Origin of the sequence: Pseudomonas abietaniphila, from assembly GCF_900100795.1 — a bacterium.
In the GTDB taxonomy this organism is placed as follows: domain Bacteria; phylum Pseudomonadota; class Gammaproteobacteria; order Pseudomonadales; family Pseudomonadaceae; genus Aquipseudomonas; species Aquipseudomonas abietaniphila.
This window is the reverse complement of record NZ_FNCO01000011.1, coordinates 170,971-227,768: the sequence shown is the minus strand read 5'-3', so window position 1 is coordinate 227,768 and position 56,798 is coordinate 170,971. Positions and strand designations below refer to the sequence as shown.

The 56,798-nt window shown below is 60.2% G+C and carries 51 protein-coding genes, 1 tRNA gene and 3 pseudogenes (2 of these 55 only partly in view); 23 read left to right on the top strand and 32 right to left on the bottom strand.

Annotation, left to right across the window (positions count from 1 at the left end):
* The 16 genes from nuoH to BLS87_RS21265 form a co-directional block, all read right to left on the bottom strand.
* Positions 1-942, bottom strand: the 5' portion of a protein-coding gene (gene nuoH / locus BLS87_RS21340) for an NADH-quinone oxidoreductase subunit NuoH (protein ID WP_074755334.1). Its footprint begins 51 nt before the window's first position; 942 of the gene's 993 nt are visible here — the first part of the coding sequence; the start codon lies at positions 940-942; the stop codon falls past the left edge of the window.
* Positions 939-3,656: an NADH-quinone oxidoreductase subunit NuoG gene (gene nuoG, locus BLS87_RS21335; RefSeq protein ID WP_074755332.1), complete on the bottom strand. Its 2,718-nt coding sequence runs from the start codon at positions 3,654-3,656 to the stop codon at positions 939-941. Before nuoG ends, nuoH begins: the two co-directional genes overlap by 4 nt.
* A 136-nt stretch (positions 3,657-3,792) precedes the next feature.
* Positions 3,793-5,157: an NADH-quinone oxidoreductase subunit NuoF gene (nuoF, locus tag BLS87_RS21330; protein ID WP_074755330.1), complete on the bottom strand. Its 1,365-nt coding sequence runs from the start codon at positions 5,155-5,157 to the stop codon at positions 3,793-3,795.
* On the bottom strand, positions 5,154-5,651 hold the full coding sequence (gene nuoE, locus BLS87_RS21325; RefSeq protein ID WP_074755328.1) for an NADH-quinone oxidoreductase subunit NuoE: 498 nt from the start codon (positions 5,649-5,651) through the stop codon (positions 5,154-5,156). Before nuoE ends, nuoF begins: the two co-directional genes overlap by 4 nt.
* 2 nt (positions 5,652-5,653) lie before the next feature.
* On the bottom strand, positions 5,654-7,435 hold the full coding sequence (gene nuoC / locus BLS87_RS21320) for an NADH-quinone oxidoreductase subunit C/D (protein ID WP_074755326.1): 1,782 nt from the start codon (positions 7,433-7,435) through the stop codon (positions 5,654-5,656).
* Positions 7,436-7,509: 74 nt separating this feature from the next.
* Positions 7,510-8,184, bottom strand: coding sequence for a NuoB/complex I 20 kDa subunit family protein (locus BLS87_RS21315; RefSeq protein ID WP_074755324.1), 675 nt, complete (start codon positions 8,182-8,184; stop codon positions 7,510-7,512).
* Positions 8,185-8,194: 10 nt separating this feature from the next.
* Positions 8,195-8,608, bottom strand: a complete 414-nt coding sequence (locus tag BLS87_RS21310) for an NADH-quinone oxidoreductase subunit A (RefSeq protein WP_062380742.1) — start codon at positions 8,606-8,608, stop codon at positions 8,195-8,197.
* A gap of 503 nt (positions 8,609-9,111) precedes the next feature.
* A complete protein-coding gene (aceA, locus tag BLS87_RS21305; protein ID WP_074755322.1) occupies positions 9,112-10,437 on the bottom strand; it encodes an isocitrate lyase in 1,326 nt (441 codons plus the stop codon).
* Positions 10,438-10,930: 493 nt separating this feature from the next.
* Positions 10,931-11,719 carry a secretin N-terminal domain-containing protein gene (locus BLS87_RS21300; protein ID WP_074755320.1) on the bottom strand — a complete coding sequence of 263 codons (789 nt, stop codon included), beginning with the start codon at positions 11,717-11,719 and terminating at the stop codon, positions 10,931-10,933.
* Between the two features lie 167 nt (positions 11,720-11,886).
* Positions 11,887-12,312, bottom strand: a complete 426-nt coding sequence (locus BLS87_RS21295; protein WP_074755318.1) for a GNAT family N-acetyltransferase — start codon at positions 12,310-12,312, stop codon at positions 11,887-11,889.
* Positions 12,305-13,471: a ribosomal protein uL16 3-hydroxylase gene (locus tag BLS87_RS21290; RefSeq protein ID WP_074755316.1), complete on the bottom strand. Its 1,167-nt coding sequence runs from the start codon at positions 13,469-13,471 to the stop codon at positions 12,305-12,307. The genes BLS87_RS21295 and BLS87_RS21290 overlap by 8 nt, the downstream gene beginning before the upstream one ends.
* A gap of 84 nt (positions 13,472-13,555) precedes the next feature.
* Positions 13,556-14,926, bottom strand: a complete 1,371-nt coding sequence (purB, locus tag BLS87_RS21285; protein ID WP_074755314.1) for an adenylosuccinate lyase — start codon at positions 14,924-14,926, stop codon at positions 13,556-13,558.
* A 132-nt stretch (positions 14,927-15,058) separates the two neighbouring features.
* A complete protein-coding gene (gene hflD, locus BLS87_RS21280) occupies positions 15,059-15,679 on the bottom strand; it encodes a high frequency lysogenization protein HflD (protein ID WP_074755312.1) in 621 nt (206 codons plus the stop codon).
* Positions 15,676-16,809, bottom strand: coding sequence for a tRNA 2-thiouridine(34) synthase MnmA (mnmA, locus tag BLS87_RS21275; protein ID WP_074755310.1), 1,134 nt, complete (start codon positions 16,807-16,809; stop codon positions 15,676-15,678). The genes hflD and mnmA overlap by 4 nt, the downstream gene beginning before the upstream one ends.
* Positions 16,810-16,879: 70 nt before the next feature.
* Complete coding sequence (locus BLS87_RS21270) at positions 16,880-17,320, bottom strand: NUDIX hydrolase (protein ID WP_074755308.1); 441 nt, start codon at positions 17,318-17,320, stop codon at positions 16,880-16,882.
* Positions 17,321-17,526: 206 nt separating this feature from the next.
* A complete protein-coding gene (locus BLS87_RS21265) occupies positions 17,527-19,752 on the bottom strand; it encodes an NADP-dependent isocitrate dehydrogenase (RefSeq protein WP_074755306.1) in 2,226 nt (741 codons plus the stop codon).
* 540 nt (positions 19,753-20,292) lie between these two features.
* Between BLS87_RS21265 and icd the strand changes: the two genes are divergently transcribed.
* Positions 20,293-21,549: an NADP-dependent isocitrate dehydrogenase gene (gene icd / locus BLS87_RS21260; protein WP_074755304.1), complete on the top strand. Its 1,257-nt coding sequence runs from the start codon at positions 20,293-20,295 to the stop codon at positions 21,547-21,549.
* A 102-nt stretch (positions 21,550-21,651) separates the two neighbouring features.
* On the opposite strand, the gene cspD is transcribed toward icd, so the two are convergent.
* Complete coding sequence (cspD, locus tag BLS87_RS21255; RefSeq protein ID WP_074755302.1) at positions 21,652-21,918, bottom strand: cold shock domain-containing protein CspD; 267 nt, start codon at positions 21,916-21,918, stop codon at positions 21,652-21,654.
* 222 nt (positions 21,919-22,140) lie between these two features.
* On the opposite strand from cspD, the gene clpS reads away from it, so the two are divergent.
* Positions 22,141-22,503: an ATP-dependent Clp protease adapter ClpS gene (clpS, locus tag BLS87_RS21250; RefSeq protein ID WP_074755300.1), complete on the top strand. Its 363-nt coding sequence runs from the start codon at positions 22,141-22,143 to the stop codon at positions 22,501-22,503.
* Positions 22,504-22,532: 29 nt separating this feature from the next.
* Positions 22,533-24,803 carry an ATP-dependent Clp protease ATP-binding subunit ClpA gene (clpA, locus tag BLS87_RS21245; protein WP_074755298.1) on the top strand — a complete coding sequence of 757 codons (2,271 nt, stop codon included), beginning with the start codon at positions 22,533-22,535 and terminating at the stop codon, positions 24,801-24,803.
* 220 nt (positions 24,804-25,023) lie between these two features.
* Here clpA and infA read toward each other — a convergent pair whose 3' ends face one another.
* From infA to aat, 3 genes are all read right to left on the bottom strand, one after another.
* A complete protein-coding gene (infA, locus tag BLS87_RS21240; protein WP_002553999.1) occupies positions 25,024-25,242 on the bottom strand; it encodes a translation initiation factor IF-1 in 219 nt (72 codons plus the stop codon).
* Between the two features lie 101 nt (positions 25,243-25,343).
* Complete coding sequence (locus tag BLS87_RS21235) at positions 25,344-26,051, bottom strand: arginyltransferase (RefSeq protein WP_074755296.1); 708 nt, start codon at positions 26,049-26,051, stop codon at positions 25,344-25,346.
* 47 nt (positions 26,052-26,098) lie between these two features.
* Positions 26,099-26,788, bottom strand: a complete 690-nt coding sequence (gene aat, locus BLS87_RS21230; RefSeq protein ID WP_074755294.1) for a leucyl/phenylalanyl-tRNA--protein transferase — start codon at positions 26,786-26,788, stop codon at positions 26,099-26,101.
* 453 nt (positions 26,789-27,241) lie between these two features.
* Here aat and ftsK point away from each other — a divergent pair, with 453 nt between their 5' ends.
* The 6 genes from ftsK to cysG all read left to right on the top strand — a co-directional run bounded on the left by ftsK (position 27,242) and on the right by cysG (position 34,763).
* A complete protein-coding gene (gene ftsK, locus BLS87_RS21225) occupies positions 27,242-29,644 on the top strand; it encodes a DNA translocase FtsK (protein WP_074755292.1) in 2,403 nt (800 codons plus the stop codon).
* 75 nt (positions 29,645-29,719) lie between these two features.
* On the top strand, positions 29,720-30,343 hold the full coding sequence (gene lolA, locus BLS87_RS21220; protein WP_074755290.1) for an outer membrane lipoprotein periplasmic chaperone LolA: 624 nt from the start codon (positions 29,720-29,722) through the stop codon (positions 30,341-30,343).
* A gap of 18 nt (positions 30,344-30,361) precedes the next feature.
* On the top strand, positions 30,362-31,684 hold the full coding sequence (locus BLS87_RS21215) for a replication-associated recombination protein A (protein WP_062380779.1): 1,323 nt from the start codon (positions 30,362-30,364) through the stop codon (positions 31,682-31,684).
* On the top strand, positions 31,684-32,058 hold the full coding sequence (gene crcB / locus BLS87_RS21210) for a fluoride efflux transporter CrcB (RefSeq protein WP_074755288.1): 375 nt from the start codon (positions 31,684-31,686) through the stop codon (positions 32,056-32,058). Before BLS87_RS21215 ends, crcB begins: the two co-directional genes overlap by 1 nt.
* Positions 32,059-32,087: 29 nt before the next feature.
* Positions 32,088-33,368, top strand: a complete 1,281-nt coding sequence (gene serS, locus BLS87_RS21205; protein WP_074755286.1) for a serine--tRNA ligase — start codon at positions 32,088-32,090, stop codon at positions 33,366-33,368.
* The gene (cysG, locus tag BLS87_RS21200; RefSeq protein ID WP_074755284.1) at positions 33,369-34,763 is read left to right on the top strand and encodes a siroheme synthase CysG; all 1,395 of its coding nucleotides are present in this window, start codon (positions 33,369-33,371) and stop codon (positions 34,761-34,763) included.
* A 68-nt stretch (positions 34,764-34,831) separates the two neighbouring features.
* On the opposite strand, the gene BLS87_RS21195 is transcribed toward cysG, so the two are convergent.
* The 7 genes from BLS87_RS21195 to BLS87_RS21165 all read right to left on the bottom strand — a co-directional run bounded on the left by BLS87_RS21195 (position 34,832) and on the right by BLS87_RS21165 (position 39,105).
* Complete coding sequence (locus BLS87_RS21195) at positions 34,832-35,833, bottom strand: glutathione S-transferase family protein (RefSeq protein ID WP_074755282.1); 1,002 nt, start codon at positions 35,831-35,833, stop codon at positions 34,832-34,834.
* Between the two features lie 96 nt (positions 35,834-35,929).
* Entirely contained in the window at positions 35,930-36,931 is a 1,002-nt protein-coding gene (locus BLS87_RS21190; protein ID WP_074755280.1) for a glycosyl transferase family protein, read from the bottom strand.
* Positions 36,928-37,263, bottom strand: a complete 336-nt coding sequence (locus BLS87_RS21185; RefSeq protein WP_074755278.1) for a TusE/DsrC/DsvC family sulfur relay protein — start codon at positions 37,261-37,263, stop codon at positions 36,928-36,930. Before BLS87_RS21185 ends, BLS87_RS21190 begins: the two co-directional genes overlap by 4 nt.
* Positions 37,260-37,559: a sulfurtransferase complex subunit TusB gene (gene tusB / locus BLS87_RS21180; RefSeq protein ID WP_074755276.1), complete on the bottom strand. Its 300-nt coding sequence runs from the start codon at positions 37,557-37,559 to the stop codon at positions 37,260-37,262. Before tusB ends, BLS87_RS21185 begins: the two co-directional genes overlap by 4 nt.
* The gene (gene tusC, locus BLS87_RS21175; RefSeq protein WP_074755274.1) at positions 37,559-37,921 is read right to left on the bottom strand and encodes a sulfurtransferase complex subunit TusC; all 363 of its coding nucleotides are present in this window, start codon (positions 37,919-37,921) and stop codon (positions 37,559-37,561) included. The genes tusB and tusC overlap by 1 nt, the downstream gene beginning before the upstream one ends.
* 1 nt (position 37,922) lies before the next feature.
* Positions 37,923-38,315, bottom strand: a complete 393-nt coding sequence (gene tusD / locus BLS87_RS21170) for a sulfurtransferase complex subunit TusD (RefSeq protein WP_074755272.1) — start codon at positions 38,313-38,315, stop codon at positions 37,923-37,925.
* A gap of 115 nt (positions 38,316-38,430) precedes the next feature.
* The gene (locus tag BLS87_RS21165) at positions 38,431-39,105 is read right to left on the bottom strand and encodes a Bax inhibitor-1/YccA family protein (RefSeq protein ID WP_074755270.1); all 675 of its coding nucleotides are present in this window, start codon (positions 39,103-39,105) and stop codon (positions 38,431-38,433) included.
* Positions 39,106-39,240: 135 nt separating this feature from the next.
* On the opposite strand from BLS87_RS21165, the gene BLS87_RS21160 reads away from it, so the two are divergent.
* A tRNA-Ser gene (locus tag BLS87_RS21160) sits at positions 39,241-39,328 on the top strand.
* 83 nt (positions 39,329-39,411) lie between these two features.
* Here the strand turns inward: BLS87_RS21160 and BLS87_RS21155 are convergent.
* The gene (locus BLS87_RS21155; RefSeq protein ID WP_074755268.1) at positions 39,412-39,693 is read right to left on the bottom strand and encodes a hypothetical protein; all 282 of its coding nucleotides are present in this window, start codon (positions 39,691-39,693) and stop codon (positions 39,412-39,414) included.
* A 240-nt stretch (positions 39,694-39,933) separates the two neighbouring features.
* Between BLS87_RS21155 and BLS87_RS21150 the strand changes: the two genes are divergently transcribed.
* From BLS87_RS21150 to BLS87_RS21140, 3 genes are all read left to right on the top strand, one after another.
* A complete protein-coding gene (locus BLS87_RS21150; RefSeq protein ID WP_074755266.1) occupies positions 39,934-41,112 on the top strand; it encodes a GGDEF domain-containing protein in 1,179 nt (392 codons plus the stop codon).
* 195 nt (positions 41,113-41,307) lie between these two features.
* Positions 41,308-41,538, top strand: a complete 231-nt coding sequence (locus tag BLS87_RS21145) for a hypothetical protein (RefSeq protein ID WP_143024440.1) — start codon at positions 41,308-41,310, stop codon at positions 41,536-41,538.
* Between the two features lie 201 nt (positions 41,539-41,739).
* Positions 41,740-42,738, top strand: coding sequence for a bile acid:sodium symporter family protein (locus BLS87_RS21140; protein ID WP_074755262.1), 999 nt, complete (start codon positions 41,740-41,742; stop codon positions 42,736-42,738).
* A gap of 257 nt (positions 42,739-42,995) precedes the next feature.
* Here BLS87_RS21140 and BLS87_RS21135 read toward each other — a convergent pair whose 3' ends face one another.
* Positions 42,996-43,439, bottom strand: coding sequence for a hemerythrin domain-containing protein (locus BLS87_RS21135; RefSeq protein ID WP_074755260.1), 444 nt, complete (start codon positions 43,437-43,439; stop codon positions 42,996-42,998).
* Between the two features lie 228 nt (positions 43,440-43,667).
* On the opposite strand from BLS87_RS21135, the gene BLS87_RS21130 reads away from it, so the two are divergent.
* From BLS87_RS21130 to BLS87_RS21120, 3 genes are all read left to right on the top strand, one after another.
* Positions 43,668-44,609, top strand: a complete 942-nt coding sequence (locus BLS87_RS21130; RefSeq protein ID WP_074755258.1) for an aliphatic sulfonate ABC transporter substrate-binding protein — start codon at positions 43,668-43,670, stop codon at positions 44,607-44,609.
* A gap of 15 nt (positions 44,610-44,624) precedes the next feature.
* A complete protein-coding gene (locus BLS87_RS21125; RefSeq protein ID WP_074755256.1) occupies positions 44,625-45,950 on the top strand; it encodes an LLM class flavin-dependent oxidoreductase in 1,326 nt (441 codons plus the stop codon).
* 140 nt (positions 45,951-46,090) lie between these two features.
* Positions 46,091-46,813 (top strand): alpha/beta hydrolase, encoded by a 723-nt coding sequence (locus tag BLS87_RS21120; RefSeq protein WP_074755254.1) that lies wholly within the window; start codon positions 46,091-46,093, stop codon positions 46,811-46,813.
* 97 nt (positions 46,814-46,910) lie between these two features.
* Here BLS87_RS21120 and BLS87_RS21115 read toward each other — a convergent pair whose 3' ends face one another.
* Positions 46,911-47,765 (bottom strand): LysR substrate-binding domain-containing protein, encoded by an 855-nt coding sequence (locus BLS87_RS21115; protein WP_074755252.1) that lies wholly within the window; start codon positions 47,763-47,765, stop codon positions 46,911-46,913.
* A gap of 470 nt (positions 47,766-48,235) precedes the next feature.
* Between BLS87_RS21115 and BLS87_RS21110 the strand changes: the two are divergent.
* The 5 genes and pseudogenes from BLS87_RS21110 to BLS87_RS21090 form a co-directional block, all read left to right on the top strand.
* Positions 48,236-48,421 (top strand): annotated as a pseudogene (locus BLS87_RS21110) (amino acid ABC transporter permease); the annotation flags it as partial.
* 113 nt (positions 48,422-48,534) lie between these two features.
* A pseudogene (locus tag BLS87_RS34955) lies at positions 48,535-48,804 on the top strand (amino acid ABC transporter ATP-binding protein); the annotation flags it as partial.
* A gap of 185 nt (positions 48,805-48,989) precedes the next feature.
* Positions 48,990-49,586: a cysteine dioxygenase family protein gene (locus BLS87_RS21100; RefSeq protein WP_074755250.1), complete on the top strand. Its 597-nt coding sequence runs from the start codon at positions 48,990-48,992 to the stop codon at positions 49,584-49,586.
* A pseudogene (locus BLS87_RS21095) lies at positions 49,583-50,235 on the top strand (glutathione S-transferase family protein). The gene BLS87_RS21100 and the pseudogene BLS87_RS21095 overlap by 4 nt, the downstream one beginning before the upstream one ends.
* Positions 50,236-50,376: 141 nt before the next feature.
* Complete coding sequence (locus BLS87_RS21090; protein WP_074755248.1) at positions 50,377-52,494, top strand: rhodanese-like domain-containing protein; 2,118 nt, start codon at positions 50,377-50,379, stop codon at positions 52,492-52,494.
* A gap of 52 nt (positions 52,495-52,546) precedes the next feature.
* On the opposite strand, the gene BLS87_RS21085 is transcribed toward BLS87_RS21090, so the two are convergent.
* Positions 52,547-53,269, bottom strand: a complete 723-nt coding sequence (locus BLS87_RS21085; RefSeq protein ID WP_074755246.1) for an SDR family oxidoreductase — start codon at positions 53,267-53,269, stop codon at positions 52,547-52,549.
* 167 nt (positions 53,270-53,436) lie between these two features.
* Positions 53,437-54,636, bottom strand: a complete 1,200-nt coding sequence (locus tag BLS87_RS21080; protein ID WP_074755244.1) for an MFS transporter — start codon at positions 54,634-54,636, stop codon at positions 53,437-53,439.
* Positions 54,637-54,872: 236 nt separating this feature from the next.
* Between BLS87_RS21080 and ku the strand changes: the two genes are divergently transcribed.
* Positions 54,873-55,793, top strand: coding sequence for a non-homologous end joining protein Ku (gene ku / locus BLS87_RS21075; RefSeq protein ID WP_074755242.1), 921 nt, complete (start codon positions 54,873-54,875; stop codon positions 55,791-55,793).
* A 46-nt stretch (positions 55,794-55,839) separates the two neighbouring features.
* Positions 55,840-56,798, top strand: partial view of a DNA ligase D gene (gene ligD, locus BLS87_RS21070; protein ID WP_074755240.1) — the beginning only. The gene runs 1,711 nt beyond the window's last position; the window shows 959 of its 2,670 coding nt (coding positions 1-959); the start codon lies at positions 55,840-55,842; the stop codon falls past the right edge of the window.

Below are 56,798 nucleotides of genomic sequence, written 5' to 3'. Positions count from 1 at the left end.
CAGTGGCAGGCAGAACTTCCAGCTGAAATCCATCACCTGGTCATAACGCGGACGCGGGATAGAAGCGCGAAGCAGGATGAACAGCATGATGAAGAACGCGGTTTTCAGGACGAACCACATGAACGACAGTTGCGGCAGGATGTTGAACGGACCGTGCCAGCCACCGAAGAACAGGGTCACCAGCAGTGCCGAGATCAGGATGATGCCGATGTACTCACCGACGAAGAACATGCCCCACTTCATGCCGGCGTATTCAATGTGGTAACCGTCGGCCAGTTCCTGTTCCGCTTCCGGCTGGTCGAACGGGTGACGGTGAGTCACGGCGACGCCAGCGATGAAGAAGGTACAGAAGCCGAAGAACTGCGGAATGATGAACCACAGGTGATCGGCCTGGTACTGAACGATGTCGCCCATGTTGAACGAGCCGACCTGAACGATGATGCCCATCAGCGACAGGCCCAGGAACACTTCGTACGAGACGGTCTGTGCCGAAGCACGCAAGCTGCCCAGCAGGGCGTACTTGTTGTTCGATGACCAGCCGGCGAACAGCACCGCGTAGACCGACAGACCGGCCATGGCGAAGAAGAACAGCAGGCCGATGTTCAGGTCTGCGACGACCCAGGTCTGGGTGACCGGGATGATCGAGAACGAGATCAGCAACGCACTCATGGCCACGACCGGCGCCAGGGTGAAGATCATCTTGTCGACGAAGGGAGGATTCCAGTCTTCCTTGAAGAACATCTTCAGCATGTCGGCGGCGATCTGGAACATACCGAACGGGCCAACGCGGTTAGGACCGTAACGGTCCTGCCACCAGCCCAGCAGACGGCGTTCGACGAAGCTGAGCAGCGCGCCGCAAACCACCACGGCGAGCAGCACCACGATGGCCTTCACGACGGCGATGATCGAGTCGATCACTTCAGGGGTAAACCACGTGGTCATTGTGCTGCCTCCTGCAGACCTTCAACGGTTTTCCCGGCCAGCGCCGGAGGAATGCCCGCCAGACCCGATGGCAATGCCACCAGACCGGCGCCCAGCTCTTCGTTGATGCGCAGTGGCAGACGCAGGGTCTGACCGGCAACGTTGAGGCTGAGCATGGCACCGTCGTTGACGCCCAGGCGGTCCGCTTCGGACTTGGCCAGCGCGACATAGGCCGCCGGAATACGCTCTTGAACCGGCGCGGCTTTGGACGAGGTCTCGTCGCTGCCGAACAGGTGGTAGAACGGCACGACCTGCCAGGTCCCTTGAGCAGGGGAGAAGGCACGCGGCACGCTGGAGAACCAGCTCAACTTGTCGCCGCTGCTTTCGATCAGGCGCACGCCCGGGTCGCCCGCACGCAGATGACCACCGACTTCGTCCTGGAACTTGTTCCACGCTTGTGGCGAGTTCCAGCCCGGCGACCAGGCGAATGGCACCTGGGAGCGAGGTTCGGCGGAGCCCGAGTAACCTTCCATCGAGAACGAGAACGCGGTGTCCTTGTCCTGCGAGGTGCGTGGCTCATGCACGCTGATGTTGGCGCGCATGGCGGTCCGACCGCTGTAACGCAACGGTTCGCGAGCCAGTTTCAGGCCTTTGATACGGAACGCGGCGGAAGGCGCTGCACCGACAATGCCGGCCAGTTGCGCGTTGCTCGCGGCACAGGCTTCGGTGACGTGATCCAGTTGGGTCCAGTCCACCGGCTTGTTCAGCAGGGTGGCGCGCAGGGCATGCAGCCAGCGCCAGCCTTCGTGGATCTGGATGCTGGCGTCCAGGTAGGTCGGATCGTAGACCTGGAAGAAGCGCTGGGCGCGGCCTTCCTGGCTGACCAGCGTGCCGTCGCCTTCAGCGAAGCTGGCGGCCGGCAGCACGAGGTGCGCGCGGTCGGTGGTCGCGGTCTTCTGGTGGTCAGCAACGATCACCACTTTCGCGGCCTTCAGTGCGGCCTCGACGGTCGCCGCATCGACGCGGGTGAACAGGTCGTTTTCCAGCACGACGATGGCGTCGGCCTTGCCCGAGATCACCGTTTGCAGCGCGTCATCGACCGAATCACCACCGAACAGGGTCAGACCCATGCTGTTGGCTTCCGGAACGATCAGGCTCAGGGAGCCATTCTTCTCGCGCAGTTTCAGGGCTTTGGCGATGTTCGCAGCGGCTTCGATCAGCGCGCTGGAACCCAGCGAGGCGCCGGAGACGATCAGTGGACGCTTGGCGGCCAGCAGTGCATCGGCGATGCGTTGGGCCAGTTCCAGTGCTTCGCTGTCCAGGCCGGTGACGGCCGGCGCGCTTGGGTCGATGGCGTGTGCCACGGCGAAACCGATGCGGGCCAGATCGTCGGGAGCGGCGTGTACGCACTCTTCGGCGATATCGTCCAGGCGGGTTTCGGCCAGACTGGCGATGAACAGCGGGTTCATCTCGTGCTGACCGATGTTTTTCACCGCAGCGTCGAGCCAAGGCTGGACTTTCATCGCAGCGGCCATGTCTTCGGCTTTGTTCTTCACCAACTGACGCAGGCACAGCGCCATGCGCGCAGCGGTCTGCGTGACGTCTTCGCCGAGGATGAACACCGCGTCGTGCTCTTCGACTTCACGCAGGGTCGGAATCGGCAGCGGGCTGTCCTTCAGGACCTGTGCGACCAGACGCAGACGCGCAAGCTCACCGGCTTCGATACCCGAATAGAAGTGCTCGGCACCGACCAGTTCGCGCAAGGCGAAGTTGCTTTCAAGGCTGGCACGTGGCGAACCGATACCGACGATGTTGCGACCGCGCAGCATGTCGGCGGCCTTGTCCAGTGCAGCGTCCAGGCTCAGCTTGACGTTGCCTTCGGCCAGCAGTGGCTGACGTGGACGGTCGGTGCGGTTGACGTAGCCATAACCGAAACGGCCACGGTCGCACAGGAAGTACTGGTTCACCGAACCGTTGTAGCGGTTCTCGATACGGCGAATTTCGCCATAACGTTCGCCCGGGCTGATGTTGCAGCCGCTGGAGCAGCCGTGACAGATGCTCGGCGAGAACTGCATGTCCCACTTGCGGTTGTAACGCTCGGAGTGAGTCTTGTCGGTAAACACACCGGTCGGGCAGACCTCGGTGAGGTTGCCGGAGAACTCGCTTTCCAGCGTGCCGTCTTCGACGCGACCGAAGTACACGTTGTCGTGGGCACCGAACACACCGAGGTCGGTGCCGCCGGCGTAGTCTTTATAGAAGCGCACACAGCGATAGCAGGCGATGCAGCGGTTCATCTCGTGAGCGATGAACGGCCCCAGTTCCTGGTTCTGGTGGGTGCGTTTGGTGAAGCGGTAACGGCGCTCGTTGTGGCCGGTCATCACCGTCATGTCCTGCAAATGGCAGTGACCGCCTTCCTCACAGACCGGGCAGTCGTGGGGGTGGTTGGTCATCAGCCATTCGACGACGCTGGCGCGGAACGCCTTGGACTCTTCGTCGTCGATGGAAATCCAGGTGTTGTCAGTGGCGGGCGTCATGCAGGACATGACGATACGACCACGGGTGTCGTTCTCGTCGGTGTACTGCTTGACGGCGCACTGGCGACAGGCGCCAACACTGCCAAGTGCTGGATGCCAGCAGAAATAAGGGATGTCGAGCCCCAGCGACAGACAGGCCTGTAACAGGTTGTCTGCGCCATCGACTTCGAGCGCTTTGCCGTCTACGTGGATAGTAGCCATGGTTCAAAGGTCTTCGTTGGCCCGGTGTCAGCGGGCGTGGCTAATGGAATCTCGGTGCTGCTCCGGTTCAAACAGCCGTCAGGCGCAATCGGAGCAAAGGGCAGTGGTCTTTTGAATCACTGCCCGGTCAGTCTTGTTATGCGCCGACTATCGTGGGCGCTTTGCCAGGAACCAGGCCCGCTGTCGCACGTGCTGCCGGTGCGATGCCTGCCTCGAATTCCGGACGGAAGTATTTGATCGCGCTGCCCAGAGGTTCCACGGCGCCCGGTGCGTGGGCGCAGAAGGTCTTGCCTGGGCCGAGGAAGTTGACCAACCCCAGCAGCGTCTCGATATCGCCGGGTTGACCCTGGCCGTTCTCGAGCGCTCGCAGCATCTTCACGCTCCACGGCAAGCCGTCGCGGCAAGGTGTGCAGAAACCGCACGACTCCTGGGCGAAGAACTCTTCCATGTTGCGCAGCAGCGACACCATGTTGACCTTGTCGTCGACGGCCATCGCCAGACCGGTACCCATCCGGGTGCCGACCTTGGCCACGCCGCCCGCGTAGAACGCGCAGTCGAGGTGTTCGGGCAGCAGGAAACCGGTACCGGCACCGCCTGGCTGCCAGCACTTGAGCTTGAAGCCGTCGCGCATGCCGCCCGCGTAGTCTTCAAACAGCTCACGGGCCGGCAGGCCGAAAGGCAGTTCCCAGATACCCGGGTTCTTCACCTTGCCGGAGAAGCCCATCAGCTTGGTGCCGTGGTCTTCACTGCCTTCGCGGGCGAGCGACTTGTACCAGTCGTTGCCGTTGTTGACGATCGCCGGGACGTTGCACAGGGTTTCGACGTTGTTCACGCAGGTCGGTTTGCCCCACACGCCAACGGCGGCAGGGAAGGGCGGCTTGGAGCGCGGGTTGGCGCGACGGCCTTCCAGGGAGTTGATCAGTGCGGTTTCTTCACCGCAGATGTAACGCCCGGCGCCGGTGTGCACGAACAGCTCGAAGTCGAAGCCGGTGCCCAGGATGTTCTTGCCCAACAGACCCGCGGCCTTGGCTTCAGCCACGGCGCGGTTCAGGTGCTTGGCCGCAGTAACGTACTCGCCACGCAGGAAGATGTAGCCGCGGTAGGCCTTCAGCGCGCGAGCACTGATCAGCATGCCTTCCACCAGCAGATGGGGCAGTTGCTCCATCAGCATGCGGTCTTTCCAGGTGTTCGGTTCCATCTCGTCCGCGTTGCACAGCAGGTAGCGGATGTCGAGGGATTCGTCTTTGGGCATCAGGCCCCACTTCACGCCCGTGGGGAAGCCCGCGCCGCCACGACCCTTGAGGCCGGAGTCCTTGACCGACTGAACGATTTCGTCAGGCGTTTGCTGGGCGAAGGCCTTACGGGCAGCGGCATAGCCGTCTTTGGCCACGTACTCGTCCAACCACACCGGCTCGCCGTCGTCGCGAAGACGCCAGGTCAGCGGATGGGTTTCCGGCGTACGGGTGATCAGGTTGGCCGGACCGAAGGAAGTGATGGTCATACGTAACCCTCCAGCAGCTGGGCAACGCCCGTCGGCTGCAGATTGCCGAAAGTATCGTCGTCGATCATGACCGCCGGTGCCTTGTCGCAGTTGCCCAGGCAGCAGGCCGGCAGCAGCGTGAAGCGGCCGTCGGCCGTGGTCTGACCCAGGCCGATGCCCAGCGTGCTCTGAATCTCGCCGACGATGTCTTCGTGACCGGCGATGAAGCAGACCATGCTGTTGCAGACACGGATGATGTGACGGCCGACCGGTTGACGGAAGATCTGGCTGTAGAACGTGGCCACGCCTTCAACGTCGCTGGCAGGGATGCCCAGCACTTCGCCGATCGCGTAGATGGCGCCGTCCGGCACCCAGCCGCGTTCTTTCTGGACAATTTTCAGGGCTTCGATGGACGCCGCGCGCGGGTCCTCGTAGTGATGCATTTCGTGCTCGATGGCCGAGCGCTCGGATTCGCTCAGGGCGAAACGGTCTGTCTGGATAAGCGTGCTGTTCATGCTTAGCGGTCCACGTCGGCCATAACGAAGTCGATACTACCCAGGTACGCGATCAAGTCCGCGACCATGCTGCCTTTGATCACCGAAGGGATCTGCTGCAGGTGCGGGTAGCTTGGGGTGCGAATCCGGGTACGGTAGCTCATGGTGCCGCCGTCGCTCGTCAGGTAATAACTGTTGATGCCCTTGGTCGCTTCAATCATCTGGAAGGATTCATTGGCCGGCATGACCGGGCCCCACGAAACCTGCAGGAAGTGCGTGATCAAGGTTTCGATGTGCTGCAGCGTGCGCTCTTTCGGCGGCGGCGTGGTCAGCGGGTGATCCGCCTTGTACGGGCCTTCCGGCATGTTGCGCATGCACTGGTCGATGATCTTGATGCTCTGGCGCATCTCTTCGACGCGGACCATGCAGCGATCATAGGCATCGCCGTTGTGTGCCAGCGGCACTTCGAATTCGAAGTTCTCGTAACCCGAGTAAGGACGCGCCTTGCGCAGGTCGAAGTCGCAACCGGTGGAACGCAGGCCGGCACCGGTGACACCCCATTCCAGGGCCTCTTTGGTGTTGTAGGCGGCAACGCCGATGGTACGACCCTTGAGGATGCTGTTCTGCAGGGCGGCCTTGGTGTATTCGTCCAGGCGCTTGGGCAGCCACTCGACGAAATCCTTTACGAGTTTTTCCCAGCCGCGTGGCAGGTCGTGAGCGACACCACCGATGCGATACCAGGCCGGGTGCAGACGGAAACCGGTGATGGCTTCGATCACCGTGTAGGCTTTCTGGCGGTCGGTGAAGGTGAAGAACACCGGGGTCATCGCGCCCACGTCCTGGATATAGGTACCCAGGAACAGCAGGTGACTGGTGATACGGAAGAACTCGGCCATCATGATGCGGATGACGTCGACCTTCTCGGGCACCTTGATGCCGGCCAGCTTCTCGACCGAGAGCACGTACGGCAGGTTGTTCATCACGCCGCCGAGGTAATCGATACGGTCGGTGTACGGGATGAAACTGTGCCAGGACTGACGCTCGGCCATCTTCTCGGCACCACGGTGGTGGTAGCCGATGTCCGGAACGCAGTCGACGATTTCTTCACCGTCCAGCTGCAGCACGATACGGAACGCACCGTGAGCGGACGGGTGGTTCGGACCCAGGTTGAGGAACATGTAGTCCTCGTTGGTGCCGGAACGCTTCATGCCCCAGTCTTCCGGACGGAAGCGCGCGGCTTCTTCTTCCAGTTGCTGTTTGGCCAGCGTCAGGCTGTACGGGTCGAATTCGGTGGCGCGGGCAGGGTAGTCCTTGCGCAGCGGGTGACCTTCCCAGGTCGGCGGCATCATGATGCGGCTCAGGTGCGGGTGGCCCGGGAAATCGATCCCGAACATGTCCCACACTTCACGCTCGTACCAGTTGGCATTCGGCCAGATGCTGGTGATGGTCGGCACGCTGAGGTCGCCTTCGGACAAGGCGACCTTGATCATGACGTCGCTGTTACGCTCTACCGACAGCAGGTGGTAGAACACCGTGAAATCGGCGTCCGGCAAGCCACGGCGCTTGGTGCGCAGGCGCTCGTCCACACCGTGCAGGTCGTACAGCATCGAGTACGGCTTGGGCACGTTGCGCAGGAACGTCAGGATTTCGAACAGTTTTGCACGGGCGACCCACAGCACCGGCATGCCGGTGACAGTGGATTGGGCGGTGAACGCCTCGGCGCCAAAGCGGTTGTGCAGTTCAACGACGACATCTTGGTCGTCAGCCTTGTAAGGCGGGATGTACAGAGCGGTGTCTGCAGTCATAGGTCTCGATCGCTATCGGTCAACGTACAGAATGAACCCAGGTTCAGGCTTCTTTTTGTAAAAGAAAAACTGGATCAGACTTCGTCGGGGCTGCGCAGGTTTGTCACAGCAATACGCTGTTCGCGGCGCTGTTCCTTCTGCGACGGCATCTCGGCGCGATACACGCCTTGGTCGCCGACGACCCAGGAAAGAGGACGACGCTCCTGGCCAATGGATTCCTGCAGCAGCATAAGGCCTTGCAGGAATGCCTCTGGGCGGGGCGGGCAGCCGGGCACATAGACATCCACAGGCAGGAACTTGTCCACGCCCTGGACTACAGAGTAGATGTCGTACATGCCACCGGAGTTGGCGCACGAACCCATGGAGATGACCCATTTAGGCTCGAGCATTTGCTCATACAGACGCTGGATGATCGGCGCCATCTTGATGAAGCAGGTACCGGCGATAACCATGAAGTCCGCCTGACGCGGTGATGCCCGGATGACTTCGGCGCCGAAGCGTGCGATGTCGTGGGGCGCCGTGAAGGCGGTGGTCATTTCCACGTAGCAGCAGGACAGACCGAAGTTGTACGGCCAAAGGGAGTTCTTGCGACCCCAGTTGACAGCACCGCTCAGCACGTCTTCGAGCTTGCCCATGAAGATGTTTTTGTGGACTTGATCTTCTAACGGATCGGAAACGGTTTCCCGTTCGCCGATGGGGTACTGCTCGTTAGGAGCATCCGGGTCGATCCTGGTGAGATTGTATTGCATTGCCAAAGCCTCATTGTTTTAGCTTCGCCTGCCGATTACGACGACCTACGGGAGCCCAATCGAGCGCCCCTACACGCCATAGGTAGACAAGACCTGCCAACAGAATTGCTATGAAAACGAGAGCTTCGGCGAAGCCGGTCCAGCCGCTTTCGCGGACGGACACAGACCAGGCGTACAGAAAGAGGGCTTCAATATCGAAAATCACGAATAGCATCGCGACCAGATAGAATTTTGCGGAGAGCCGCAGGCGGGCGCCGCCTGTGGGCAGCATGCCGGATTCGAACGGTTCGTTCTTGCTGCGGCCCCAGGCTTTGGAACCCAGCAGGCTGGAGAGGCCGAGCATGAAGGCACAGAGGCCGATAACGCCCAAAAGGAAAATGGCGAAGCCCCAGTTGTGGGCAATCAGACCTGTCGATTCGGGCATGCTGGCAGTCCTTAACAGAGAGCAAGGGTCTCTGAGCTTGAAAAGAAGTAGAAGCAGTGACGATATGTCGCAGTGCGATCAATTCCGGGATTTTATGTGCAAAAGGAGGGCAAGTAAATTTTCTACATCAAATTTATTCGTAGGATTAATGAGATAAGTCACGGTTTTGGTACGCGAGCCCCTATGGCACGGGCATTACGGCACATTTTGTTAATTATGTTTCCCACAAACGGTAAAGAAAATCGACCGGGTCAAATGATAATTAATATCATTTGAGTCATGTTTTAGGGTGTGTCACTGAAACGTGACGAAGTTGACGTTATTGCGATCGTCAAATGAAAGGTTAATAAGCGACGGTGTTAATTAACTCGGTGTGCCCGATATGAGGCGTCTATGAGGTCATTGTTGGCGTTGTAAGCAGCTTATTGGCAGTGCTGAAAACACAAAGGTCGCCCGGAGGCGACCATGTGTTTTTAGAGGAAGAAGCTCCGAAAAATCGGCACTCAGTGGAACTGTTCTTCCTCGGTGGAGCCAGTCAGTGCGGTCACCGAGGACTTGCCACCCTGGATGACGGTGGTCATGTCGTCGAAGTAGCCGGTGCCGACTTCCTGCTGGTGCGCCACGAAGGTGTATCCCTTGGCGGCGTCAGCGAACTCCTGCTCTTGCAGCTTCACGTAGGCGGTCATGTCGTTGCGGGCGTAGTCGTGCGCCAGGTTGAACATGCTGTGCCACATGTTGTGGATGCCCGCCAGGGTGATGAACTGATGCTTGTAGCCCATTGCCGACAGCTCGCGCTGGAATTTGGCGATGGTGGCGTCGTCCAGGTTCTTCTTCCAGTTGAAGGAAGGCGAGCAGTTGTACGACAGCAGTTGGTCCGGGTATTCCTTCTTGATCGCTTCGGCGAAGCGGCGAGCCTCGTCCAGATCCGGCTTGGCGGTTTCACACCAGATCAGATCGGCATACGGCGCGTACGCCAGGCCACGAGCGATGGCTTGATCCAGGCCAGCGCGCACCTTGTAGAAACCTTCGGGGGTGCGGGTGCCGGTCACGAACGGCTGGTCGTACGGGTCGCAGTCGGAGGTCAGCAGGTCCGCAGCGTTCGCATCGGTACGCGCCAGAATGATGGTCGGTACGCCCGCAACGTCAGCCGCCAGACGTGCCGCGACCAGCTTCTGCACCGCTTCCTGTGTAGGCACCAGCACCTTGCCGCCCATATGGCCGCACTTCTTCACCGACGCCAACTGGTCTTCGAAGTGCACGCCGGCAGCGCCCGCCTCGATCATGCTCTTCATCAGTTCGTAGGCGTTCAATACGCCGCCGAAACCGGCTTCGGCGTCAGCCACGATCGGCGCGAAGTAGTCGATATAGCCTTCGTCGCCCGGGTTCTTGCCGGCTTTCCACTGGATCTGGTCGGCGCGGCGGAACGAGTTGTTGATGCGCTTGACCACGGTGGGCACCGAATCCACCGGGTACAGCGACTGGTCAGGGTACATCGACTCGGCGGAGTTATTGTCCGCGGCGACTTGCCAGCCGGACAGGTAGATCGCCTGGATGCCGGCTTTGACCTGTTGCACCGCCTGGCCGCCAGTCAGGGCGCCCATGCAGTTGACGAAATCCTTGTCGGGACGGAAGGACGGCTTGGCGCCCTGCGTCACCAGATTCCAGAGCTTTTCAGCGCCCAGTTTGGCGAACGTATGTTCTGGCTGGATCGAGCCACGCAGGCGGACGACGTCAGCAGCGGAGTAGGTGCGGGTCACGCCTTTCCAGCGTGGATTCTCGGCCCAGTCTTTCTCGATGGCTGCAATTTGTTGTTCGCGTGTCAGTGCCATGGGGTAAACCTCGTCGCATTGTCTGGTGAGTCTTGAGGTGAAAGCTCTTTGCTCCGCCGACGCCCTACGGTTTTTTCAGGCGCACTTATGGCTGCTCACTGAATCGGAAAGCATTGCGTTCAAGCCTGGATTTTTTTCGCGGTCACGATAGTGATGCGATGAAACCGCCTTTTGGGCGTAAAAGACGCGAATCGGCTCAACTTGGTTGAGTTTGAGCGCGATTCTGAGGCTTTCTGCGAAAACCTCCAATCAGTGGGAGCGAGGCCATCATGCCTTGGCGATTTTGCTTCGTCAAACACTTTGTAGTGCTTTTTTAGTCGCACTACATATTTTGACTAATACGACCCATCAGTCAGTTTCAGGCCCAAAGGTACTGATACCGCGAGGCCGCTCTGGGACTGGGTGGTCACGAGGTGGGAGGGCTTATGTAGTGCGAAAATGCGCACTACATAAGTTGCCGGAGTGCGCTTACATTCGTCATGGGGCCGGAGGATCAATCCAGGCTGTCGACTTTGACGCGCAGCGTCATGTCATCGCGACCTTGGGTGGAGTAGCGGCGCGCGACGCCTTGTTCGTCGGCGCGGGACTGATCACTGACGCCCGCCAGCGTAATCCATTCACCGAGCCTGCCACTGACCTGTGTGTCCGTACTCTGCACCTTGATCGCGTCGGCGCGTTGCTGGCTCATGCGGTCGTTGTTGGTGCTGATGTTCAGATGAACGATGTCGCCGGTGACGCTGGCTGTCACGTAGAAGCCGCGCGTGACATTGCGGTACTGGGTATTGCTCTGGGCGTAACCGTACGAGTCGGTCTGCACGTCGGTGATCGGGATGCTTTGACCGACCTGAATCAGCGCGGGCGTGCCTTCATTCGCCTGAACCTGCTGCACGCCGCCGTCACGGCTGGCGGTGCCATAGTTGATGATGCGGGTCTGGCTGTTGGCGCTCACCCGGCCGTTCTGTGAGCGGACAGTCCCGTTGACCGAGTAGCCCTGATCGTTCTGAACGGTGTTGTCGCTGGTGTCGACACTGATCAGAAGGCGTTTCGGCGCGGTGTCCAGCTGGGACAGCAGGTCGCGCAGCTCATTGATCTTGCTTGGTTCGGCATTGACGATCAGCTTGTTGCCGTAGGCATTGACGCTGCCCTCGTCGCCCAGAAATGACTTCACCGTGGGCATCAGGTCGTCGCTGGTGCGGTAGTTGAGGGGAATGACTTCGGTGGCGGCAACGGCCGTGAAGCTGCAAGCCAACAGCATCGAAGCGAGCAGGGTACGTAACGACATCGGTGTGATCTCCGCGAGGGGGCGCATCAAAGCGTTGAGTGTGACAGTTTGTCGGCCTGGACTTGGCCAAATTGAATCGCAGACAGCAGAACGCCCCGGCGTCCTGGTTTCAGCATAGTCAGCTGAGCCAGGAGCGGCGGGGCGTTCGCTTTTGAGTGGCGCGCGATTCAGCGTGAGCTGCGCACCATGTCAACGTGAGGCAGGCCGGCTTCGAGGAACTCTTCGCTGACCACCGTGAAGCCAAAGCGCTCGTAGAACGCCGTGGCGTAGACCTGGGCGCTCAGCTTCTGCTCCTTGAGATCGCGTTGCTCTGCCTCGGCGATCACGGCCGTCAGCAGTGCGTCGCCGACGTTTAGCCCGCGCCAGTCCTTGAGCACCGACAGGCGACCGATTTCGCCATCAGGCAGCAGACGAGCGGTGCCGACCGGGTAGTCGCCTTCCAGTGCCAGGAAGTGCAGGGCGCCTGCGTCTTCGGCATCCCATTCCAGTTCGGGCGGTACCGATTGCTCGGCAATGAACACGGCTTCGCGAATGCGCCGGATATCGGCGTTGTCTTTCTGCCAGTCAGCTACCCGTACACGGATCTTATTCATCAGCAAACCCCAGACTTCCTTGTTTGACCAGCTCGCAGAGCAAGCTACGACCGTCTTCATCCGCCAGCCACTGGCCCAGATTATCCATATGCAGTGCATCGGCCGCGCAGACCAGTTTCAACAGCTCGCGCAGACGGCCGGGCAACAGACGGCTCTGGCCGCTGGCGAACAGCAGCAGGTCGTCATCGACTTCGGACCACGCCAGGCGCGCGCTCGGGTTGCGGATCAGAATCGCACCCTGTTCCAGGCTGTCGAGCAGGTCGGCGTCGTCCAGTTCCGGGCCGGTCACCAGTTCCGGGTAACGCGGCTCGGTCATGAACTGGCCGAACCAGGTCAGCAGCAGGCGCTCGTCACCCATGTGTTCGGCCAGCAGCGCCTTGAGGCGGTCAAGGGCGTCACGCTGGATTTGGTGCGGGTCGCTGACCGGCTGTGCATCGGCATCGGTGTAGCGTTCTTCGTCAGACATGAACTGGCTGAGGAAATCGGTGAAGTGAGTCAGCACTTCAGCTGCACTTGGCGCGCGGAAGCCGACCGAGTAGGTCAGGCAGTCGTCCACCGCGACACCCCAGTGGGCCAGGCGCGGCGGCAGGTAGAGCATGTCGCCCGGTTCCAGGGTCCATTCTTCGGTGCCCTGAAAGTCGGCGAGGATGCGCAGGTCCGCATGCTCGAGCAACGGGCTGTCGGCGTCGCACATCTGGCCAATCTTCCAGTGGCGCTTGCCGTGGCCCTGAAGCAGGAACACGTCGTAGTTGTCGAAGTGCGGGCCGACGCTGCCACCCGGTGCGGCGTAGCTGATCATCACGTCATCGATGCGCCAGCTTGGCAGGAAGCGGAAGTTTTCCAGCAGCTCGGCCACTTCCGGGACGAATTGGTCAACGGCTTGTACGAGCAACGTCCATTCGGTTTCGGGCAGCTTGCTGAACTCGTCCTCGGGAAACGGGCCGCGACGCATTTCCCACGGGCGCACGCCGTTTTCGATGATCAGGCGCGACTCGACTTCTTCTTCCAGCGCCAGGCCGGCCAGTTCGTCAGCGTCGAGCGGGCTTTCGAAATCCGGGATCGCCTGACGAATCAGCAGGGGTTTTTTCTGCCAGTAATCACGCAGGAATTCGCGCGCGGTGATGCCGCCAAGCAGCTGAACAGGAATATCAGGATTCATGTGTAACCTATTGAAAAAGCGTGTTTTTCAGACCGGAATAAAAACGCCCGGCTCAGCCGGGCGTTCAGAGCGTGTGCGGTGCGATCAGATGCGCTGGGCTTGTGCCACGGCGTTGCCGATGTAGTTGGCCGGGGTGAGCTTCTTGAGCTCGGCTTTGGCTTCGGCAGGCATGTCCAGACCGTCGATGAACGTCTGCAGTGCTTCAGGGCTGATGCCCTTGCCGCGCGTCAGTTCCTTGAGCTTCTCGTACGGGTTCTCGATGTCGTAGCGGCGCATGACCGTCTGGATCGGCTCGGCCAGCACTTCCCAGCAGGCGTCCAGGTCGGCAGCGATCTTCTGCTCGTTCAGCTCCAGCTTGCCGATACCTTTCAGGCTCGCTTCGTAGGCAATCACGCTGTGAGCGAAGCCCACGCCGAGGTTGCGCAGCACGGTGGAGTCGGTCAGGTCGCGCTGCCAGCGGGAAATCGGCAGTTTGCTTGCCAAGTGCTGGAACAGGGCGTTGGCGATACCGAGATTGCCTTCGGAGTTTTCGAAGTCGATCGGGTTGACCTTGTGCGGCATGGTCGAAGAACCGATTTCGCCAGCGACCGTCTTCTGCTTGAAGTAGCCCAGGGAGATGTAGCCCCAGATGTCGCGGTCGAAGTCGATCAGGATGGTGTTGTAGCGCGCGATCGCGTCGAACAGCTCGGCAATGTAGTCGTGCGGTTCGATCTGCGTGGTGTACGGGTTGAAGCCCAGGCCCAGCTCGTCTTCGATGAAGGCGCGGGCATTGGCTTCCCAGTCGATGTCCGGGTAGGCCGACAGGTGAGCGTTGTAGTTGCCCACGGCGCCGTTGATCTTGCCCAGCAGGGGAACGGCCGCGACCTGAGCGATCTGACGCTCCAGACGGTAGACGACGTTCGCCAGCTCTTTGCCCAGTGTGGTCGGCGAAGCAGGCTGGCCGTGGGTGCGCGAGAGCATCGGCACGGCGGCGAAACGGATCGCCAGCTCGCGGATGGATTCGGCGATCTGACGCATCAGCGGCAGCAGGACCGTGTCGCGGCCTTCACGCAGCATCAGGGCGTGGGACAGATTGTTGATGTCTTCACTGGTGCAGGCGAAGTGGATGAATTCACTGACCTTGGCCAATTCCGGCAGTTTCGCAGCCTGCTCCTTGAGCAGGTATTCGATCGCCTTGACGTCGTGGTTGGTCGTGCGCTCGATCTCTTTCACACGCTCGGCGTGCTCCAGGGCGAAGTCATTGGCCAGTGCGTCGAGAATGGTGTTGGCCTCGGCGGAAAAGGCCGGGACCTCAGGGATTTGCGGGTGAGCCGCCAGGCGCTGGAGCCAGCGAACTTCAACGAGGGCGCGGAAACGGATCAGGCCGTATTCGCTGAAAATGGGGCGCAGGGCCTGGGTTTTGCCGGCGTAGCGGCCGTCTACAGGGGAAACCGCAGTGAGCGAAGAAAGCTGCATGGGGTGTTCTCGGACAGTCGGGCAACGAAAAGGGGCGCGTATCATACATGAAAATTCGGATCAGCCGAGGCCGGTTGACCGACAGGAGACGCGCTGTGTCGGGTAAATGCGCTGTTTCGATGCGCTCGGCCATCAGCCGTGCAGCAGCGGGTACAGTTCTTTCAATAACTTGCGACGGCTGATGACCAGTTGCCAGCGGTGACCGCCCACTTGTCGCCAAAGTCGCGCGCAGCGAATACCGGCCAGGAGCAGGGCGCGAATTTTCGAGGCGTTGTTGGGTTGCTGCAGGTTGCGCATGTCGCCGTGGACCTGAATACGCTGACGCAGTGTGCTCAGGGTGTCCTGGTACAGCGCGCCGCTGGCGGCGATCACGTTCTCGTGAACGATGCCGAAGTGTTCGACCTGCGACTTGATCTGCGGCAGGCGCTTGCCGATGGTGTCGAGCATGTCGTCGCGCTTGGACAGCTGACGCTCGAGGCCGAGCATGGCCAGCGCATAGCGCAGTGGTTCGCGCTGAAGCGTCCCGGGGTCGCGCTCAAGAGCACTGGCAAGGGCGCGGTAACCCTCGCGCAGGTTCAGGTCGTCGCCGCCGAACACATCGAGCGTGTCCTTCGGGTCCATGACCAGCAATCCGCCCAGCAGGCAGCCGACAGCCGCCTCACTGGCCTGCCCGGTCTTGGCGATCCGGTCCACCAGTACGGCCGCCTGAAACACGCCGCCGAGGGCAGTGAGTTGCTCTTGAATCGGACTCATCGACGAGGGTCCTTGCTGTGCCAGGGTTCGGCGATTTCGATGACGCCACCGCCGAGGCAGATTTCACCGTCGTAGAACACCACGGACTGGCCTGGGGTCACGGCCCGTTGCGGTTCGTCGAAGGTGGCGCGGTAGCCGGTGTCGGTACGTTCCAGGGTGCAGCGCTGATCGCCCTGGCGGTAGCGGACCTTGGCGGTCAGCGTGCGCGGGGTGCTAAGGTCAATCGGGTTGACCCAGTAGATTTTCGAGGCGAGCAGGGCGCGGGAGAACAGCCACGGGTGTTCGTTGCCCTGACCGACGATCAGCACGTTGTTCACCAGGTCTTTTTCCAGCACGTACCATGGCTCGTCGCCGGCGTCTTTCAGCCCGCCGATGCCCAGGCCCTGGCGCTGGCCGATGGTGTGATACATCAGGCCCGCATGGCGGCCGATGACCTCGCCTTCAGTGGTCTTGATCTCGCCCGGTTGCGCAGGCAGGTACTGCTTGAGGAAATCGGTGAAGCGACGTTCGCCAATGAAGCAAATGCCGGTGGAGTCCTTTTTCTTCGCGGTCGCCAGTTGGTACTTCTCGGCAATCGCACGGACTTCAGGCTTCTCCAGTTCGCCGACCGGGAACAGGGTCTTGGCGATCTGCTCGCCCGCCACCGCGTGCAGGAAGTAACTCTGGTCCTTGTTTGGGTCCAGGCCTTTGAGCAATTCGGTGCGGCCGTCGATGTCGCGGCGACGCACATAGTGACCGGTGGCAATAAGGTCAGCGCCGAGCATGAAAGCGTAATCAAGGAAGGCTTTGAACTTGATTTCGCGGTTGCACAGGATGTCCGGGTTCGGCGTGCGGCCGGCCTTGTACTCTTCGAGGAAGTGTTCGAAGACGTTATCCCAGTACTCGGCGGCGAAGTTCACCGTGTGCAGCTTGATACCGATGCGGTCGCACACGGCCTGGGCGTCCGCGAGGTCGTCCATGGCGGTGCAGTATTCCGTTCCGTCGTCTTCTTCCCAGTTCTTCATGAACAGGCCTTCCACCTGATACCCCTGCTCCATGAGCAGAAGGGCGGAGACCGAAGAATCCACGCCGCCGGACATGCCGACAATGACGCGCTTCTTTTCTGTATCGGAAAAGGCTGAATCAGACATAGGGGTTCGATGGGTAGCTTGGAAAAGGACGCGATTCTATCAGGGACTCGGCGTCAAGGCTAAAAGCTATTCAGTTGCGCACGACATCCAGGCTGTGGACCGGGCCTGCCAGGTAATCGTCGAGGCATTGCAGGACCAGCTCGCTGCGCCAGCGCTCGGGTTGAGCGGCCAGTTCGTCGTGAGTGAACCACGGCGCGCCGACGATGCCGGTGTCCAGTACGCGGTCGGGATGGTGTTTCACGGCTTTGGCGGTGAAGCACACCCGCTGATAGGTCACACCGTTGCTGGGCGCGGTGTACAGATAAATGCCGACCACGCCGGTCAATTCGACGTCCCAGCCGGTTTCTTCCAGGGTTTCGCGAATCGCGGCGTCGCGCAGGGTTTCGTTGGCTTCCAGATGGCCCGCGGGCTGATTGAGTACCCGTTTGTCATTTTTGACTTCTTCGACGAACAGAAAGCGGCCGTTGTCTTCGACGATGGTGGCGACGGTGATGTGGGGTTGCCAGGTCATTCGAAATCTCCTCGGTAAATGTCGGAGCAATCCGAGGTTAGGGGGGGGCGCGATAGCGGTTTTCCTGACACACCGCATCGCGACCGTCGTAACCTCCGATTGCTCCTGCAGGGGATCGTGTGTACCCCAATAAACAAGAAAGCCCCGACACATGGCCGGGGCTTTCATTTTGCGTTCGGCGGGGTGAGCCGCCTATCCGGCAAACCTTACTTCAACGCGTTGATCGCGTCGTTCAGGGTTTTGCTCGGGCGCATGGCTTTGCTGGCCAGTTCTGGGGTGGCGAAGTAGTAACCGCCGATGTCCAGAGGTTTGCCCTGAACAGCGTTCAGCTCGTTAACGATGGTGGTTTCGTTATCGGTCAGGGTTTTGGCCAGCTCGGTGAACTTGGCTTGCAGGGCAGTATCTTCGGTCTGGGCCGCCAGAGCCTGAGCCCAGTAGGTGGCCAGGTAGAAGTGGCTGCCGCGGTTGTCGATACCGCCAACCTTGCGCGACGGCGACTTGTTGTTGTCCAGGAACTGGCCGGTGGCCTTGTCCAAGGCAGTGGCAAGTACCAGCGCTTTCGGGTTGTTGTAGACGTTACCCAAGTGCTCCAGCGAAGCCGCCAGTGCCAGGAATTCGCCCAGCGAGTCCCAGCGCAGGAAGTTCTCTTCGTTCAGCTGTTGAACGTGCTTCGGTGCCGAACCGCCAGCGCCGGTTTCGAACAGACCGCCGCCGTTCATCAGCGGAACGATCGACAGCATCTTGGCACTGGTGCCCAGTTCCATGATCGGGAACAGGTCGGTCAGGTAGTCACGCAGCACGTTGCCAGTCACCGAGATGGTGTCCTTGCCAGCGCGGATACGCTCCAGGGAAACCTTCATCGCGTCGACCGGCGACTTGATGCTGATGTCCAGGCCAGTGGTGTCGTGATCCTTCAGGTACTTCTCGACCTTCTTGATCATCACCGCGTCGTGAGCACGTTGCGGGTCCAGCCAGAAGATGGCCGGGGTGTTGCTCAGGCGCGAACGGTTCACGGCCAGCTTGACCCAGTCTTGAATCGGCGCGTCTTTGGTCTGGCACATGCGCCAGATGTCGCCGGCTTCAACGTTCTGTTCCATCAGAACCTGACCTTTGTCGTCGGTCACGCGGACCACGCCGTCAGTTTCAATCTGGAAAGTCTTGTTGTGCGAGCCGTACTCTTCGGCTTTCTGAGCCATCAGGCCGACGTTTGGCACGCTGCCCATGGTGGTCGGATCGAAGGCGCCGTGTTTCTTGCAGTCTTCGATGACAGCCTGGTAGATGGTGGCGTAGCAGCGATCCGGGATCACGGCCTTGGTGTCCTGCAGGACGCCGTCGTTGTTCCACATCTTGCCGGAATCACGAATCATCGCAGGCATCGAGGCGTCGACGATGACGTCGCTCGGCACGTGCAGGTTGGTGATGCCTTTGTCGGAGTTGACCATCGCCAGCGCAGGACGGGTCGCGTAAACGGCTTTGACGTCCGCTTCGATCTGCGCTTGCTGGTCGGCTGGCAGGTCCTTGATACGGGCGTACAGGTCGCCGATACCGTTGTGCAGGTTGAAGCCGATTTCCTTCAGGACTTCAGCGTGCTTGTTCAGCGCGTCCTGGTAGTACTCGGCGACGAACTCGCCGAACATGATCGGGTCGGAAACCTTCATCATGGTGGCTTTCAGGTGAACCGAGAACAGAACGCCCAGCTTCTTGGCGTCTTCGATTTCCTTGGCCACGAATGCGCGCAGGGCTTTTTTGCTCATGACGGCGCAGTCGATGATTTCACCGGCCAGCACCGACGTCTTGTCTTTCAGCACGGTGGTGCTGCCGTCTTTGCCGATCAGTTCGATCTTCACGGCGCCAGCGGTTTCGATCAGCGAGGATTTTTCGCTGCCGTAGAAGTCGCCGTTGTCCATGTGGGCAACGTGGGACTTGGAGTCTGCAGCCCAGGCGCCCATTTTGTGCGGGTGCTTGCGCGCGTAGTTCTTCACCGAGAGCGGTGCGCGGCGATCAGAGTTACCTTCACGCAGAACCGGGTTCACGGCGCTGCCTTTGACCTTGTCGTAGCCAGCACGGGCGGCCTTGTCGGCGTCGGTCACGACTTCGTCCGGATAGTTCGGGACGTTGTAGCCCTTGGCTTGCAGCTCCTTGATCGCGGCCTTCAGTTGCGGAACCGAGGCGCTGATGTTCGGCAGCTTGATGATGTTGGCTTCCGGCGTGGTCGCCAGTTCGCCCAGCTCTGCCAGATCGTCGGAAACCTTCTTGTCGCCCAGCTGCTCAGGGAAGCTGGCCAGGATGCGGGCTGCAAGAGAGATGTCGCGGGTTTCGACGGCGATATCAGCGGAGGCGGTGAACGCTTCGATGATAGGAAGGAGTGAGTAGGTGGCGAGGGCAGGCGCTTCGTCGGTGAAGGTATAGATGATCTTCGAGCGGTTGGACATTTTCGGGATAACTCTCTTCTTTGCTGAGCGTACACAAAATTTCGAGATGCGCAGGGTAGGCACTTTCGCCCAAAGTATCGATGAGCCGAAAGTCGAGAATTTCGTCGCGTGATGTGGGGTAGATCAGTCGAGCATCAAGCAGCTGGGCTGTGGTAACGGTCCAGCCTGTCGAGGGCTTTAAGATGGCTCGGCCCCCAATGACCCTATGGTCACCGGCGCGAGTATATCACCGGTCCCGGCCATTACTACGATAGTAGTGTGAACGCTTTGCGCTCCCGTGGAACGATTCAGCGCCGTTGGTCGCCACGTCAAAAACGGTGAAAAACCGGCAAACCCCCGTCTCATGCGGGCTGCGGCAACCTGTCGCAGGTTGCCGCGGGTTCTGTAGGGCAGATGAATAACGGGTCAGTTTTCGACTAAAGGAGCATTCGCTTCGAAGCCTGTTCAAGTGGTCTACGCTCGTGGAGCGCGCGCTTCCTGGCGCAACGCTCCAGAACCCGAACGCTCTATCACGCGATAACAAGAACAGGCGGAGTCAGCATGGGATACCAGAAGATCAAGGTGCCAGCGGTGGGCGAAAAAATCACGGTCAATGCCGATCACTCGCTCAACGTGCCAAACCATCCGATCATCCCGTACATCGAGGGCGACGGCATCGGCGTCGATATCAGCCCGGTCATGATCAAGGTGGTCGATGCGGCGGTGAACAAGGCTTACAACGGCGAGCGCAAGATTGCCTGGATGGAGGTCTACGCCGGAGAGAAGGCCACGCAAGTCTATGACCAGGACACCTGGCTGCCGCAGGAAACCCTGGATGCCGTGAAAGACTACGTGGTGTCGATCAAGGGGCCGCTGACCACGCCAGTCGGCGGCGGGATCCGCTCGCTCAACGTGGCGTTGCGCCAACAGCTTGACCTGTACGTGTGCCTGCGTCCGGTACGTTGGTTCGAAGGCGTGCCGAGCCCTGTGAAAAAGCCGGGCGACGTGGACATGACGATCTTTCGCGAGAACTCCGAAGATATTTATGCAGGAATCGAGTGGAAGGCCGGGTCGCCCGAGGCGATCAAGGTCATCAAGTTTCTCAAGGAAGAAATGGGCGTGACCAAGATCCGCTTCGATCAGGACTGTGGCATCGGCGTCAAACCCGTCTCAAAGGAGGGCACTCAGCGTCTGGCCCGAAAAGCCCTTCAGTATGTCGTGGATAACGATCGCGATTCGCTGACCATTGTCCACAAAGGCAACATCATGAAATTCACCGAAGGTGCCTTCAAGGAGTGGGCCTACGAGGTGGCGGGGAGCGAGTTCGGCGCAACGCTGCTGGACGGCGGCCCGTGGATGCAGTTCAAGAACCCGAAAACCGGCAAGAACGTGATCGTCAAGGACGCGATTGCCGACGCCATGCTCCAGCAGATCCTGCTGCGTCCGGCCGAATATGACGTGATTGCCACGCTCAACCTCAACGGGGACTACCTCTCGGATGCGCTGGCGGCAGAAGTGGGCGGCATCGGCATCGCGCCGGGCGCCAACCTGTCCGATACCGTGGCGATGTTCGAAGCCACCCACGGCACCGCGCCCAAATATGCCGGCAAGGATCAGGTGAACCCGGGTTCGTTAATCCTGTCTGCCGAAATGATGTTGCGGCACATGGGCTGGACCGAGGCGGCGGACCTGATCATCAAGGGCACCAACGGTGCGATTTCGGCGAAAACCGTAACCTACGACTTCGAGCGGTTGATGGACGGAGCCAAATTACTGTCTTCGTCGGCCTTCGGGGATGCGCTGATCTCTCATATGTAATGCCTGCACCCTGCCTCAGACGAAAAAAAGCCGGTCAGTCCAGAAGTGGAGCTAACCGGCTTTTCCTGTCTCGCGCTTGAACGGTCCGGCTCAGGCGTGATTTCAGCTGTGTTCGTGCTGCTTTTCGTGTGAGTGAGCTGCTTCTTTATTGGCGCTGGCGGTCGACGTTAGCCCACTGATCTTTACGGCGTGCAGACCTTTCGGCCCCTGGATGGTCTCAAATTGAACCGGCTGGCCGGCTTTGAGGGTTTTGTAGCCATCCATTTCAATCGCCGAGTAGTGAGCAAACAGGTCCTCGTTCTTGCCGTCTTCAACGATGAAGCCATACCCCTTGGCGTTATTAAACCACTTGACCTTACCGCTTAGCATAGTCACATCCCTCTGCAAAGGACTCCGATGGGAGTATCATCACCTCTCATCCGCCGGACCTAAAAAATTTTGGTTGACTGCGCGGACCCTTTTTACCCAATGTGGGTTCTATTGTTTGTAACACCGTTTAGCCGTTAGTCAAGGTCACGCAGCGGTCCAGTTGAAAACCTGTATGCCTGTGACTACTTATTTCAATTTCGTCCCCTACGAACCTTCTTTACCATGCATGCAATCAGCAAGATTCGACTAACATTCAATCAGGATGATCCGCAATCCCATGAGGACGACGCGGCGGGCATAGCCGTACAGGAAGCCAAGCCGACATTGCAGGTGCCACCGATGTACAAGGTGGTTTTGTTCAACGATGACTACACCCCGATGGATTTCGTGGTCGAAGTGCTCGAGGTGTTTTTCAACCTGAATCGTGAGCTGGCGACCAAAGTCATGCTGGCCGTCCATACAGAGGGACGGGCAGTGTGCGGATTGTTCACCCGCGACATCGCCGAGACCAAGGCCATGCAGGTGAACCAATACGCCAGGGAAAGCCAGCATCCGCTACTCTGTGAGATCGAGAAGGACGGTTAACGCCGGACACTTGGGTATGAGGTGAAGCTATGTTAAACCGTGAGCTCGAAGTCACCCTCAATTTGGCTTTCAAGGAGGCCCGTTCGAAGCGTCATGAGTTCATGACGGTCGAGCACCTTCTGCTGGCCCTATTGGACAATGAGGCTGCCGCCACTGTTCTGCGTGCCTGCGGCGCAAACCTCGACAAACTCAAACACGACCTTCAGGAGTTCATCGACTCCACCACGCCGCTGATCCCCGTGCATGATGAGGATCGCGAGACCCAGCCAACCCTGGGCTTCCAGCGCGTGCTCCAGCGTGCCGTGTTCCATGTGCAGAGTTCCGGTAAGCGTGAAGTCACCGGCGCAAACGTTCTGGTGGCCATTTTCAGTGAGCAGGAAAGTCAGGCTGTGTTCCTGCTGAAACAGCAGAGCGTTGCCCGTATTGATGTCGTCAACTATATCGCCCACGGTATCTCCAAGGTGCCAGGGCATGGCGAACACTCTGAAGGTGAGCAAGATATGCAGGATGATGAGGGCGGCGAGTCTTCTTCTTCGGGCAATCCTCTGGATGCCTATGCCAGCAACCTGAATGAACTGGCCCGTCAAGGCCGCATCGATCCGCTTGTAGGCCGTGAGCTGGAAGTCGAGCGTGTCGCTCAGATCCTCGCGCGCCGTCGTAAAAACAACCCGCTGCTCGTCGGTGAGGCCGGTGTGGGCAAGACCGCCATCGCCGAAGGTCTGGCCAAGCGTATCGTCGACAACCAGGTGCCTGACCTGCTGGCTAACAGCGTCGTCTATTCCCTGGACCTCGGTGCCTTGCTGGCAGGGACCAAATACCGGGGTGATTTCGAGAAACGCTTCAAGGCGTTGCTGGGTGAGCTGAAAAAACGTCCGCACGCGATCCTGTTCATCGACGAAATCCACACCATCATTGGTGCCGGTGCTGCGTCGGGTGGCGTGATGGATGCCTCCAACCTGCTCAAACCGTTGCTGTCTTCGGGTGATATCCGTTGCATCGGTTCGACCACGTTCCAGGAATTCCGCGGCATCTTCGAAAAAGACCGTGCACTGGCTCGCCGTTTCCAGAAAGTCGACGTGTCCGAGCCTTCGGTAGAAGACACCATCGGTATTCTGCGTGGCCTGAAAGGCCGCTTCGAGGCGCACCACAGCATCGAATACAGTGATGAAGCCCTGCGTGCCGCCGCTGAACTGGCGTCGCGCTACATCAATGACCGGCATATGCCGGACAAGGCCATCGACGTGATTGACGAGGCGGGTGCCTATCAGCGTCTGCAGCCGGCAGAGATGCGCGTGAAGCGCATCGAAGTGGCTCAGGTTGAAGACATCGTCGCGAAAATCGCGCGGATTCCGCCAAAACACGTCAACAGCTCCGACAAGGAACTGCTGCGTAACCTTGAGCGTGACCTCAAACTCACGGTCTTTGGTCAGGACGCGGCGATCGATTCTCTGTCGACTGCGATCAAGCTGTCCCGTGCGGGTCTGAAATCGCCAGACAAGCCGGTTGGTTCGTTCCTGTTCGCAGGCCCTACCGGTGTCGGTAAAACCGAGGCGGCTCGCCAGTTGGCGAAAGCGCTGGGTATCGAGCTGGTGCGTTTCGACATGTCCGAGTACATGGAGCGTCACACCGTTTCGCGTCTGATCGGTGCGCCGCCAGGCTATGTCGGCTTCGATCAGGGCGGTCTGTTGACCGAAGCCATCACCAAGCAGCCGCACTGTGTGCTGCTGCTCGATGAGATCGAGAAGGCGCACCCGGAAGTCTTCAACCTGCTCCTGCAGGTGATGGACCACGGCACCTTGACCGACAACAACGGCCGCAAAGCGGACTTCCGCAATGTGATCGTGATCATGACCACCAACGCCGGTGCTGAAACGGCAGCGCGTGCTTCGATCGGCTTCACCCATCAGGACCACTCGTCTGATGCGATGGAAGTCATCAAGAAGAGTTTCACGCCTGAATTCCGCAACCGCCTGGACACCATCATTCAGTTTGGTCGCCTCAGCCATGAGGTCATCAAAAGCGTGGTGGACAAGTTCCTTACCGAACTTCAGGCGCAACTGGAAGACAAGCGTGTGCTGCTTGAGGTGACCGATGCGGCCAGAAGCTATCTGGCGGAAGGCGGTTACGATGCTGCGATGGGCGCTCGCCCAATGGCGCGTCTGATCCAGGACAAGATCAAGCGTCCACTGGCCGAGGAGATTCTGTTCGGCGAGTTGTCCGAGCATGGCGGTGTGGTTCACATCGACTACAAGGACGGCGAGATCACGTTCGACTACGAAACCACGGCGGAAATGGCCTGACGTTTCACCGCGACACAGCAAAAAGGCGCCGATTGGCGCCTTTTTGTTGTCTGCGAAAAACCTGTAGGAGCGCGCTTGCCCGCGATGTCGTCGTATCAGTCACCGCATGTGTGTCAGCCAGTCGGTAATCGCGGGCAAGCGCGCTCCTGCAAAGGGTGTTGAGCTTACGTTGCGCCAACAAAAACGCCCGGCATGTGCCGGGCGTTTTTGTTAAGACCTGTTAGCGGGCGCGGTAAGTGATGCGCCCTTTGCTCAAGTCGTAGGGCGTCAGTTCAACGCGGACCTTATCGCCGGTAAGAATACGAATGTAGTTCTTGCGCATCTTGCCGGAGATGTGCGCGGTTACGACGTGCCCATTTTCCAACTCCACACGGAACATGGTGTTGGGCAGGGTGTCGACGACAGTGCCTTCCATTTCGAAGCTGTCTTCTTTCGACATGCAGTAAAGCCCTCGGTATCCAATGAATGGCCCGGTGCAAACGGCAGCCAGGCAAAAGCGGGCTGCATTGTGCCCGAAAAATGGGGGTTAAGCCAAGGGCTTCAGTAAAGAGTGACCCATCTTTGATTGGTCAGCAGCTCGATAGGGCGATATTGGGTCTTGTAATTCATCTTTTTGCAGTTCTTGATCCAGTAGCCCAGATACACCGCGTGCAGTTGCAGGCGAGCGGCTTCGGCAATTTGCCAGAGAATCGCGTAACGCCCCAGGCTACGTTTTTCTTCGGCGGGCTCGTAGAAGGTGTAAACCGCCGACAAGCCGTTGGGCAGCAGGTCCGTCACGGCGACGGCCAGCAATCGTCCTTCGACGCGAAACTCATAGAAACGCGAGAACGGGAGGTCGCGTACCAGAAAGGTCGAAAACTGATCGCGACTGGGCGGGAACATGTCGCCGTCGGCGTGGCGCTGCTCGATATAGCGTTGGTAAAGGTCGAAATATTCTTCGCTGAAGTGCGGCTTGGTGCTGGTGACTTCGATGTCGGCGTTTTTCTTGAAGATGCGTTTCTGCTGACGATCGGGCTCGAACAGACCGACGGGAATCCGTGCAGGCACGCACGCACTGCAATTCTGGCAGTGCGGGCGATAAAGATGATCGCCACTGCGGCGAAACCCCATGTCCGAAAGGTCGGCGTAGACCTGCACGTCCATCGGCTGGCTGGGATCGAGAAACAGCGTGGTGGCTTGTTCCTCGGGCAGGTAGCTGCAGGAGTGGGGTTGAGTGGCATAAAACTTAAGCCGCGCCAGCTCGGTCATGATCAACCCTCGAGAAAAACTTTAGTTAAGAGTGTATGCCAGCCGAATCAAACTCGCCTAGGTAGCCAGTCGGCGGAATTGCTCAGATCGAGGTGTTTGTTCAAGTAATCGGCAAAGGTCTGGCGCGCAATGGAGCGGGCACCCAGGCTTTGCAAGTGTTGCGTCGGCATCTGGCAGTCAATCAGCACGAACCCCCACTGCTTCAGATGTTCGACCAGTGTCGCGAATCCGACCTTGGAGGCGTTATCGGCGCGACTGAACATCGATTCGCCAAAAAACAGTTGGCCCATCGCCAAGCCATAAAGCCCGCCGATCAGTTCGCCGTTCTCCCAGACTTCTACGCTGTGGGCAAAACCGCGTGCGTGCAGCTCTATATAGGCAGCCTGCATGGAGCCAGTGATCCAGGTGCCGTCTGTGTAGTCTCGCGGCGCTGCGCAGGCGCGTATGACCCCCGCAAAATCCTGGTCGAAGGTCACCTGATACTTTTGCTGACGCAGCACTTTGGCCAGGCTGCGGGAAACGTGCAGTTCTTCAGGAAACAGAACCGTGCGCGGATCCGGCGACCACCAGAGGATCGGCTGCCCCTGCTGATACCAAGGGAAGCAGCCGTGGCGATAGGCCCGGATCAGCCGGTCGGCGGACAGGTCGCCACCTCCGGCCAGGAGCCCGTTTGGCTCGCGCATGGCCTTTTCCAGCGGCGGAAATTCAAGCGTGTCGCGTTGTAACCAGGTCAGCATGGCGTCAAGACTTTTGCGAGAGGGGAGGGGAGTGGTGAGCCGCCGTGCAACTACGGGCGGTGACTGCGGTCACACGCCGTTGACTGCAGCGACATCGTTGAATGTAAGGTGCATTGAGGGTCTTCAAGCGGAGCATGGCCTTTGGACAGTTGTGAAGATTGAGATAAACACGTCATAAGCCTTTGTCAGCTAAGAAAATGCATGCTCAAATCGCCCGTTGTCACCGGCGCTTGAAGATCTGCAAGGTCCACGCCAGACTAACGTGGCGTGCGGCGTGCAAATCCGTACAATGCCCGATGTTGTTTAACCTCATTTCAAGTCGCCTGTCGAGCGTGCCTTCAACGATGTTGTCGTCTCAAGGCTCTCAGGGATTGGTCAGTACTATTTCGTCGATGCAGTCGTTCATAGTCAACCACTAAGATGTTCGCGCTAGCGCGCAGGAATTGAAGCGTTTTGAAGAAATCCACCGCAGCACCCAGTCCCGTTCCGCTCTGGCGGCAGCATTTGCACTACCGACTCAAGGAAGGTGCGCTGATCGCATTCGGCTTTCTGTGCCTGTACCTGATGATGGCCTTGCTGACCTACGATCAAGGCGATCCGGGCTGGAGTCACACCAGCAGTTCCGTGCAGGTGCAGAATGCGGCCGGTCGCGCGGGCGCATTCGCCGCCGACATCCTGTTCATGGTGCTCGGCTACTTCGCCTATATCTTCCCGCTGTTGCTGGGCGTCAAGGCGTATCAGGTGTTCCGCCACCGCCATGAGCCGTGGCAGTGGAGCGGCTGGCTGTTTTCCTGGCGCCTGATCGGCCTCGTGTTTCTGGTGCTCGCAGGCGCGGCCCTGGCGCACATTCACTTCCATTCCGCTTCCGGGCTGCCCGGTTCTGCCGGTGGCGTATTGGGTGAAGTGCTCGGCGATCTGGCCAAGCGCGCGCTGAACGTGCAGGGCAGCACCTTGCTGTTCATCGCACTGTTCCTGTTCGGCCTGACCGTGTTCACCGATCTGTCGTGGTTCAAGGTCATGGACACCACGGGCAAGATCACGCTGGACCTCTTCGAGCTGTTCCAGAGCGCGATCAACCGTTGGTGGACAGCCCGTAACGAACGCAAGCAAATGGTTGCGCAACTGCGCGAAGTCGACATGCGCATCGATGAGGTTGTCGCGCCGGTGGCGCCCGATCGTCGTGAGCAGGCCAAGGCCAAAGAGCGGCTGATCGAGCGTGAGCAAGTGCTGACCGAACACATGGCGGCGCGCGAGAAACACATTCCCGCCGTTATTGCCCCTGCGCCGGTCCGTCCGCCAGAGCCGAGCAAGCGCGTCCAGAAAGAAAAACAGGTGCCGTTGTTCGTCGACAGCGCCGTGGAAGGCACCTTGCCGCCGATTTCGATTCTCGATCCGGCAGAAAAGAAACAGCTCAACTACTCGCCTGAATCTTTGGCTGCAGTGGGTCATCTGCTGGAAATCAAGCTCAAGGAGTTTGGTGTCGAAGTCTCCGTGGACTCGATTCACCCGGGTCCGGTGATCACTCGTTACGAAATCCAGCCGGCAGCGGGTGTGAAAGTCAGCCGCATTGCCAACCTGGCGAAAGACCTTGCGCGATCCCTGGCCGTGACCAGCGTTCGTGTGGTTGAGGTCATTCCCGGCAAGACCACCGTCGGTATCGAAATTCCCAACGAAGACCGCCAGATCGTGCGCTTCTCCGAGGTGCTGTCGACCCCGGAATACGACAACTTCAAATCGCCGGTCACCCTGGCGCTCGGTCATGACATCGGCGGCAAGCCGATCATCACCGACCTTGCGAAGATGCCTCACCTGCTGGTCGCCGGTACCACCGGTTCCGGTAAGTCGGTGGGTGTGAACGCGATGATCCTGTCGATTTTGTTCAAGTCGGGGCCGGAAGACGCCAAGCTGATCATGATCGACCCGAAAATGCTTGAGCTGTCGATCTACGAAGGTATCCCGCACCTGCTGTGCCCGGTGGTGACCGACATGAAAGACGCCGCCAATGCCCTGCGCTGGTCGGTGGCAGAAATGGAGCGCCGCTACAAGCTCATGGCGAAGATGGGCGTGCGGAACCTGTCCGGCTTCAACCACAAGGTCAAGGAAGCCGAGGATGCCGGTACGCCGCTGTCCGATCCGTTGTACCACCGCGAAAGCATTCACGACGAAGCGCCGCTGCTGACCAAGCTGCCGACCATCGTCGTGGTGGTCGACGAATTCGCCGACATGATGATGATCGTCGGCAAGAAGGTCGAAGAACTGATCGCACGTATCGCTCAGAAGGCGCGGGCGGCCGGTATTCACTTGATCCTCGCGACCCAGCGTCCTTCGGTGGACGTTATCACCGGTCTGATCAAGGCCAACATCCCGACCCGCATGGCGTTCCAGGTGTCGAGCAAGATCGACTCCCGGACGATCATCGACCAGGGCGGCGCCGAGCAGCTGTTGGGCCACGGTGACATGCTCTACATGCCGCCCGGCACCAGCCTGCCGATTCGGGTTCACGGCGCATTCGTGTCCGATGACGAGGTTCACCGCGTCGTCGAGGCGTGGAAACTGCGCGGCACCCCGCAATACAACGACGACATTCTGGCGGGCGTTGAGGAGGCGGGCAGTGGCTTTGACAGCGGCGGCGGTGGCGACGGCGATGACAGCGAAACCGACGCGCTGTATGACGAGGCGGTCAACTTCGTGCTGGAAAGCCGTCGTGCGTCGATTTCGGCCGTGCAGCGCAAGCTCAAGATTGGCTACAACCGCGCAGCGCGTATGATCGAAGCCATGGAAATGGCGGGCGTCGTGACCTCCATGAACACCAATGGCTCGCGGGAAGTGATTGCGCCAGCCCCTATGCGTGACTGACACTTTACGTCACGAGTGACTGGACGGCGCCACTATGGCGCCGTCCGGCTTTAACCCAACTCAAAGAGGAATCCCATGCGTCTTATCCGCATGTTGTTGGTATCTGCACTGGCCATTTCTGCCATTCCTGCCCACGCCGACAGCAAAGACGTCGCGCGCCTGACCCAGCTGCTGGAAAACTCGAAAACCCTGAGCGGCAATTTTTCGCAGCTGACCCTGGATGGCGGCGGCACGCAGTTGCAGGAGACTTCCGGCAACATGGTTCTGCAGCGTCCGGGCCTGTTCTACTGGCACACCAACGCACCTCAAGAGCAGACCATGGTGTCCGACGGCAAGAAAGTCACGCTGTGGGACCCGGACCTGGAGCAGGTCACGATCAAGACGCTGGACCAGCGCCTGACCCAGACCCCGGCCTTGCTGCTGTCCGGTGACGTGTCGAAAATCAGCGAGAGCTTCGACATCACGGCCAAGGAAGCGGGCGGCGTGATCGACTTCGTGCTCAAGCCGAAATCCAAGGACACGTTGTTCGACAACCTGCGTCTGTCCTTCCGCAACGGCATGATCAACGACATGCAGTTGATCGACAGCGTCGGCCAGCGCACCAATATCCTGTTCACTGGCGTCAAGGCGAACGAGCCTGTCGCGGCGAGCAAATTCAAGTTCGACATCCCGAAGGGCGCTGACGTCATTCAGGAATAAGAGGCGCTAACGTCTTCAATGGACCTGTTCAGCAGTGAACCGATTGCCCAGCCCTTGGCCGCACGCTTGCGGGCGACCAATCTGGATGAGTACGTCGGTCAGCAACATCTGCTCGCCCACGGCAAGCCCCTGCGTGAAGCGCTGGAGCAGGGAGCGCTGCACTCGATGATTTTCTGGGGGCCGCCCGGCGTGGGTAAAACCACGCTGGCGCGGTTGCTGGCAAAGGTCTCGGATGCACACTTCGAAACGGTGTCTGCCGTGCTGGCGGGTGTGAAGGAGATCCGTCAGGCGGTCGAAGTCGCCAAGCAGCAGGCCGGTCAGTACGGTCGCCGGACGATCCTCTTCGTCGACGAAGTGCACCGTTTCAACAAGTCGCAACAAGATGCCTTCTTGCCCTACGTCGAAGACGGCACGCTGATTTTCATTGGCGCCACCACGGAAAACCCCTCCTTCGAACTCAATAACGCCTTGCTGTCGCGGGCGCGCGTTTATGTGCTGAAAAGCCTCGACGAAGCGGCGTTGCGTCAGTTGGTTGACCGGGCGCTGACCGAAGAGCGCGGATTGGGTAACCGTCATCTGACGCTGGGCGACGAAGCGTTCAAGACGCTGCTGGCGGCTGCCGATGGTGATGGCCGGCGAATGCTCAACCTGTTGGAGAACGCCTCGGACCTGGCTGAAGACGGCAGTGAAATCGAACCGGAACTGCTGGCGAGTCTGCTCGGGGACAGCCGTCGTCGTTTCGACAAAGGCGGCGAAGCGTTCTACGACCAGATCTCTGCGCTGCACAAGTCCATTCGCGGTTCCAACCCCGATGCCGCGCTGTACTGGTTCGCGCGGATGATCGATGGCGGTTGCGATCCTCTGTATCTGGCACGGCGTGTGGTACGCATGGCCAGCGAAGACATCGGTAATGCCGATCCTCGCGCGCTGCCTTTGTGCATGTCGGCGTGGGATGTTCAGGAGCGCCTCGGCAGCCCGGAAGGGGAGCTCGCCGTGGCGCAGGCCATTGTGTATCTGGCGTGCGCGCCAAAAAGTAACGCCGTGTACATGGGCTTCAAGATGGCCATGCGCGAAGCGACCGAGCATGGGTCGCTGGAAGTGCCCCTGCACCTGCGTAACGCGCCGACCAAACTCATGAAACAGCTCGGGTACGGCGAAGAGTACCGGTATGCCCATGACGAGCCGGATGCGTACGCTGCAGGTGAAGACTACTTCCCAGAGGATCTCGAGCCGCGTCAGTATTACCAGCCGGTGCCCCGTGGCCTTGAGCTGAAAATTGGCGAAAAACTCAAACATCTGGCCGCCCTCGACCGCGCCAGTCCCCGTCAACGGAGAAAATAATGATTCAATTGATTCTTGCCGTGTCCGCCGGGGGCATGGCTGGTACATTATTGCGCTTTGCCGCAGGCAACTTCGTTTCTGCGAACTGGCCACGTCATTTCTATACCGCCACGCTGGCCGTCAACCTGGTGGGCTGCTTGCTGATCGGCTTGCTGTACGGGCTGTTTCTGATTCGCCCGGAAGTGCCGATCGAGCTGCGCGCCGGTTTGATGGTGGGCTTTTTGGGTGGCTTGACGACGTTTTCGTCCTTTTCGCTGGATACGATTCGTCTGCTGGAAAGCGGTCAGGCTCCCCTCGCCATTGGCTACGCATTGATCAGTGTACTTGGCGGCCTGCTCGCGACCTGGGCTGGCCTGTCTTTGACCCGCATTTAATAAACCCGATTCAATAACGAGGCAACGATATGCTCGACTCCAAACTGTTACGTACCCAACTTCAGGACGTAGCGGATCGCCTGGCTTCCCGTGGTTTCACACTGGACGTGGCCCGTATCGAAGCGCTGGAGAACCAGCGCAAGACTGTGCAGACCCGCACAGAGCAGCTTCAGGCAGAGCGTAACGCCCGTTCCAAATCCATTGGCCAGGCCAAGCAGCGCGGTGAAGACATTGCACCGCTGATGGCTGACATCGACCGCATGGCTGAAGAGCTGAGCACCGGCAAGAAAGAACTGGACGGTATTCAGTCCGAGCTCGACGCCATGCTGCTGAGCATGCCGAACCTGCCGCACGAGTCGGTGCCGGTCGGTGCTGACGAAGAAGAAAACGTCGAAGTGCGCAAATGGGGCACCCCGGCGTCGTTCGATTTCGAGGTCAAGGACCACGTCGCGCTGGGCGAGAAATTCGGCTGGCTGGACTTCGAAACCGCCGCCAAACTGTCCGGTGCCCGTTTCGCGCTGTTGCGTGGCCCGATCGCCCGTCTGCACCGCGCGCTGGCGCAGTTCATGATCACCCTGCACATCAACGAGCACGGCTACGAAGAGGCGTACACACCTTATCTGGTCCAGGCGCCTGCACTGCAAGGCACGGGGCAGTTGCCGAAGTTCGAGGAAGACCTGTTCAAGATCGCCCGCGAAGGCGAGGCCGATCTGTACCTGATTCCAACCGCTGAAGTGTCGCTGACCAACATTGTGTCCGGCGAAATCCTGGACGCCAAACAGCTGCCGTTGAAGTTCGTTGCCCACACCCCATGCTTCCGCAGCGAAGCGGGCGCGTCGGGTCGCGATACCCGCGGCATGATCCGTCAGCACCAGTTCGACAAGGTCGAAATGGTGCAGATCGTCGAACCAGAAAAGTCCATGGAAGCCCTTGAAGGCCTGACCGGCAACGCCGAGCGCGTGCTGCAATTGCTGGAACTGCCTTATCGTGTGCTGGCGCTGTGCACCGGCGACATGGGTTTCAGCGCCGTGAAGACGTACGACTTGGAAGTGTGGATTCCAAGCCAGGACAAGTACCGCGAAATCTCCTCGTGCTCCAACTGCGGTGATTTCCAGGCGCGTCGCATGCAGGCTCGCTGGCGTAACCCGGAAACCGGCAAACCTGAACTGGTTCACACCCTCAACGGTTCGGGTCTGGCGGTCGGTCGTACCCTCGTTGCCGTGCTGGAAAACTACCAGCAGGCCGACGGTTCGATCCGCGTGCCGGAAGTCCTGAAACCGTGGATGGGTGGCATCGAGGTCATCGGCTAAATGGAATTTCTGCCACTGTTCCACAACCTGCGGGGCGCCCTTGTATTGGTCGTGGGCGGCGGCGAGATTGCCTTGCGCAAGTCTCGCCTGCTGGCCGATGCCGGTGCGGTTTTACGGGTGGTTGCACCCGAGATCGGAACAGAGCTGCGCGAGCTGATCGACCGCAGCGGTGGCGAGCAGATTCTGCGGGGGTACAGCCAGGCGGATCTGACCGGTTGCGTGCTGATCATTGCCGCCACCGACGACGAGCCGCTTAACGCTCAAGTGTCCGCTGATGCCCGTCAGCGGGGTGTGCCGGTGAATGTGGTGGACGCGCCTGCCTTGTGCAGCGTGATCTTCCCGGCCATCGTCGACCGTTCCCCGCTGGTGATTGCGGTGTCCAGCGGCGGCGATGCGCCGGTGCTGGCACGCTTGATCCGCGCCAAGATGGAAAGCTGGATCCCGCCCACCTATGGGCATCTCGCCGGACTCGCCGCGCGTTTCCGCCATCAGGTGAAAAACCTGTTCCCGAATGTGCAGCAACGTCGCGCATTCTGGGAGGAGGTATTTCAGGGGCCGATCGCCGATCGGCAACTGGCCGGGCAGGGCGCGGAAGCCGAGCGTTTGCTTCAGGCGAAGATCGACGGAGAACCGCCTGCCGCCACCGGAGAGGTGTATCTGGTCGGGGCGGGGCCGGGCGATCCGGACCTGCTGACCTTCAAAGCCTTGCGTCTGATGCAGCAAGCCGATGTGGTGCTCTACGACCGTCTGGTGGCGCCCGCCATTCTCGAACTGTGTCGTCGTGATGCGGACCGGATCTATGTCGGCAAGCAACGCGCCGATCACGCTGTGCCGCAGGATCAGATCAACCAGCAATTGGTGGTTCTGGCCAAACAGGGCAAGCGAGTGGTGCGGCTCAAGGGCGGCGATCCGTTCATCTTTGGCCGTGGCGGTGAAGAAATCGAGGAACTGGCGGCACACGGCATCCCGTTCCAGGTCGTGCCGGGGATCACAGCGGCCAGTGGGTGTGCGGCCTACGCCGGGATTCCATTGACCCACCGCGACCATGCGCAATCCGTGCGGTTCGTAACGGGCCACCTGAAGGACGGCACTACCGACCTGCCGTGGAAGGATCTGGTGTCGCCTGCGCAAACGCTGGTGTTCTACATGGGCCTGATCGGGTTGCCGATCATCTGCAGCGAACTGATCAAACACGGTCGGTCCGCCGATACGCCTGCCGCGCTGATTCAGCAAGGCACCACGACCAACCAGCGCGTATTCACCGGCACCCTCGCCAATTTGCCGCAACTGGTGGCGGAGCATGAAGTGCATGCGCCAACGCTGGTGATTGTCGGTGAAGTGGTGATGTTGCGGGAGAAGCTGGCGTGGTTTGAAGGGGCTCAGGCGAGCGTTTGATAAGACGCTCACCGAAACTGAAGGAGCTGGCTTGCTGCGGGCCGGCTCCTGCCACAGCAGCACTTACGTTAGGCGTTCTGCAAGATCCCTTTCCCGCTCAAGCGCCCACGATCATGCTCCCCGCTGAAATCCTGATCCGGACCTTTCGGCACCACACCCGTCGGGTTAATGGTGGCGTGGCTGGCGTAGTAATGGTGCTTGATGTGCACGAAATCCACGGTGTCGGCCACGCCCGGCAATTGGTACATCTCGCGTAGCCAGTTGCTCAGGTTCGGGTAATCGGCGATGCGGCGCAGGTTGCACTTGAAGTGGCCGTGGTACACCGCGTCAAACCGGATCAGCGTGGTAAACAGGCGTACATCCGCTTCCGTCAGGTATTCGCCCGCCAGGTATCGCTTCTCACCCAGCAGAGTCTCCAAGGCATCCAGCTCGGCAAACACCTCGTCGAACGCCTCTTCGTACGCGCCTTGCGACGTGGCGAAGCCTGCGCGATAGACGCCGTTGTTCACGGCCGGGTAAATGCGGTCGTTGAGTTCGTTGATCGCAGGGCGCAACGCTTCTGGGTACAGGTCCAGATGATTGCCGGTCAACTCATCAAACGCCGAGTTGAACATGCGGATGATTTCCGACGACTCATTGCTCACGATGCGTTGCAGCTTCTTGTCCCACAGCACGGGCACGGTGACTCGACCGGTGTAGTCCGGGGTGTCTGCCAGATAGCGCTGGTACATGAAGGTGTGGCCGTCGAGCGGATCGCCGCTGGAGCCGGTCTGCTTGTCGAAAGTCCAGCCGTTTTCGCGCATCAGCCAACTGACGACGGAGACGTCTACCAGACTCTCCAGGCCTTTGAGCTTGCGCACGATCAACGTACGGTGCGCCCATGGGCAGGCCAGGGAAACGTAAAGATGGTAACGACCGGCCTCGGCTTTGAAGCCGCCTTCGCCCGACGGGCCCGGGCGACCATCGGCGGTGACCCAGTTGCGGCGTTTGGCTTGCTCGCGCTGAAACGCCCCGTCTTTGCTGCTTTCATACCACTGGTCTTGCCAGCGCCCTTCGACGAGAAGGCCCATGTCTGACTCCAAAAAGTGTGTACTGATGTACGTTGGAGATCAGTCTAAAGGCAATCGTTCGAAGAAATAGCGCAAAGACTGGGGAGTAATGATCGGTTAAATCGATCGGTTCCGGTTCGCCCAGAACTGCTCGGCCCGCTCGAAGGCTTCAGCCCGGGGCATTCCGAGGCCACGAAGCGCCAGGGCAATGGTCGAGATGAGTGCGAGTTGCGGATAGCTGTCCTCAACCTCGCCTTTCCAGAGGGCGACGAGCTGCTGTGGTTCGAGGAAGGCCGGTTTGACGTGCCGACGCTCCGACAACGCGGGCCATTCTTCATCCCAGGGTTGGCCATCGGTGGTGCCGTACAGGTGGCTGATGGTGTCTGGGTTGATCTCGACTTCGCCGCCATCACCCTTGATCACGATCGCGTGGTCGCCGAGCAGGCTGCTGGCGTCGCGGTGCACGGCCTGATAACCCGGATGGAAGATACTCTGCAAACCGCAGCGCGCGCCGAGCGGATTGAGGATCCGCGCCAGCGAATGGATAGGCGAGCGCAGGCCCAGGGTGTTGCGCAGGTCGATCATGCGCTGCAATTGCGGCGCCCAGTCACCCAGCGGAATAAAGGCGATGTTCTCTTGTTCCAGTGCTTCACCGACCGCTTGCCAGGTGCGGCAGAGTGGAATGCCCAGCAGGTCCAGCAACTGTTCGCTGTAAAGACGGCCCGCCGTGTGCGCGCCACCGCCGTGAAGCAGGACGCGGACGCCATTTTGCGCCAGGCACTTGGCCGCCAGCAGATACCACGGCAGGTGACGCTTCTTGCCCGCGTAGGTTGGCCAGTCAATGTCGACCGCCATGGGTGGGGCGGTCAGGCGTTCCCGGACGGCCTCGGTGAAACCCGCCAGCTCTTCAGCACTCTCTTCCTTGTGCCGCAGCAGCATCAGGAAGGCGCCGAGCTGGGTGTCTTCGACCTTTTCATCGAGCACCATGCCCATGGCTTCGCGCGCTTCTTCGCGGGTCATGTTGCGCGCGCCGCGTTTTCCTTTGCCCAGGATGCGCACGAAGGGCGCGAACGGGTGCTCGGCAGGCGTTTCGGTGACGAGGGGGGCGAAATCGGTCATAAGCAATTGGTCGGCTTTGGCAGGCCCGCCAGCTTGGCGGCAAGTTTGGCGGGAGTGCCATTGAACAGACGGTTGAGGTGCAGGCTGTTGCCTTTTTCGGCGCCCAGCTTCAGCGCGGTGTACTTCACCAGCGGGCGAGTGGCCGGTGACAACTGGAACTCGGCATAAAAGGCGCGCAGCAGCTCGAGGATTTCCCAGTGATCGGGCGTCAGCACGAGGTCTTCTTCAAGCGCCAAGGCTTCAGCCACCGCGTTCGACCAGTCGTGAAGGTCCTCAAGGTAACCGTCCTTGTCCAGCGCCAGGGTGCGCCCCTCGACAATGAGTTGCTTCATAGCCAGGTGTTCACCTTGTCGTACTGCACGGACAGCGCGACGAACTCAGGATAATCGACGCTTTTTACCCAGTCGGGAAGGCTCAGGTTGCGTGCTTTGGCGTCTTCATCGAGCACGAACAACGCCAGGCTTCCGACTTTCGCATCGAGCGTCTGACGCGCTGTCGTGGACGGCGTCAGCGCGTACGTGGCGTCGCCGCACAACAAGATCGCGTCGTGGCTGCCGAGCACGCGCAGGCAACTGCTCAGGTGCGAGTCAGCGAATGGAGAATGAGATAACACATGCAAGGTCGACATCAGATCGTGATCACTTGGTCATAACGGTCAATGAGCGCAGCAATGTCCTGGTCGCGCAGGACCTGCAGCGGTTCGACGCTCAGTTCGGTGGGCGACAGCCCGCGCTCGGCGAGGCTGGTGTGGCAGGCGAACAGGTCCTCGACACCGAACATCGACAGCGCCTGAAGGTTGGCGGTGATGTCTTTCTGCTGCAACGCGCCGGCGCGCTGCGACGGCATCAACTGCAGTACGCCGTCGTCCATAAACAGCATGCCCAACGGCAAATCAAACGCGCCACCCGCCAAGGCGATGTCCAGCGCTTCGCGTGCGCTCGGACCGGACCACGGCGACTGGCGGCTGATGATCAGCAAGGACTTCGGCATATCAAGGCCCCCCGAAGCAGATCAAGCGGTCGGCGGCCTGGACAGCGTCATGCAACTGCCCGAGCCCGGACAAGTCCCACGGTTCCGCCAGGTTGGCAGCGGGGCGTGAGTAACGCTCGGCTTCTTGTGTGTTCAGAACGCCTCTGCGCAGGCCGGCTGCGATGCACACCACGCCGTCGAGTTGGTGCTGGGTCACGAAGTCGCGCCATTGCGCAGGCACGTCCAGCTCATCCTGCGGCGTAACGACGTTGGAGGAGGCGCTGTGGACGCCGTCCTGATAGAAGAACAACCGCACGATCTCGTGCCCGCCTGCCAACGCGGCCTGCGCGAACAGCAACGCTCGGCGCGAGGAGGGCGCGTGGGCGGGAGAATACAGGGCAATGGCGAACTTCATGGGCGGCTCGGTCAAGGAACTGGCAAGGGTGAATGGAGGCAATGATAAAGAATTCAACAACACCAGACAGCAAAAAGCCCGCCGAAGCGGGCTTTTTGTTGAGGCAGGCTGCGAATCAGTCTTTGCTGCTGCCCATGATGCCGAAGATCTGCAACAGGCTGATGAACAGGTTGTAGATCGAAACATACAGGCTGATGGTGGCCATGATGTAGTTGCGCTCACCGCCATGGATGATGGCGCTGGTCTGGAACAGAATGCACACCGACGAGAACAGCACGAAACCTGCGCTGATCGCCAGTTGCAGACCGCTGATCTGGAAGAACATGCTCGCCAGCACCGCCGCCAGCAGCACGAAGAAGCCTGCGGTGATGAAGCCGCCCAGGAAACTCATGTCCTTGCGGGTAATAAGCACGTACGCCGACAGGCCACCGAACACCAGTGCCGTCATTGCAAACGCCGACGAAACGATTTCAGCGCCGCCCTGCATGCCCAGATAACGGTTGAGGATCGGGCCGAGGATGAACCCCATGAAACCGGTCAGCGCGAACGCCGACACCAGACCCCACGCCGAATCGCGCAGTTTGTTGGTCAGGAAGAACAGGCCGTAGAAGCCGATCAGCACCACGAAAACGTTCGGGTAGCGCACATGCATCTGCTGCGCGACGAACGCCATGATGCCGCTGAAAGCCAAAGTGAGGGCCAGAAGGCCGTATGTGTTGCGCAGGACGCGGCTAACCTCTAGCTGCTCGACCTGCACGCGGTTGTTGACTGCGTAATCCTGTTCGCGCATGGCGCTACTCCTGATGGTGAAATGAGTCGTTTGAAATCTCAAGTTGCAAAGATCATAACAGAGCCGCGAGGACGCGCGAGTCAGAGAGTTTGACAGCTTGTTTCATTACGGTATTATGGCGCCCGCAACGCAATTGGAGGTGTGGCCGAGTGGTTTAAGGCAGCAGTCTTGAAAACTGCCGACTGTAACAGGTCCCTGAGTTCGAATCTCTGCGCCTCCGCCATATTCTGTACCGCAAAGCCCTGATTATTCAGGGCTTTGTCGTTTCTGGCGTTCCGGTTCCGCGTGGCCGATCCCGCCATCCAGCTATCGCCGAACCTTCGCCTTCACCACCTTCAACCTCGCAATAGCCAGGTTGTGCAAATACTGCCTCACCGCGTCATGGTGCTCGGTGCTGGCGTGATAGCAGTCCAGCAGCCCCAGCAGATACCCTTCAGCCATCGCGTGATAGCGCGAGACGCTTTCCCGGGTGTCGCTGGTTTGCAGTTTGGCGATCAGCTCGTCGATGCGTGCGCGGTGTTCGTTGGAGAACCAGCCCTCTTGAGGCGGCGACCCGGCTTCTTCCGATAATGTGGTGTCCAGACTCACTCAACCTCCCGGGGCGCGACGGTGCTGTCGCGATGATGTGCGTGCAATCGTCCAGGGCGTTCCCCGGTGTCGATGTCACTTCGTCACATATAGTGTTTAAAGGTCGGGGAGTAAATACGGCGGCGCGTGGATTGTTGCTATCATTGCGACATCAAGCCACGCCATTTCCCTCCGAAAAAAGCCGTCCAGGCGCTTACAATTGGCACCGCACCTCAGAACCGATCATGCAGTAGGCAGTCTATGGCGCTCGATCCCACTACGATGTTGACCCTTTCGATCGCCCTCGCTGCGGCGGCTGCGCTGTATCTGGCGATTGAGTGGCGGCATGTGCGTGGGGCCTCGTTGCTGTTCTGGAGTGCGGGGTTTGCCACGATCACGATCGGTTCGACGCTGGCGTTGCTGCGCAGCAGCGGCATTTTGTTGATCGGTATCTGGTTCGCCAACGGCTTGCTGGTGACGGCGCACTGGTTGTTCCTGCTGGGTGTTGCGCGTTTCACCGAGTCACGACTGTCACGTGGCTGGTACCTGATTTTCGTGATCTGGGCGGCTCTGTTGCTGTTGCCCAACGAGCCGTGGTGGTCGAAGGTGATGCTGGCGAGCAATTCGCTGCTGGTTAGCGTGTTGATGTTAAAAGCCAGTTTGCTGCTGCGACCGCATGGCACGTCGTTGAGCGTGGGGGCAGGGCAGTTACGCTATGTGCTGCTGTTTCACGGTGCGTTCTATTTTTCCAAAGCCGTGATCGCCGTGATGCCGGGCACGTTGATCGACCTGGCGGCGTTTCGTGGCGAGATCATCCAGATTTCTCTGGTCGAAGGTGCGATGGCGATCATGTTCATCGCGCTGGCCATGACCGGGTCCGAGCGCTATCGCCGCGAGAAGCGCATCGAGCGGTTGGCGGCGCGCGACCCGTTGACGGCACTGTACAACCGTCGGGCGCTGGAAGTCCGTGCGCCGCGTGTGCTCGATGACGTCTCTGGCGAGCGGCCAGGCGCCTCGCTGCTGATCGATATTGATAACTTTAAGTCGGTCAACGATTTGTTCGGGCACACCGCAGGTGACCGCTTGCTGGTTGCGCTCAGCGAATTGATCCGATCGTCCTTGCCGGAAGGTGCGCTCGCCGCGCGGCTGGGCGGCGATGAATTCGTGATCCTGCTGCGCGATGCCTCGAGCGAACGAATCGAGGCATTGGCGAGCTCCCTGCGCGAACAGTTTCACCGCACGGCGGCGCAGACTTTCGAGACGCCTGAAGCGGTCACGTTGAGCATTGGTGCCAGCCTGTTTGACCAACCACCGTCGAGTCTTGCCGCCTTGATCGAACAAGGCGACGCCGCGCTCTACGAGTCCAAGCGGGCGGGCCGCGACCGCATTCGTCTGGTGGATCGCAGAGTCGCCGGCAGTAAAACCACACGCCATTCCTGATACCGCTCATCTCCCGCTTGCTCAGCCGCACATTCAGATCAAGGGTCGCTCCGGACGGCTGTCGTTGGTCTGAACCTTGCTATGACCTCGCTGCAGGTTGCCGCAACAACTGAAAATTGGCGTTCTGGCACCCCGCACCCATCCCCGCCGCTATGTATCGGCATGCTCCCCGATGAGCGTGCCATGGAGTCCACCTTGAGTACCCTCTCGGAAATTGCAGCAAACCTGTTGAAGCGTGAACGTGTTACCCGAGTGTCGCCTGAGGAAGTGGCTGCTCAGGATTCGGTGGGTTGGGATGCATTGATGTCAGATGCCAGGCACGGCGACATCCATCAATGGCAGGCGTCGCTGAGTCAGCACATTGCGGACAATCCGGGGCAGCGGCGGGTGACCGTGCTGCGCGTGATAGAAGGCGGGATGTCCTGATGACGTCGTTCCCCGCGTCTGGCTGAATACCTGAGGCAGCGCGCCCGGTCGCGCTGCGCATGGCCCCGCCTTAACAACAAAAACGTTTCACCAACAGAAGTCTGTCCTTTAAGCGCTATTCATCGGCTTATTGGCGTTAGCCGGTCCTTGTTCACAGGCGTAGAGTCACAACCCTGTTCCAGGTATATCCGGATATTTCACATGACTCGTCCTCGTTTTCTCCCCGACAACTTCACCCTGGCGCTGGTCACGGTGGTGATCATTGCCAGTCTTCTTCCCGCCAGCGGCCAAGTGGCCGTCGGGTTTGGCTGGTTGACCAATATCGCGATTGCGCTGCTGTTCTTCATGCACGGCGCCAAGCTGTCCCGCGAATCGATCATTGCAGGTGCGGGCCATTGGCGTTTGCACCTGTTGGTGTTCGGCCTGACGTTTGTGGCGTTTCCGTTGATCGGGCTGGCGCTCAAGCCGGTGCTGTCTCCGCTGATTGGTAAAGACCTCTACATGGGCGTGCTTTATCTGTGCGCGTTGCCCGCCACGGTGCAGTCGGCGATTGCCTTCACGTCGCTGGCGCGCGGCAACATTCCGGCGGCGATCTGCAGTGCGGCAGCGTCGAGTCTGTTCGGAATCTTCCTGACACCGTTGCTGGTAACGCTGCTGTTGAACGTCCACGGCGAGGGCAGTTCGACGGTCGACGCCATCGTGAAAATCAGCGTGCAACTCTTGCTGCCGTTCGTGGCCGGCCAGATCATGCGCCGCTGGATCGGCGCCTGGGTCGGCCGCAACAAGAACTGGCTGAAGTTCGTGGATCAGGGTTCGATTCTGTTGGTGGTGTACGGCGCGTTCAGCGAGGCGGTGAACGAAGGCATCTGGCACAAGATTCCGCTCTGGGATCTCGGTGGTCTGGTGGTGGTTTGCTGCGTCTTGCTGGGGCTGGTGCTGCTGGCGTCGACGTTGCTGGGCAAGCTGTTCGGTTTCAATGTCGAAGACCGCATCACCATTCTGTTCTGCGGCTCGAAGAAAAGCCTTGCCACGGGCGTACCGATGGCACAGGTGTTGTTCGCGGGGAGCACGATTGGCGTGCTGATCCTGCCGCTGATGCTGTTCCACCAGATCCAGCTCATGGTCTGCGCGGTGTTGGCGCAGCGTTATGCCAAACGCAATGAGTCTGTGCCGGAGCTGATGGCGCACGTCGATCCTTGATCGGTGGGTGTACGCATCAGTAATGCGTTGAGTGAGCGGCATCGAGGTTTTCGTGCAGCCGCCACTGCGTGCCTGCAATCGCGGTAGAGCTCACGAGCACCCCGCTCGCCGGGTTGGACGTGAAGTCGTCCGGTGGCGCTTTGTTGCCGGTCAACCAAACGCCGCATTCAGCTCGTAAAGCGCCAAATACGGCCGGGTGTCGTGGTTTATAAAAAAGAGCATCACGCGCCAACGTCAGGTCATCGCCGGGAGGCGGATCATTCCTCCGCCAATTGTTCCTTGTATTCCTTCACGTATTCGCCCGCCAACGATTCCTTCTGCTTGTCGTCCAGCAACTTCCCCGCCATCTGGAAGAATTTCTGTTCCTCTTCCTTGAGGTGATGATGGACCTTCTCGGACAGTTTCTTCGCGGTCGCCAGCCATGCGGGGCTGGACATCTCGGTTTCGTCGAGTTCTTCCATCATCTCGTCCATCTCGTGGTGCTCGGAGATGGCGTGGCGGCTGAGGTCGACGCCGTTGTCGTACTTCATCAGGGGAATATAGAAGAAGCGTTCTTCAGCGGTCTCGTGGGCCTGAAGCTCGGCCTTGAGCTGTTCGTAGGCCTCGACACGGTCTTTACTGTCGCCGTGGGTCTGGATCAAGGCATCGGCGTAGCCGCGTTGCCGATCGTGGCTTTCTCTCAGGGCTTCGAAGATGTTCATGGTCGTTTCCTTCATCGGCTGTGGGTCTGCAATCAGGTGCTTATGGCTAGACCCGAGCCGCACTCAGGCGTTCCATTCGGTCAAGATGCATAAGCTTAGAGCTATACGTTTCTTTCATAATCCGTGGCAGTTTTTATAATCAAAAGGACTTTAAGACGGTGTGCTCATGCCTTTTGGTCAGGCCGGGCGCCAAGCGTCGTTCAAACACTCGCCCACCTAAGGATTGCCATGTCCCTTCGCACATTCATCGTCGCCGCGACTCTGCTGCTGGCGACCGCCACGGCGCAGGCCGAACAGGTCATCAATATCGGTTACCAGCGTTCATCGACGTTGTGGCTGTTGCTCAAGAACGACGGCCAGATCGAGCAACGCCTGAAGCCCTTGGGCTTTACCGTGCAGTGGCATGAGTTCAGCAGCGGGCTGTTGAGCGCGATGAACGCGGGGAGTGTCGATCTGCACGCCGATGTGGCTGATGCGTTTGCGTTGTTCACCCAGGCGGCCAATACGCCGTTGACCTATTACGCACGTGAGAACCCCTCGCCCACCGCGCAGGCGATCATTGTTCAGGACGGCTCGCCCATTCGCAGCGTCGCCGACCTCAAAGGCAAGCGCGTCGCGGTCTCGAAGGGATCGGGCAGCCATTTTCTGTTGATTTCTGCGCTGAAAAAGGCCGGCTTGACGCTGGAAGACATTCAGCCGGTGTACCTGGAAGCGCCAGACGGCGTGGCCGCGTTCTCAAGTGGCAATGTGGATGCGTGGGCGATCTGGGACCCGTTCCTCGCCACCCAGGAACGTGAGCATCATGTTCGTGTGCTGGCGGATGGCAGCAAAGGCGTCGCCAACTACAACCGTTTCTATGTCGCCAACACGAGTTTCGCCAAGGCGCACCCCGAGGTGCTGCAAGTGGTGTTCGACACGCTTCATGACGCCGGGCAGTGGGTGAAAGGCCATCCCCAGGAGGCGGCGAAAAACCTCGCGCCGCTGTGGGGCAATATTCCGCCGGAAACCGTGGAATTGGCCAACAGCCGCCGCAGCTATGACATCGTTCCGGTGAAGGTCGATCAGTTGGCCGAGCAGCAGCGCATCGCTGATTACTATTACGAAGCAAAGCTGATTCCCAAGCCGTTGAAGATTTCCGACATCGCCGTCTGGGTGCCCAAGGCCAAATAAGGCAGGAGAAGCATCATGAGCCGTCAAATTCACTTGTCTGCCTTTCTGCTGACCGGGCCGGTTATCCACAGCCATGCCGTCTGGCGCCATCCGGACACCATGGGTCACTACCTCGACCCGGAGTACTACGCGCGCACGGCGCGGGTGGTGGAAGAGGGGCTGTTCGACTTCCTGTTTTTCGCCGATCGCCTCGCTGTTGGCGACCAGATGGGCGGCTCGCGGGATATCGCCTTGCGCTACGGTGCGCAGGATGCGACACGGCTGGACCCGCTGCCGATCCTGTCCTACCTGGTCGGGCAAACACGCAAGCTGGGCTTGGGGGCGACCCGTTCGACCACCTATTACGAGCCCGCGCACATCGCCCGCGAGTTCGTCACGCTCGATCATCTGTCCAAGGGCCGCGCAGCCTGGAACATCGTCACATCAATGAACGACAGCGAGGGGCGTCTGTTCGGCAAGGACAAGCACCTTGAGCACGACCTGCGTTACGACCGTGCCGACGAGTTCGTCGAGGTGGCGCTGAAGCTGTGGCGCAGCTGGGCGCCGGATGCGCTGAAACTCGACCGTGAAACCGGCGTGCTGGCTGATCCGTCGAAGATCACCTCGGTGCAGCATCAAGGCGAGTGGTTCAAGGTGGAAGGGCCACTGAACATTCCGCGTACGCCGCAGGGGCGACCGGTGTTGATTCAGGCCGGGTCCTCGGGTCGGGGCCGCCGTTTTGGCGCGCGTTGGGCCGAAGCGATTTTCACCATTCACCCGCATCTGAAGGCGATGCACGCGTTTCGCGAGGACGTGCGCGGGCAGGTCGTGCAGCAAGGACGCCACGCCGACAGTTGCAAGGTGCTGACGGCGGTCATGCCGTTCATTGGCGGCAGTGAGGCCGAGGCACGTGCCAAGCGTGACCAACACAACGCGCTGGCGCGCCCCGAACTGGGGTTGGTGACACTCGCTTCGCAGCTCAACGTCGATCTGTCGCCTTTCCCCTTGTCGGCGACCTTGGCGGAAATCGCACGCTCGCCGTTGATCCCTCCGGCCGCTGCCGAGAAGCTGTTGATGCAAGGGGCTGAAACCACCCTGGAAGCACTCGGCAGGATTTTCGCCAGCAGCGTCAGGGTGCCGCAACTGCTGGGCACGGGGGCGCAGATTGCCGATCAACTGGCAGAGATGTTCACCCAGGGCGGCTGCGATGGTTTTGTGATTTCACCGGCGTATCTGCCGGGGTCGTTCAGCGAGTTCGTCGAAAGCGTGATCCCGCATTTGCAGCGCAAGGGGCTGTTTCGCACCGCGTATGAGGGCTCGACCTTGCGGGAGCATCTGGGGTTGGCGGCGTTGGAGGATTGAAGGGCTCAGCTTCAGCAGTTGTCCGAAAAATCTGCGAGCTGTACAGCCTTCTGACAGCATCCCCCGGTCGATTTCGGGCTGACATCCGAAACATGCTGCGTATGATGGGCCCGACGTTTTTTTGAAAGGGCCCGTTCTCAATGATGAAGTTTTTCGCTGCGCTGCTCTGTGTGTTCACCGGTTTTGCTCACGCCGAGCCAGCCCTGCTCACCGATCTCGCCCTGCCGTATCTCGCTGCTGCCCCCGCCGATACCCATGACAAACCCCTGATCATCTTCCTGCACGGTTACGGCAGTGACGAGCGCGACCTGTTCGGCATCAAGGACGAGTTGTCGCCGGATTACACCTACCTGTCAGTGCGTGCGCCGCTGGAGGTCGACGGTGGCGGGTACAAGTGGTTCAGTCAGGACACCGATCAGGCCGAATACGAAGGTGTGACCAGCGATGTGGACAAGAGCACCGATCTGCTGAGGACCTTCATCGAACAAGCCACCGAGAAGTACGGCACGCAACCCGATAAGGTGGTGCTGGTGGGCTTCAGTCAGGGCGCGATGATGAGTTATCAGATCGGCTTGCAGCATCCGGAAATGGTGCGTGGCATCGCGCCGTTGAGCGGCAAGATTCTTGCGGCGCTCAATGCCCGGCTCAAACCGGATGCCGCTTTGAAACCGCTCAAAGTGTTTATCGGTCATGGCTCGGCCGACAACCGCGTGTCGTTCTCCGGCGCGACCGAGGCACGGACGGTGCTGGAGAACTTGCTGATCAATCCGGAGTTTCATTCCTACGCCGGGGCAGGGCATACCATTACGTCGGCCGAGGTTGCCGATTTGAAGCGTTGGATCGAAGGGGTGCTCAAAGGCTGACGCGTCTGATGGCTGCCGCTGCGCGATAGATCGTCCGAGTGCTGCCCAGAGCAAGCGCGCTCCTGCGCCTTCGGCAGAATCAAAGGTGTCGTGGGCTTTACAACCCCTGACTGCCGCGGATCAGTTCATAGGCCCGGCGCGCCAGCGGGTTTACGGTATTGGGCCGGATCCACAGGTGATAAGTGACGTCGGGCATGCGCGGCAGGCCATCGGCTTCGCCCAGAACGCGCATGTCCGGGCCGAGCATTTCCATGCTGCGGGCCGTGACCCCGAGCCCCGCGCGAGTGGCGGCCTTGATGCCGATCAGGTTCGAGGCCAGATAGGCCTGGCGCCAGGGAATGTGGGCGCGCTCAAGTGCTTCGATCGCGTACCGCCGATAGATGCTCGGCTCATCCACCAGAATCAGCGGAATCGGCTCGCCGGGCACGTGCAGGTACTGCGCCGAGCAGATCCACCACACCGGTGATGTGCGCAAGGCGAAGCCTTCCAGGGCGGGATCCTCGCGGGTCGAAATCACCATGTCGACCTTGCCGCGATGCAGATCTTCCATCAGAAATGGGCTGCGACCCACGTCTATCTCCAGCCGCAGCCTCGGCGCGGATCGGGCGATGTGGCTGAGAATCGGCGGCAGGATCGTGTCGGCGATGTCGTGAGGCGAGCCGATGCGCAACACGCCGCTGAGGCTGCTTTCTCGCAGTGAATTGAGCGCGTCATCGTTGAGCGACAGCATCTGCCGCGCGTGCCGTAACAGCTGCCGACCGGGTTCGGTGAGTTGCTTCTGACGGCCCTGTTTCTGGAACAGGCTGACGCCAATCTGTTGCTCCAGACGCTGCATGTGCTGGGTCACCGACGATTGCGTGCGCGACAACTGCGCCCCGGCGCCCGCGAAGCTGTGATGATCGACAACGGCGACGAAGGTGCGCAGCAATTCGAGGTCTAGGGTGGAGGACATGTTGTGTATCCCGTAAACGTCAGTTTTGTAGGAGCGTGGCTTGTCCCGCGATCTGCCGGGTACCGGCAGTAGAATCAGACGGCTCGGTAGCCTCAGGTGTAATGCAATCGTTGGGTTGACGACGGGTTCCCCGCCGATCGCGGGACAAGCCGCGCTCCTACAGGTCCGTATTACATCAGCGGAATCGCTCAATACATTACGTTTTTTTATGAATTGCAAAAGCCCTCTCTTTCAAAATATCCGCACAGCCCAATAAAACAGCGCTTATGCCGTTTTGCTCTAAATCGCCAAACCAGAAAGTTATAACCATATTGGATATTTGAATTTCCGCTCATCACGTACTCTCCCTAGGATGCGGTTCATTACAAGGCGCTGACGTCACCCGTCGCAAGCGCCGAGCCGATGACCATTTGAGGGGAAGTCCGTGCCGTACACGCGCTCGCCATTTGCTCGTTTCCTGCCATTAATGATCGGCGCTGGCGTCGCTGGTGGGTGTGCACGACCTGATCGACACCGCGCAGATCGCCAGCAACACGGTCAACCGGACCGGCTTCACAGTGCTGATCTACTTCAGTGTGTTGGCGTTGTTTTTTGCCTACTGCCATCCGATTTCCCGACTCACTCAATACCTGGAGCGACGTTATGCCTTCTCCTGAAACGCGCGCCGAACACCCGCTGATCAGCCTGCGCGACATTCACTTGTCCTTTGGCAGCAACACCGTGCTCAAAGGCATCGACCTCGATGTGCAGCGCGGTCAGGCGGTGTCGATCATCGGCCCAGCAGCCACGCGTGGCGATCGCCAGGGCGCTGGCGATGCGACCCGAGCTGATCCTGTTCGACGAAGTGACTTCGGCCCTCGACCCGGAAACCGTCGGCGAGGTGCTGACGGTGATTCGCGAACTGACCGAGGAAGGCATGACCTGCGTGCTGGTCACCCACGAAATGCGCCACGCCCTCGGCGACGCCGGACGTCGCCCCGCAGCGGTTGGCGATCCGTTTTTGTTGAGCAATATCAGCCGTTACAGTTTGTCTGTCTGACGTTGATATCCGTCTGTCAGACGCCAAGAACCCTGTAGGAGCGCGCTTGCCCGCGAATTGCGGTGTGTCATTCAGCACAGATGGCACTGTTCGATTGCAATCGCGGGCAAGCGCGCTCCTACAGGGGCAGTGTGGTCTGGCAGAGATTTATCGCACGCCCTGAAAATCTATAAAAGGAGCACCTGATGAGCACCGAAGACCGCAGCCAAGTGATCGAAGACTTCCTGCAAAAAATCCGCGTTATCCATCGGCGCGGCGTTGACCGTGAAGCCCTGAAAGAGATCGTCAGCCTGCTGGAAGAGCTGGCCCAGCGCCGTGAGTTGTTCAACTTCACGACCTTCCCTGCGCCCGTGCCGGGTGAGGGCGATACGGCGTTTCGTTATCGCCTGAACGACGATGGCGAGACCCCGACGCTGTACATGAACTCCCTGCTGCCGGGCAAAAGCACGCTGCCGCACAACCACGAAACCTGGGCGGTGATCGTGGCGATCGAGGGGCAGGAGATCAACTACGTCTGGGCGCGCACCGACGACGGCAGCGACCCGGCCTTCGCCAGGCTTGAGCTGGAGAAAGAAGTGGTGGTGCAGCCGGGCACCTCGATCAGCTTCCTGGGTGAGGACCTGCATGGCATCAAGGTCGATGGCGAAACCCCGACCCTGCATTTCCATTTGTATGGCCGTCCGCTGGAGTCGTTGAACGGGCGCTACGGCGTCAACACCGAAGGCAAGGTGCTCAACTACAACGCCTCGCAAATGGCCCCGTCGATCAAGGCGTACGCATGATCGATCTCTACTACTGGCCGACGGGCAACGGGCTGAAAGTCGGCATCCTGCTGGAAGAGCTGGGCCAGGAATACCGGTTGCTGCCGATCAATATCCGCACGGGCGAACAGAAGCAGGACGGGTTCCAGGCGATCAGTGCCAACGGGCGGATTCCTGCGATTGTCGATCATGCTCCGACAGCGGGCGATCCCCTGAGCCTGTTCGAATCCGGGGCTATCCTGAATTATCTGGCGAACAAGGCTGGCCGCTTCTGCCCGCCGAAGGCACTGCCGAGCGTCAGCGTGTGCAGGAGTGGTTGTTCTGGCAGGTCGGGCATATCACGCCTTATCTGAGCCAGTTGCAGGTGTTCAAGGAGAAGGCGCCGGAGCCGATTCCTTTCGCCCTCGACCTGCTCGGCGCCGAGGCCGCGCGCCTCTATGGCGTGCTGGAAAAACGCTTGGGCGACGTGCCGTTCGTGGCGGGCGAATACTCCATCGCCGACATGGCAATCTTCCCGTGGATTCAGCCATTGCGGCAGGGCCAGGACCTGGCGCGTTACCCGAACATTCACGCCTGGCGCGAACGCATCAAAGCCCGCCCGGCCGTGCAGCGGGCGTATGACAAGGGCAGGGACGTGGCAGCGGGCGAGAAGTCGTTGGCGTTGCAGTAAAGGCGCTCACCGTCCTGCAGGAGCGCGCTTGCCCGCGATAAACGATAACGCGGACTGCCTGATGTACCGCGGCGCCTGAAGCGCGGGCAAGCGCGCTCCTACAAAAGCGAGTTGCATCATTTTCTGAATCACGAGAATTCCATGAGCCAAAAAGTCACCCCGCAACACCTGCAAACCTGGTTGTTCGACGGGAAGGAGATCGCCCTCTTCGATGTGCGCGAGCATGGTCAGTACGGCGAAGCGCATCTGTTTCACGGGGTGAACCTGCCCTACAGTCGCCTTGAGCTGGAAGCGCGTCGGCTGGCGCCCAATCCCGCGGTGCGCCTGGTGATCTACGACCAGACCGGCCACGATGTGTCCGTCCGGGCGGTGCAACGTTTGCAAACGCTCGGCTACACCGACGTCCATGTGCTGGAAGGCGGTGCCGATGGTTGGCAAGCGGCAGGCCTGCAACTGTTTGCCGGGGTGCACGTGCCGTCCAAGGCGTTTGGCGAGTTGGTGGAAGAAGCCAGTCACACGCCGCACATCAGCGCGACCGAACTGGCGGCATTGCAGGCCAGAGGCGAACCGCTGGTGTTGCTCGACGGCCGGCCGTTCGACGAATACCGCAAGATGACCATTCCCGGTTCCATCTGCTGCCCCAACGGCGAGCTGGGGTATCGGCTGGCCGACCTGGTTGCGGATGACACGACGCCGATCGTGGTCAATTGCGCGGGGCGCACGCGCAGCATCATTGGTGCACAGACCCTGATTGACCTGGGGGTGAAGAACCCGGTGTATGCGCTGGAGAACGGTACACAAGGGTGGTACCTCGCCGACCTGCCGCTGGAACACGGCAGCACGCGTCGCTACCCGCAAGTGTCCGCTGCCGCGTCGCTGGCGCAGCAACGTGAGGCCGCCACACGTCTGGCTCAGCGGGCGGGTGTGACGACCGTCGACGCCGAGCAGGTCGTGGCCTGGTCTGGCGACCCCGCGCGCAGCCTGTTTCTGTGCGATGTGCGCACCCCGGAAGAGTTTGCCTTCGGCAGTCTCCCCGGGGCGCAACACACGCCGGGCGGACAGTTGATTCAATCCACCGACCTCTACATCGGCGTGCGTGGCGCGCGGCTGGTGCTGATCGACAACGATGGCGTGCGCGCCCCCATCGTGGCCAGTTGGTTACGTCAGCTTGGGCATCAGGCCTACGTGTTGAAGGGCGGCTTGCACAGCGGTCTGGCGTTAACGCCCGAGCGTGACGCTGTCGCGCCAGCATTGCCTTCGATCAGCGCTGCCGAGCTGGCGGACTCGCTGCGTGACAACACCGTTGTGCTGGTGGACCTGCGCGGGAGCATGGCGTTTCGCAAGGCGCAGATCGCAGGGGCTCGCTGGTCGATTCGTTCGCGTCTGGCCGATGATCTGGCAACTGAAACAAAGCCGGTGGTGCTCGTGGCCGATCATGCCGATGTCGCGGCAATAGCGGCCCTTGAATTGCCCGAGCAGCAGCGAGTGCACGCCCGATGGCTGGATTTCAGGGCCTGGCAATCGGCCGGCCTGCCTGTGCATGAAGATGCAGGCAACCCGCTGAACGAGCAGTGCATCGATTTTCTGTTCTTCACCCACGACCGTCACTCCGGCAACAAGGATGCGGCCCGTCAGTACCTGGCGTGGGAGATCGGGTTGTTGGGGCAGATGACCGAACAGGAAATCGCCAGCCTCAAGCCCTTGGCTTCGAGCGAGAACCAGAGCCGTGTCCGCACCCGGTTGGTCCATGCCGCACGAGGCGAAAAGGGCAGCGGTGTGCGCAGTGTGAACCCGCCGGTATCCCGCATGAGCACCGTCAGTCCTGACGACGCGTATCTCGTGCTGCGTGGCGCCCGCACCCTGGCTGCGCGGCTCGACGTTCATCAGCGCCAGGCCCTGCAAGTCGCCCACTGGTTGCAACAGCATCCGCAGGTCAGGCGCGTGTTCCATCCGGCATTGGCGGATCACCCGAATCACGCACTCTGGAAGCGCGATTTCAGCGGCAGCAACGGCCTGCTGACCTTTGAACTCGCCGACAACGACCCCAAACACCTGGACGCCTTCATCGACGCGCTGCAGCTGTTCGGGCTGGGTGCTTCATGGGGCGGCTTCGAAAGCCTGATCATCGTCGCCAACGTCCGCGACCGCGATAACGCTCCAGACAAGGCGCTGAATCCGCTGCTGCGGTTACACATCGGGCTGGAGGACGTGAGCGCGTTGATCGAAGATCTGGAACGGGGGTTTGCGGCGATCCGTTGAAGCGCCGGATGCACCTGTGGCAGCGGCTTCGTTCAACCGACGCGTTTGTGTGTCAAAACCCCGCCTTACCCACCGAAGCCCCACCGTCGACAAACAACGTCTGCCCGGTAATGAACCCGCTCTGTTCGGAGAGCAGGAAGGCGATCGCCGAGGCGATTTCTTCGGGTTGGCCGAAGCGGCCCATGGGCACGCCGGACAGGTAGCGTTTTTCGCCTTCGCTGCCCACCGGGTTGTTCTGCCGGAACAGCTCGGTTTCAGTCGGGCCGGGGGCGATGGCGTTGACGGTGATGCCGGTCTGCGCCAGTTCCAGCGCCCAGGAGCGGGTGAAGCTGATCAGCGCGGCTTTGGCGGCGGCGTAGGCCGTGCGCTGGGTGATGCCGAGCACGGTCAGGCTGGAGATGTTGACGATCCGGCCCCAGCCTTGTTCGCGCATGTTGGGCAGCAAGGCTTGGGTGGCGAGCAGGGCCGAGTGCAGGTTGACGCCCATCACGGCGTCGAAGTCGTCCAGCTCGATCTGCCCGAGCGGCTGCGGACGTACCAGGCCGACATTGTTCACCAGTCCATCGAAGCGATAGTGCTGCGCCAGCTCGGTCAGGCCGCAGCGGGTCTGGTCTTTGTCGCTCAGATCAAGCTCTTTGAGCACGCCCGGGAAGGTCGGGTCGTCGGCGTGGCGGGCGATGCCCACCACCTGATGACCGGCGGCCGCCAGGTGTTCGGACAGCGCACGGCCTATGCCTTTGCTGGCGCCGGTGATCAGGAAAGTGCGGGAGGTCATGAATAGTGCTCCGTAAGATTGGGGAAAAGGTTCAGGTCGGGGTGCGTCCCTGTGTGCGAATTCATTCGCGATTGGCCAGTGCCTCCGACCTTTTCTTGTCGGTTGTACGATCGCACCGCGAATGAATTCACTCCCACAGGGACAGTGTCCGTCTGGCTATCGGGCGCTTAGAAAGATCGCGACCCGGACGCCGAGTTTTTGAGAAACGCAAGCAGCGCGATGAGCGGGAATGCACTCCCGGCGATCACGATCCATGTCCAGCCGCCGTGGTCATACAGGGCGCTGGCGATCACCGAACCGGTGGCGCCGCCGAGGAAGATGCTGGTCATGTAAAGCGCGTTGAGACGACTGCGGCTTTTGGCGTCCAGGGCGTAGACCGAGCGCTGGCCGAGGACCATGTTCATCTGCACGCAGAAGTCCAGGACGATGCCGGTCACCGCCATGCCGATCACCGCATACGCTGGCGTGATCAGGCTGGGCAGAAAGCTCAGGGCGGCGAAGAGCATGGCGCACAGGCTGGCGACTCGCGTGTGTCCGGCATCCGCCAGACGCCCGGCAATCGGCGCGGCAATGGCGCCAATCGCACCGACCAGCGCGAAAATGGCGATCTGGCTCTGCGACAGGCCATGGTTGCGCGCCAGTTCCAGTGGCACAGCCGTCCAGAACAGGCTGAACGTGGCGAACATGCAGGCCTGATAAAACGCCCGTTGGCGCAGAATCGGCTGCTTGCGCAACAGCGTCCACAGTGAGGTCAGCAATTGCCCGTAGCTGGCGTTGTGGGCGGGTTGATGCCGGGGAATGGTCGTTGCCAATACCACGCTGATCACCAGCATGACCGCCGCTGCCGTCCCGAACACCGCACGCCAGCCGAAGTGGTCGGCGATGATGCTGGAAGCGGGGCGGGCGAGCAGAATGCCCAACAGCAGGCCGCCCATGATGCTGCCGACCACACGTCCGCGTGTTTCCTCGGGCGCCAGATGCGCGGCCAGCGGAATCAAAATCTGCACCGCGACCGAACTGAACCCCACCAGCAGCGAGGCCAGCAGAAACAGGTTAGGCGTCTGCGCAAAGGCAGCGCTCAAGAGGCTGAGAATGGCCACGACCGTGGTGATGATCATCAACCGGCGGTTTTCCAGCAGATCACCCAGCGGCACCAGGAAGAACAGCCCCAGCGCGTAGCCGATCTGCGTCAACGACACGATGAAACTCGCCAGCGTGCTGGACAGCCCGATGTCAGGCGCGATCAATCCGATGATGGGTTGGGCGTAGTAGATGTTGGCAACGATTGCGCCGCAGCAGAACGCAAACAGTACGGCCAGGCCCTTGGTCATCGTTGCACCGGGGTTGGCGTGGGGCATGGAAGTCATGCGGATCTCGACTGGCATTGCAACGGGCCGCAAAAGCGCGCTACCACGGTGCATAAAAAGGAAGGATCAGAGGCTAACGCTTTTTCGTTGCGTTAAGAAGTGCTATCGGGTGGATATGTCTTATGCATCAAAAGAAGGGTGCTGATGCGCCATCTCTGCACCCGTCGCTCCGCCGAAACTTTTCCTCCCTTGCCCCGGTCACTCCTACACAGACTCATCCCACAAGGAATCACGCGATGGCTCGGGCAATCTGGAAAGGCGCGATCAGTTTCGGGCTGGTGCATATTCCGGTCGCGCTGGTGTCGGCGACGTCGCGGCAAGGCGTTGACTTCGACTGGCTGGACAAACGCAGCATGGACCCGGTGGGCTACAAACGGATCAACAAAGCCACGGGCAAGGAAATCACCAAAGAGAACATCGTCAAGGGCGTGCAGTACGAGAAAGGCCGCTATGTGGTGATCAGTGAGGAAGAGATTCGCGCTGCTCACCCCAAGTCGACGCAGACCATCGACATCTTCGGTTTTGTCGACAGCAAGGACATTCCGCTGCAAAACATCGACACGCCTTACTTCCTCGCGCCCGACAAGCGTGGCGAGAAGGTCTACGCTCTGTTACGACAAACGCTGGTAGACACCGGCAAGGTGGCGCTGGCCCATGTCGTGATCCGCACCAGCCAGCACCTCGCTGCCGTCATGCCGCTGGAGTCGGCCATCGTGCTGGTGCTGCTGCGCTGGCCTTCTGAAGTGCGCGGGCTCGACACGCTGGATCTGCCGAAGGAGGCGACCGACGTCAAACTGAGCAAGAGCGAACTGGACATGGCCAAACGCCTGGTCAAGGACATGAGCACCGAGTGGACGCCGGACGCCGAAGAATACCGTGACACGTTCCAGGACCAGATCATGACGCTGGTCGAGACCAAAGCCCGGGAAGGCAAGATCGAGGATGTGGAGACCGACGCTGGGGAAACCGAGCGCAAATCCGCTGATGTCATCGATTTGACTGAGTTGCTCAAACGCAGCCTGGGTGGCCGTGGCGGTTCAGCCAAAGCCCCCGTAAAAACCAAACCTGCCAGCAAGAGCAAAACCGCTGCCGATGATGAAGACGTTCCGGCCAAACGGCGCGCCCCTGCAAGGAAGAAAGCGACCAAGGCATCCTGAAAAGCGATGCCGGGTTGATAAGAACAATGCAGAGGTCTAATCGATCATGGCGAAACCTGTGAGTGAGTACACCCGTAAGCGCAATTTCGACATCACCTCCGAGCCACCCGAAACGCCAGGCCGGGCTCGCGGGAACAAAGACAAGGCGTTGAGCTTTGTCATTCACAAGCACGATGCGCGCAACCTGCATTACGACTTTCGACTTGAACTGGATGGCACGCTGAAAAGCTGGGCTGTGCCCAAAGGCCCGAGTCTGGACCCGAAGAACAAGCGCCTGGCGGTGCATGTCGAAGACCATCCGTTGGGCTATGGCAGCTTCGAGGGCAGCATTCCGGAGGGCCAATACGGGGCCGGAGACGTGATCGTCTGGGACCGGGGGATCTGGCAGCCCCATGGCGATCCACAGGAAACCTATAAGGCGGGCAAGCTTAAATTCACCTTGATCGGCGAAAAGCTCACCGGCGACTGGGCGTTGGTGCGCACGCACTTGCCCGGCAGCGGCGACAAGGAGCAATGGCTGCTGATCAAGGAGAAGGACGAGGCAGTGCGTTCGGCGGACGAGTACGACATCGTCGCAGACAAGCCGCAGAGCGTGGTCAGCGGCGCGACCGTGGGCGAAGGTCGGGCGTCGGCCAGATCCGGCCAGCGCAAGACGGCGGCGTCTGCGTCCGTCGCTGCAAAAAATTCGGTCGGTCAGGCGTCGGGGAAAGCGGCGGGCAAGCAGTCCGCCACGAAGAAAATCAAGGTCCCGGAAAAACTCTCGCCGCAGCTTGCCACGCTGATGGCCACGCCCCCAGAAGGCGAATGGCTGTACGAAATCAAATTCGATGGCTATCGGATCATGACCCGGATTCTCGACGGCGACGTCCGGATGATCACCCGTAACGGCCATGACTGGACCGAGCGTCTGCCCCTGCAGGCCAAGGCCATCGCGGACCTGAAACTGGGCGACGGCTGGCTCGACGGTGAGATGGTGGTACTCAACGAGGAGGGGTTGCCGGACTT

Bases quoted from the DNA above. Each gene is read 5' to 3' on its own strand.
- BLS87_RS21290 (WP_074755316.1), bottom strand. From the start codon at position 13,471: ATGAATCCTGATATTCCTGTTCAGCTGCTTGGCGGCATCACCGCGCGC.
- BLS87_RS21140 (WP_074755262.1), top strand. From the start codon at position 41,740: ATGACTCGTCCTCGTTTTCTCCCCGACAACTTCACCCTGGCGCTGGTC.
- lolA (WP_074755290.1), top strand. From the start codon at position 29,720: ATGCGTCTTATCCGCATGTTGTTGGTATCTGCACTGGCCATTTCTGCC.
- purB (WP_074755314.1), bottom strand. From the start codon at position 14,926: ATGCAGCTTTCTTCGCTCACTGCGGTTTCCCCTGTAGACGGCCGCTAC.
- BLS87_RS21135 (WP_074755260.1), bottom strand. From the start codon at position 43,439: ATGAACATCTTCGAAGCCCTGAGAGAAAGCCACGATCGGCAACGCGGC.
- BLS87_RS21270 (WP_074755308.1), bottom strand. From the start codon at position 17,320: ATGACCTGGCAACCCCACATCACCGTCGCCACCATCGTCGAAGACAAC.
- BLS87_RS21125 (WP_074755256.1), top strand. From the start codon at position 44,625: ATGAGCCGTCAAATTCACTTGTCTGCCTTTCTGCTGACCGGGCCGGTT.
- nuoE (WP_074755328.1), bottom strand. From the start codon at position 5,651: ATGAACAGCACGCTTATCCAGACAGACCGTTTCGCCCTGAGCGAATCC.
- BLS87_RS21165 (WP_074755270.1), bottom strand. From the start codon at position 39,105: ATGCGCGAACAGGATTACGCAGTCAACAACCGCGTGCAGGTCGAGCAG.
- tusB (WP_074755276.1), bottom strand. From the start codon at position 37,559: ATGTCGACCTTGCATGTGTTATCTCATTCTCCATTCGCTGACTCGCAC.
- BLS87_RS21130 (WP_074755258.1), top strand. From the start codon at position 43,668: ATGTCCCTTCGCACATTCATCGTCGCCGCGACTCTGCTGCTGGCGACC.
- hflD (WP_074755312.1), bottom strand. From the start codon at position 15,679: ATGAGTCCGATTCAAGAGCAACTCACTGCCCTCGGCGGCGTGTTTCAG.
- BLS87_RS21235 (WP_074755296.1), bottom strand. From the start codon at position 26,051: ATGACCGAGCTGGCGCGGCTTAAGTTTTATGCCACTCAACCCCACTCC.
- nuoF (WP_074755330.1), bottom strand. From the start codon at position 5,157: ATGACCATCACTTCCTTCGGTCCGGCCAACCTGATCACCCGTACGCCG.
- cspD (WP_074755302.1), bottom strand. From the start codon at position 21,918: ATGCTAAGCGGTAAGGTCAAGTGGTTTAATAACGCCAAGGGGTATGGC.
- tusC (WP_074755274.1), bottom strand. From the start codon at position 37,921: ATGCCGAAGTCCTTGCTGATCATCAGCCGCCAGTCGCCGTGGTCCGGT.
- clpS (WP_074755300.1), top strand. From the start codon at position 22,141: ATGCATGCAATCAGCAAGATTCGACTAACATTCAATCAGGATGATCCG.
- BLS87_RS21115 (WP_074755252.1), bottom strand. From the start codon at position 47,765: ATGTCCTCCACCCTAGACCTCGAATTGCTGCGCACCTTCGTCGCCGTT.
- BLS87_RS21300 (WP_074755320.1), bottom strand. From the start codon at position 11,719: ATGTCGTTACGTACCCTGCTCGCTTCGATGCTGTTGGCTTGCAGCTTC.
- cysG (WP_074755284.1), top strand. From the start codon at position 33,369: ATGGAATTTCTGCCACTGTTCCACAACCTGCGGGGCGCCCTTGTATTG.
- nuoG (WP_074755332.1), bottom strand. From the start codon at position 3,656: ATGGCTACTATCCACGTAGACGGCAAAGCGCTCGAAGTCGATGGCGCA.
- BLS87_RS21185 (WP_074755278.1), bottom strand. From the start codon at position 37,263: ATGAAGCAACTCATTGTCGAGGGGCGCACCCTGGCGCTGGACAAGGAC.
- serS (WP_074755286.1), top strand. From the start codon at position 32,088: ATGCTCGACTCCAAACTGTTACGTACCCAACTTCAGGACGTAGCGGAT.
- infA (WP_002553999.1), bottom strand. From the start codon at position 25,242: ATGTCGAAAGAAGACAGCTTCGAAATGGAAGGCACTGTCGTCGACACC.
- tusD (WP_074755272.1), bottom strand. From the start codon at position 38,315: ATGAAGTTCGCCATTGCCCTGTATTCTCCCGCCCACGCGCCCTCCTCG.
- BLS87_RS21195 (WP_074755282.1), bottom strand. From the start codon at position 35,833: ATGGGCCTTCTCGTCGAAGGGCGCTGGCAAGACCAGTGGTATGAAAGC.
- nuoC (WP_074755326.1), bottom strand. From the start codon at position 7,435: ATGACTGCAGACACCGCTCTGTACATCCCGCCTTACAAGGCTGACGAC.
- icd (WP_074755304.1), top strand. From the start codon at position 20,293: ATGGGATACCAGAAGATCAAGGTGCCAGCGGTGGGCGAAAAAATCACG.
- mnmA (WP_074755310.1), bottom strand. From the start codon at position 16,809: ATGTCTGATTCAGCCTTTTCCGATACAGAAAAGAAGCGCGTCATTGTC.
- crcB (WP_074755288.1), top strand. From the start codon at position 31,684: ATGATTCAATTGATTCTTGCCGTGTCCGCCGGGGGCATGGCTGGTACA.
- clpA (WP_074755298.1), top strand. From the start codon at position 22,533: ATGTTAAACCGTGAGCTCGAAGTCACCCTCAATTTGGCTTTCAAGGAG.
- BLS87_RS21150 (WP_074755266.1), top strand. From the start codon at position 39,934: ATGGCGCTCGATCCCACTACGATGTTGACCCTTTCGATCGCCCTCGCT.
- BLS87_RS21215 (WP_062380779.1), top strand. From the start codon at position 30,362: ATGGACCTGTTCAGCAGTGAACCGATTGCCCAGCCCTTGGCCGCACGC.
- BLS87_RS21080 (WP_074755244.1), bottom strand. From the start codon at position 54,636: ATGACTTCCATGCCCCACGCCAACCCCGGTGCAACGATGACCAAGGGC.
- BLS87_RS21100 (WP_074755250.1), top strand. From the start codon at position 48,990: ATGAGCACCGAAGACCGCAGCCAAGTGATCGAAGACTTCCTGCAAAAA.
- BLS87_RS21085 (WP_074755246.1), bottom strand. From the start codon at position 53,269: ATGACCTCCCGCACTTTCCTGATCACCGGCGCCAGCAAAGGCATAGGC.
- ku (WP_074755242.1), top strand. From the start codon at position 54,873: ATGGCTCGGGCAATCTGGAAAGGCGCGATCAGTTTCGGGCTGGTGCAT.
- aat (WP_074755294.1), bottom strand. From the start codon at position 26,788: ATGCTGACCTGGTTACAACGCGACACGCTTGAATTTCCGCCGCTGGAA.
- BLS87_RS21265 (WP_074755306.1), bottom strand. From the start codon at position 19,752: ATGTCCAACCGCTCGAAGATCATCTATACCTTCACCGACGAAGCGCCT.
- BLS87_RS21090 (WP_074755248.1), top strand. From the start codon at position 50,377: ATGAGCCAAAAAGTCACCCCGCAACACCTGCAAACCTGGTTGTTCGAC.
- aceA (WP_074755322.1), bottom strand. From the start codon at position 10,437: ATGGCACTGACACGCGAACAACAAATTGCAGCCATCGAGAAAGACTGG.
- BLS87_RS21190 (WP_074755280.1), bottom strand. From the start codon at position 36,931: ATGACCGATTTCGCCCCCCTCGTCACCGAAACGCCTGCCGAGCACCCG.
- BLS87_RS21120 (WP_074755254.1), top strand. From the start codon at position 46,091: ATGATGAAGTTTTTCGCTGCGCTGCTCTGTGTGTTCACCGGTTTTGCT.
- BLS87_RS21310 (WP_062380742.1), bottom strand. From the start codon at position 8,608: ATGCCCGAATCGACAGGTCTGATTGCCCACAACTGGGGCTTCGCCATT.
- BLS87_RS21315 (WP_074755324.1), bottom strand. From the start codon at position 8,184: ATGCAATACAATCTCACCAGGATCGACCCGGATGCTCCTAACGAGCAG.
- BLS87_RS21295 (WP_074755318.1), bottom strand. From the start codon at position 12,312: ATGAATAAGATCCGTGTACGGGTAGCTGACTGGCAGAAAGACAACGCC.